The sequence below is a fragment of the Occallatibacter sp. genome (assembly GCF_049582745.1).
Lineage (GTDB): Bacteria > Acidobacteriota > Terriglobia > Terriglobales > Acidobacteriaceae > Telmatobacter.
Genome location: NZ_JBAUUO010000058.1, coordinates 1 through 45512 on the forward strand (window position 1 = coordinate 1; position 45512 = coordinate 45512).

The 45512-nt window shown below is 58.6% G+C and carries 30 protein-coding genes; 24 read left to right on the forward strand and 6 right to left on the reverse strand.

Annotated features, from left to right (window positions below):
* On the reverse strand, positions 1 to 758 hold a 758-nt coding region (locus WCA10_RS07450; protein WP_472821877.1), incomplete at its 3' end, for a hypothetical protein.
* Between the two features lie 263 nt (positions 759 to 1021).
* A complete protein-coding gene (locus WCA10_RS07455) occupies positions 1022 to 4672 on the reverse strand; it encodes a carboxypeptidase-like regulatory domain-containing protein (RefSeq protein ID WP_472821878.1) in 3651 nt (1216 codons plus the stop codon).
* Between WCA10_RS07455 and WCA10_RS07460 the strand changes: the two genes are divergently transcribed.
* Entirely contained in the window at positions 4665 to 4931 is a 267-nt protein-coding gene (locus WCA10_RS07460; protein ID WP_472821879.1) for a hypothetical protein, read from the forward strand. The two genes, WCA10_RS07455 and WCA10_RS07460, sit on opposite strands and share 8 nt — an antisense overlap.
* A 96-nt stretch (positions 4932 to 5027) precedes the next feature.
* Here WCA10_RS07460 and WCA10_RS07465 read toward each other — a convergent pair whose 3' ends face one another.
* Both WCA10_RS07465 and WCA10_RS07470 read right to left on the reverse strand, forming a co-directional pair.
* Positions 5028 to 6596: a CRTAC1 family protein gene (locus tag WCA10_RS07465; RefSeq protein ID WP_472821880.1), complete on the reverse strand. Its 1569-nt coding sequence runs from the start codon at positions 6594 to 6596 to the stop codon at positions 5028 to 5030.
* A 106-nt stretch (positions 6597 to 6702) separates the two neighbouring features.
* Positions 6703 to 7980 (reverse strand): tetratricopeptide repeat protein, encoded by a 1278-nt coding sequence (locus WCA10_RS07470; RefSeq protein ID WP_472821881.1) that lies wholly within the window; start codon positions 7978 to 7980, stop codon positions 6703 to 6705.
* Positions 7981 to 8122: 142 nt separating this feature from the next.
* On the opposite strand from WCA10_RS07470, the gene WCA10_RS07475 reads away from it, so the two are divergent.
* Complete coding sequence (locus tag WCA10_RS07475; RefSeq protein WP_472821882.1) at positions 8123 to 10507, forward strand: MGH1-like glycoside hydrolase domain-containing protein; 2385 nt, start codon at positions 8123 to 8125, stop codon at positions 10505 to 10507.
* Here the strand turns inward: WCA10_RS07475 and WCA10_RS07480 are convergent.
* The gene (locus WCA10_RS07480; RefSeq protein WP_472821883.1) at positions 10445 to 11881 is read right to left on the reverse strand and encodes an arabinose isomerase; all 1437 of its coding nucleotides are present in this window, start codon (positions 11879 to 11881) and stop codon (positions 10445 to 10447) included. The two genes, WCA10_RS07475 and WCA10_RS07480, sit on opposite strands and share 63 nt — an antisense overlap.
* A 349-nt stretch (positions 11882 to 12230) precedes the next feature.
* Between WCA10_RS07480 and WCA10_RS07485 the strand changes: the two genes are divergently transcribed.
* The 21 genes from WCA10_RS07485 (at position 12231) to WCA10_RS07585 (ending at position 44305) form a co-directional block, all read left to right on the forward strand.
* Positions 12231 to 13964 (forward strand): beta-L-arabinofuranosidase domain-containing protein, encoded by a 1734-nt coding sequence (locus tag WCA10_RS07485; protein WP_472821884.1) that lies wholly within the window; start codon positions 12231 to 12233, stop codon positions 13962 to 13964.
* A 2133-nt stretch (positions 13965 to 16097) separates the two neighbouring features.
* The gene (locus tag WCA10_RS07490; protein ID WP_472821885.1) at positions 16098 to 16916 is read left to right on the forward strand and encodes a hypothetical protein; all 819 of its coding nucleotides are present in this window, start codon (positions 16098 to 16100) and stop codon (positions 16914 to 16916) included.
* Between the two features lie 119 nt (positions 16917 to 17035).
* The gene (locus WCA10_RS07495) at positions 17036 to 18694 is read left to right on the forward strand and encodes a phage tail sheath family protein (RefSeq protein ID WP_472821886.1); all 1659 of its coding nucleotides are present in this window, start codon (positions 17036 to 17038) and stop codon (positions 18692 to 18694) included.
* 66 nt (positions 18695 to 18760) lie between these two features.
* Positions 18761 to 19270, forward strand: coding sequence for a phage tail protein (locus WCA10_RS07500; protein ID WP_472821887.1), 510 nt, complete (start codon positions 18761 to 18763; stop codon positions 19268 to 19270).
* 3 nt (positions 19271 to 19273) lie between these two features.
* Positions 19274 to 20131, forward strand: a complete 858-nt coding sequence (locus WCA10_RS07505) for a hypothetical protein (protein WP_472821888.1) — start codon at positions 19274 to 19276, stop codon at positions 20129 to 20131.
* Positions 20128 to 20826: a hypothetical protein gene (locus tag WCA10_RS07510; RefSeq protein ID WP_472821889.1), complete on the forward strand. Its 699-nt coding sequence runs from the start codon at positions 20128 to 20130 to the stop codon at positions 20824 to 20826. The genes WCA10_RS07505 and WCA10_RS07510 overlap by 4 nt, the downstream gene beginning before the upstream one ends.
* Positions 20827 to 20830: 4 nt before the next feature.
* The gene (locus WCA10_RS07515) at positions 20831 to 22180 is read left to right on the forward strand and encodes a Pvc16 family protein (RefSeq protein WP_472821890.1); all 1350 of its coding nucleotides are present in this window, start codon (positions 20831 to 20833) and stop codon (positions 22178 to 22180) included.
* Positions 22177 to 24276: an ATP-binding protein gene (locus WCA10_RS07520; RefSeq protein WP_472821891.1), complete on the forward strand. Its 2100-nt coding sequence runs from the start codon at positions 22177 to 22179 to the stop codon at positions 24274 to 24276. The genes WCA10_RS07515 and WCA10_RS07520 overlap by 4 nt, the downstream gene beginning before the upstream one ends.
* An 87-nt stretch (positions 24277 to 24363) precedes the next feature.
* Positions 24364 to 24612 carry a hypothetical protein gene (locus WCA10_RS07525; RefSeq protein ID WP_472821892.1) on the forward strand — a complete coding sequence of 83 codons (249 nt, stop codon included), beginning with the start codon at positions 24364 to 24366 and terminating at the stop codon, positions 24610 to 24612.
* Positions 24613 to 24614: 2 nt separating this feature from the next.
* Positions 24615 to 25331 carry a hypothetical protein gene (locus tag WCA10_RS07530; RefSeq protein WP_472821893.1) on the forward strand — a complete coding sequence of 239 codons (717 nt, stop codon included), beginning with the start codon at positions 24615 to 24617 and terminating at the stop codon, positions 25329 to 25331.
* A 5-nt stretch (positions 25332 to 25336) separates the two neighbouring features.
* Positions 25337 to 25645 carry a hypothetical protein gene (locus WCA10_RS07535; protein ID WP_472821894.1) on the forward strand — a complete coding sequence of 103 codons (309 nt, stop codon included), beginning with the start codon at positions 25337 to 25339 and terminating at the stop codon, positions 25643 to 25645.
* Positions 25642 to 26769 carry a hypothetical protein gene (locus WCA10_RS07540; protein ID WP_472821895.1) on the forward strand — a complete coding sequence of 376 codons (1128 nt, stop codon included), beginning with the start codon at positions 25642 to 25644 and terminating at the stop codon, positions 26767 to 26769. Before WCA10_RS07535 ends, WCA10_RS07540 begins: the two co-directional genes overlap by 4 nt.
* Complete coding sequence (locus WCA10_RS07545; RefSeq protein ID WP_472821896.1) at positions 26766 to 27275, forward strand: phage baseplate assembly protein V; 510 nt, start codon at positions 26766 to 26768, stop codon at positions 27273 to 27275. The genes WCA10_RS07540 and WCA10_RS07545 overlap by 4 nt, the downstream gene beginning before the upstream one ends.
* Entirely contained in the window at positions 27276 to 27602 is a 327-nt protein-coding gene (locus WCA10_RS07550) for a hypothetical protein (RefSeq protein WP_472821897.1), read from the forward strand.
* A gap of 49 nt (positions 27603 to 27651) precedes the next feature.
* Positions 27652 to 28062 carry a GPW/gp25 family protein gene (locus WCA10_RS07555; protein ID WP_472821898.1) on the forward strand — a complete coding sequence of 137 codons (411 nt, stop codon included), beginning with the start codon at positions 27652 to 27654 and terminating at the stop codon, positions 28060 to 28062.
* A 1-nt stretch (position 28063) separates the two neighbouring features.
* Positions 28064 to 30505 (forward strand): baseplate J/gp47 family protein, encoded by a 2442-nt coding sequence (locus tag WCA10_RS07560; RefSeq protein ID WP_472821899.1) that lies wholly within the window; start codon positions 28064 to 28066, stop codon positions 30503 to 30505.
* Positions 30502 to 32964: a baseplate J/gp47 family protein gene (locus tag WCA10_RS07565; protein ID WP_472821900.1), complete on the forward strand. Its 2463-nt coding sequence runs from the start codon at positions 30502 to 30504 to the stop codon at positions 32962 to 32964. The genes WCA10_RS07560 and WCA10_RS07565 overlap by 4 nt, the downstream gene beginning before the upstream one ends.
* Before the next feature lie 52 nt (positions 32965 to 33016).
* Entirely contained in the window at positions 33017 to 35524 is a 2508-nt protein-coding gene (locus WCA10_RS07570; protein ID WP_472821901.1) for a hypothetical protein, read from the forward strand.
* A 96-nt stretch (positions 35525 to 35620) separates the two neighbouring features.
* A complete protein-coding gene (locus tag WCA10_RS07575) occupies positions 35621 to 38722 on the forward strand; it encodes a DUF6519 domain-containing protein (RefSeq protein ID WP_472821902.1) in 3102 nt (1033 codons plus the stop codon).
* Positions 38723 to 38765: 43 nt separating this feature from the next.
* The gene (locus WCA10_RS07580) at positions 38766 to 39824 is read left to right on the forward strand and encodes a lysozyme family protein (RefSeq protein WP_472821903.1); all 1059 of its coding nucleotides are present in this window, start codon (positions 38766 to 38768) and stop codon (positions 39822 to 39824) included.
* 38 nt (positions 39825 to 39862) lie between these two features.
* A complete protein-coding gene (locus tag WCA10_RS07585) occupies positions 39863 to 44305 on the forward strand; it encodes a polymorphic toxin type 33 domain-containing protein (RefSeq protein WP_472821904.1) in 4443 nt (1480 codons plus the stop codon).
* Positions 44306 to 44640: 335 nt separating this feature from the next.
* Here WCA10_RS07585 and WCA10_RS07590 read toward each other — a convergent pair whose 3' ends face one another.
* Entirely contained in the window at positions 44641 to 45255 is a 615-nt protein-coding gene (locus WCA10_RS07590; RefSeq protein ID WP_472821905.1) for a TetR/AcrR family transcriptional regulator, read from the reverse strand.
* Positions 45256 to 45381: 126 nt separating this feature from the next.
* Between WCA10_RS07590 and WCA10_RS07595 the strand changes: the two genes are divergently transcribed.
* Positions 45382 to 45512 (forward strand): SDR family NAD(P)-dependent oxidoreductase (locus WCA10_RS07595; protein ID WP_472821906.1); only part of this gene is annotated, 131 nt, incomplete at its 3' end.

Genomic DNA, 45512 nt, shown 5'->3' on the forward strand with positions numbered 1-45512 from the left:
GTCTGCGACCCTACGGAATCTGCGACCCATCCGTAAGGTGTCGTATAGTTCTTTTTCACCCATGCAAACAGAAACCTGGAACGTTTCAGCACTTCGCTTCGATTTAGATTACCGCCTGCTCGCGAGCAGCGAAGAATTCCGGAATAGGTGTCCATCCATGCATGCAGGTGTCCTTCCCAGCCGGTCTTGGTGATCACTCCTTGCTCGGTGACGGTAGAGTCGTGATAGAAAGCCCAGCGACTGAGCCGTTCGGCGTATCGCAACGCGGAGGCATCGCCTGTCAATTCGTAGAAACGAATGATGGGCAGCACCTGGTATGCAGCCATATGAGAACATGGAGCGATCGGTGTAGCAACCTCAGGAAACCAAAGATAGTCTTCTTGATGCCGCGCTCGCTTATCCAGTCCATTGATCAGAGCACTAATTCTGGCTCTGACAACTGGATCGTGACTGTCGTTAAAGTCGGTGACCATGCCATAGAGCGCGCTGCCCTGCGCGAACATATGGTCGACTTTACCTTGATCGGGATTCATGATCAGGCCATCCTGGTCCTGAAGACCGAAGAGAAACCCTCGAATTCGAGCTTCGTCCTGCAACATGCTGCTGGTTGGTTCAAACATATTGCGGCCCATGATGAGCGCTTCAAGGAACCTGCCACTCATATCGCCAAAGTCCCAAATGTCATGTCGGAGCCGTGTAGGTTTCCAGTCCTTCACTTCAACAAGGAACCAAGGCCGGTAGCTTGCGTTGGTATCCATCCGACTGGAGATGCAAGACATCGCCGCGCGGACTGGCGAGCGAAGGTCAAGAGTATCCGGCTGAAAGGATCTTTCTGAGCGCGAAAAGGAATTGACAAAGGTGCTTGCGCATAGCGTCGACAGGAATTCGCGTCTCAGCATAGTTTGTGCACCCCTTGCCGAATATCTTTGATCATGATCATCGCCGCTCGCTGTGCTCGAGGTGCGGATGAGCTTGTTCCGCACCTCATGAAGCATCAATCAGCAGGTTGTGATCCTCAACGCTAGAAGAAAAAGCGCAGGCCAATCTGCATAATACGGCTTCCCGTCTTACCGTTGACGCCTCCAAATGTCTGATCATCGGGATTAGGGTCCAGCGCGGATTGGCCAGGTTGGCCATAGGTTGGGTGGTTGAAGACATTGGTTGCTTCGATGCGCGTCTCTAGGTAGCGCGTACTCTCCGCCCCAAAGTAGAACTTCTTGAGGAGCGTCGCGTCGGTATTTACATCGCCGGGGTTTCGCACGTTTGGGAACACGAATGGCGAATTGCCCAATGTGTAGTCCGAGGTCCTGGAAAATACACCTGGGTTGAAAATACGTTTCGCTGTGTGCAGGAAAGCTCCGTTTACATAGACATTGTCGTTGTAGTTCTTGCTCTGTTCCACAGTACCCTGCTGCAACGACCAGCGGATTGCGGCGCCTGGCGCGGTTACACCGCCGGAAACATCGGGGACCAGGACGGGGGCGCCTTTCGGATCCCAGACCGAAATTGCTGCTACACCCCAGCCTCCAACCACTTTATCGAGAATCCTCTCGCCGAGATCCTGAGGGCTGCCCAGGAATTGCTTGCCGCGGCCAACGGGCAAATCATAAGAGATATTCAGCTTCATGGTTGACGGTTTTTCGTAGAGCGCCAACCCGTAACCTTCCATCAGATTGTGCGGGTTCTGAAGTATTCCTCGGTTAGCCGTACTTGCATGCTGAGCATCCTTACCGCCCGAATTTGTCAGAGTCTTTCGGAGCGCATAAGAAGCCAGCATTGTCAGGCCGTGCATCGAACGTGTCTGAATTTGAACATTTCCGAAGTTCGAAAATGATTTGCCCCAGGCAGCCTGGCCAGGCGATACCGACGTGTACTGCGGGGACTGCGATAGCAGCTGATAGAGTGGAACGGTTGGCTCAGCGTTGAAGGCCTGTGACTGTCCGAAGAATGGATTCGGCACCTGGGATTGGAGGGCCGAGCCTAGTTGATAGTACTGAACAGGAATATTGGTCAGACTCCACCCGGTGGCGACCATCAACAGATGCACACCTTTAATGCCTTGATATTCCCCGGAAAGTACAAAGTTCTTGCCTAGCTGGCGCTCGACACTGACACCCCACATATAGTCTGTGGGGCTATCGTAATGAGGTAAAATCCCCGCGCCTCCCGTGCTCGGATTCGCACTTGAGCCAAATGTAATATTGTTCCACCCTGCATTGGTTGTTACCGGCGGGAAGAAGCCTAGGTGAGAGCCATCCGGTTGCAGCGGGAAGGTTCCCAGTCCATGATCGTTGCCGAGTTCGCTAACCCAATGTTGTCCATCGAGAGATGGGATCTGGGTGAACTCATTGGAGTTGTAGTACATGCCGTAATAATCGAGTGACAGGCCACCGAGACCCTGATCGACGATTCCACCGCTGACATGCAGTACGGTCTTGGAATCAAATGAGTAAGAGACGCCTAGCCTCGGCTGAAAGTTCCGCCACGTCGTCGTGTAAAGATTTGTTTGAGGATGTTCCGGCGTATCGAGTAATACTGCGTGACCCGTTGGACCGGGACCTACCCATGCCGGAGTGGGAAGTGCGGCAAGGCCCGGCACAGAGTTGGCGACTGTGCCCCAGGAAAAGCCGCTGTTCGGCTGGATGACATTCTTTGCATTGATGTCGTATTGCACGCTGCCCTGCGGATGGCGCATGGATCTGGCTCCATCATGATCCCACCGGACGCCAAGCTGAACTGTGAGCTTGCTGTTAACTTTCCAGTCGTCCATCGCAAATGCTGCTTCGTTGAAGCCGAAGGGCGTGATGTTCCAATTCCCCCACTGGAAGAAGCTCGAGGAACCCATCATCAACTCCGCCAGCGGGCTACCCGTCAACCCGTCATTGTTATTCCAGTATTGATTGGAACCGCCTCCGGCACCTACTGATTGAACGCCGGTATTGTCGCCGCCCTTTTCCTGAAAGCGGTAGAAATACTGCTCGTATCCAAATTTCAATGTGTGGCGTCCGACTAACTTCGTGAAGGATGCGGTGCCGTTAGTGTTCTGGTTTACGAAAGAGTCGTACTCAAAGCCGCCAACCTGGCTATATCCTGCAACGTTTGTTCCAGGGGGAATCTGCGAAGTGACGCGCTCCGGATTGCTCACCAGTAAAGGGTCAAAACCCCAAGTGGTTGTATCAATACTCGAATCGCTGGCGGAGCCATATCCAGACAGGCCCAGGGTTAAGAGCCGGGATGTACTGACGCCTAGGCGCGCCTCGAAGACTGAGGTGGGAGAGACTTCCGCGGTGTACAGTGCATTGCCGCTCCAATCAGTGTCAGTCGTAGTGGCTGCACCTCCATGTACGTAAGGCGCTGGAACACTAAACAGAATATTGGATCGGCTCACGTTGGCATTCACACGCTGATGGCCGGTGATGTTTTCATCGAACCGTGCCAGGAAGCGATCAGTCGGGAATTTATCGTGAACGGTCGAATAGTAGTTGTTCACGTGATCAGAATTGGCGGACGGAGCATGATTGGGAGCAGGCCAAAGGGCCATGTACTTCGACCAAAGTTGGCTCTGGCCAGATAGATTTCCCGTCGGTCCAGAAGAAGGCGAAGTCGGAATCTTGCTATTAGGAAATTGCGGCCTTACCCAGTTATTGCTCGCATCGTAGTATCCATTGAATGGATCAAATATCTTCGCATAGACAGGTTGGCCATTCTGCTGATTGATAACGGTCTGGGAGAAGTCGCCTTGCCTGTTTAATTCTGTCGGCACCGTACTTTCAATGTTCTGCGACTCAGAGAACCTTTCCCCTTCCCAGCCGAAGAAGAAGAATGTCCGGCTACGACTTGAATACAGGTGCGGGATGTTCAGCGGACCACCCACTGACGCGCCGTAATTGTTTTGATGAAAAGCCTGACGAGGAATTCCCTGCGCGTTGTTCATCCAGTCATTACTGTTCAGAATCTGATTGCGAAAGTATTCGAATAGGCGGCCGTGATATTTATCGGTTCCGGTTTTGGTTTCCAGGGAGATGATGCCACCGGAGTATCGTCCTTTGTCGGCAGTCAGCGCCCCTGTTTCGACGCGGAACTCACCAACACTATCAGGTGTTGGGATGGAACGATTGCTTGCATTCCATTCCGAATCTTGGACCGGGTTGCCATCCACAAGAATGCTGGTTCCGTTTACCTGTCCACCGGAGAGCGAGTAGCTGTTACCGCTGTTGGCAATCGCGTACGCAGAGGCACCCAAAGCAGGAATATTGTCACTCTGAGGGCCTGCTCCCTGCACCGACGGAACCGTCTCAGTCAAATCGAGCACGTCGCGATTCAGCTGTGGCAACTCAGTAATCATCTTGTTATCAAGAACGTCGGAGGTGCTCGCTTCGTCAGACGAAATGAGTGTCTGGCTGCTTGTGACTGTCACCGACTCCTCAACGGTGCCAAGCTTCAATTGAAAGTTTTCCGCCAACCGGTCACCGGTGCTTAGCGTAAGCCCGGCTCGCTTGGAAGCACCGAACCCGGGAGCCGACACCGTGATTGTGTACGGCCCGGGAAGAAGTTCGGGCAGCACATAAATTCCTGCGCCATTCGAAACGGAGGTGTAGGGCACGTTGGTGGAGACGTTGACTGCCTTGATCTCAGCTCCGGCAATCACCGCGCCCGAGGAGTCTGTGACCAATCCGCTCAGTTGGGCGTTTGACGACTGGGCGCGCATGATCGGACAAAGCATCCCAAAAGCCGAAATTACGATCACGCCCGTGATTAAGCTCAAATGCCGTGCAGCTTGTCTCCAAAGTGAATTCATTGGCTTTCTTGCCTCCTGGACCGCCGGGGCGCGGGACCACCACTATTTACATGACCGGCTGATCTTAGAAACCATTCATATTCCCTCTTCAAAACGGGAGTCTATGCGGGATCAAGATATTTCTTTTGTTTAATGGCTTTCTTGCCAGCGAGAGATTCAGGGAAAGAGACGCCAGTGGACGTAAATTACACATTTCTCCCGATGCATTGCTTGCGGTGGCGTCCAGCATTCAGCCGACTTGCTCTGCAATGTTCAAGCGCTGATCTGCGGCTACATGGCCAAGTTTCTGGAGGATGCCAGTGGGCCAACGAATCTCCAGTTCGGCGTCCGCCGCTTCGCCCAGGCCGAAGTGAATGGTCAAATCGCTCGTCGAGCCATAGCCGACACTTCCCGAGACGGTTCTCACCTGCATCCTTCCGCCCGCATTGCAGCGAACTTCGGCGCCGATTGCCGACCGATTGCTGCGACGCCCGGTAAGACGTAGTTGGAGCCAGTGTGCGGCAGGTTGTTCCAATGTACTGCGATTCCACCAGAGCTCAATGGGTGCATTCAAGGCGGTCACTGCTGCGTCCAGGCGGCCATCACGATCAAAATCAGCGAATACAACGCCTCGATGTTGCGCTGCGTTACCGAAGTCGCTGCCCACACTCTCAGTCACATCTTCGAAGTGCCCGCCCAGGTTTCTAAAAATGCGATTAGACTGAGCGTCCTGGACGTCAAGGCCACCGCCAGCTACAAACAGGTCAAGCCATCCGTCGTTGTCCAGATCCACCAGACCGCAGCCCCAGCCGTTCCACCTGCGGCTCAGGTTGAGCATCCCCGTGCGCACACTGCCATCGTCGAAAATGCCCTTCCCTTGATTCAGGAAGACTTCGTAGGTCTCGTTCTTGAGTCCTGTCATGACGATGTCGGGTCGACCATCCCCATTAATATCCCCAAAATCCGCACCCATGCCCGAGATGTTGCGACCATCGCCGTTGTATGCCACACCGGCATCGATGCCGATTTCTTCGAAGCCTTTCCCTCGATTACGCAGCAGCAGATTGCGAGCGTTGTCGTTGGCTACAAATAGTCCCGGTTGGCCATCGCCCGCGAAATCCGCCACCGTCAGCCCCATACCTTTACCCAGGAGATCTGGCAACCCCTGCTTACGCGTGATCTCAGTGAATGTGCCGTCCCCATTGTTGTGATAAAGCTGCATAGACTCTGCACGGTAACGGTCCGGATGGCAGTAAGCGCGAGCCTGGTCTTGCACCCCGCCACAAATGGGATCCTGACCTGGTTCCCAGTCGCAGTAATTCGAAATGAACAGATCGAGAAATCCGTCGGCGTCGTAGTCGATCCAACAAGCTCCGACAGACCAAAGGGGCGGCTTCGAAGAAGTCGGTGGATTCAAACCCGACGTCTTTGTTACATCTGTGAAGGTGCCGTCCCCGTTGTTGCGATAGAGGTAGTTTGCATGGACACCGGCGACGAACAGATCTTCGTCCCCGTCGTTGTTGTAATCACCCACGGCGACACCCATGCTGTAGCCTTCGCCTTGCAATCCTGCCTTGGCGGTAACATCACTGAACGTGCCATCGCGGTTGTTTCGATAAAGGCGGTTCCAGAATTGGGGGCCGGTCTTCTTTAGCGATGGCAACGATGCACCGTTAGTACAGAAGAGATCGGGCCAGCCGTCAGAATCAAAGTCGATGACGCTCAATCCACCAGGAAGTGTTTCCACCTGGTATTTGCGCCCGGTGGCATCGTTTCGCAAAACAAAGTCGAGGCCGGCCTGTTTCGCTCTGTTTGACATGCGAATCCTACTGGTCGTTGGTACTACCGCCGCCAAGACGTTGCCTGTCCAGCCAACACCCGGAGCAGTTGCAGTGAGCGCTGCCAACGCGCGCAACATGCTGCGCCTACTGGTTAGCATTGGAATCCTTTTTCTCGCTTAGATGGTCGCGGGCTTGGAATGCATCGGAAAGACGCCGTGCCTCCGCTGCCGCCTTGGCTGCCTCGGCCTCTCGTCCCTGTTCGCGCAGCACTCGCGATTCGAGTGAATGCAGCGCACCTTTCTCGTCAGGGTAACCGGCCGCAAGGGCTGGAGCTAGAGCCTTCAACGCCTCGTCAGGATGGCCAGTCTGCGCGAGGGCCCTGCCCAATTCCACCTGGACCGAAAGATCGCCCGGCGATTCGGTGGCGAGCTTCCTCAGCCATGGGAGCGCCTGCTCATAATCGCGGCCGTTCATCGACACCAAGGCCATGGTGTGCAACGCCTCGCGCCTATGAGGATCAATGGCGAGAGCCGCCAGTGCTGACTTTTGTGCACCATCATTGTTGCCAGAGGTATACTGTGCGGCGGCAAGCCGTTCCAGAAGTGCCGGATCGTCTGGTCGAAGCGCGAGAGCTTGGCGATAGTCCGTTTCCGCCGACGTTGCATCACCCTTCAATCGAAGCAATATATCGCCTCGAAGACGGTACAACGCCGCCGCATCCTCCGTGCTTTCCTGCAACTGCTTTGCTGCGTTGCCCGCTTCCAGCGCATAACAGATAGACAGCGCGTATGCCGTCTCCATTTGCTGATTTGTCCCGAAGTCGACTGGCTCTAGTGCCAACCTGCGTTCCAAGGATGGAATAGAGCCATTGCAGGCCAGAGACGATTCCGGCTTGGCGGCGGCCGCCACAAGGCGTCGAACTGTCGCAACACCCGTATCGGTAGCACGAAGTTTCTCGCCGATCTGCCGAAAGCGCTCCAATGCAAAGGCAGCCCACGACTCCAACGCCTGCTCGGAGCCATGTCCACGTTCGATGGCCCGGTGATAGGCTTCTGCGGCCTGCGCATACCGACCGAGGCTTGCTTCTGCTTCTCCTAAATAGTCCTCGGGGAATTCCTCACCGGGCTTAATGCGCGCGGCCATTTCCAGGCGGGGTAATGCTTCTGCTGTCTTGCCGGATCGTAGAAGGTCTATCCCCAGCAGGAGATTGGCAAAGTAGTCGTCGGGCTGGAGCCGTCGTGCGCGCTCCAACACCGGTATTGCGTCTGCAAAGCGAGCCTGCTGATGCAACGCGAAACCCTGCTTAAGCAGAGTTTGGAATGGATCGCCGTTCACGCTTTGGGAGGCTGCCGGAATGAACATCGAGATCGCCAGCACTGTGATTGCCATCAGCGTGGAGCCATTCTGGAGTGGGCGGGACATCCTTCGGCCACCATAGCGCCTTGGCGCGCTGGTTGCAAATTGGATCCCAACTGCCTTCGGCTGCTAGCATGGACGCGCAATCGTTACAGCATGCGCCGGCCCTTCACTCGGGATCGAGAAGCGTGCAGTCAAGGAAGCCTTCATGTCCCTCCATCCACGTCATCTGGTCGTCACCCTGATCGTTCTCCTGGTTGGAGCAGGCGCATTATCCGGTCAGAACAATTCTGTCGAAAAGAAAGATAAAGTTTCCGCACCAGACAAGCACGGAGCGCTTCCACTCAATACAGAGAGCAATGTCCAGCACCGCTTTGTTGCAGTACACGGCAGACGCTCGCTCGTTGAAGGCTATGCTTCTAACGGCCTCGAGATCTGGGCGTATCCTTTCCAAATTCTTTTTGGCTATCATGTTGCATTTCGCGTAGAGGGAACCACCACGTCCATTCCCGGCGAGGATGTCCTGCGGCGAATAACCTATGCGCCAGACTCAATCACGCGTATCTACGTAGGATCGAATTTTGTGGTCCGCGAGAAAATCTTTGTGCCGCTCGATGAACCCGCTGCAATCTTCACGTATCAGGTGCAAAGTACACGTTCAATCAATATCGAGGTGCATGCAACGCCAGTCTTGGACCTGATGTGGCCTGCTGCGATTGGCGGACAGAGCGTTGCGTGGGATGGAGCACTCCCGGCGTATGTTCTCTCGGAACCGGCAACGAAATACACGGCGGTGGTCGGCTCGCCAGACATGGTTGCCCATAATGACAACGGCAGTCGAACCGTTAGCATCGCTGACGATTCCAGCATTTCGTTCACTCTTCAACCAGATGCCTCTCAGTGCGCATACCTATTCGTCGCGCTAAATATGCCGCAAATATCTGAACCTGGCACACTGCTGCGACGCCTGATTCGCGACCGTACGATACTCGAAGCAGATGCCACGGCTCATTATGCTGACTTCAGTGCTCATGCGATGCAGATCGAAACCCCTGATCCAAAAGTGAATGAGGCGCTTGCCTGGGCGGAGACGGCTCTGGACCAGGCATGGGTTTGCAATCCTCAACTCGGCTGTGGGATTGTCGCCGGCTACGGACCATCCCGCATAAAACGCAGACCGCAGTATTCATGGTTTTTCGCCGGCGACGGCCTGGTTGCGACCGATGCGCTCGTGAGTGAGGGAGAATATGCACGCGCACGGGACGAATTAACATTCATCTTGCGATGGCAGGATCCCAAAACTGGAATGATCTGGCACGAACTCTCGCAAAGCGCGGCGTTTTTGGATTGGGCTGGAAAGTATCCCTACATGTACGCCCATGTGGATATTACTTTTCAATTTCTTGACTCTCTGCAGCGATATGTGACCTCAAGTGGAGATGTGGCGTTCGCCGTCGATCATTGGAGCGCTATTGAAGCCGCTTATGCATATTGCCGTTCCTTGATTGACCCGGATAACGGGTTGCCGCGCATTCCTCCAGATCGTATGGGGGGGGATGAGCAGGATCGCGAGTCGGATGATCTCGGTCTCTCTGCAAGCTGGGTTTCGGCCGCAGAAGCCTTCGCCCGTCTCGCCGCTCTGACAAACCACCCTTCCGAAGGAGTAGAAGCACGCAAAGCAGGTTCGAAGGCCCTCGGCGCGATTGCAGGTCTCTATTGGAATAGCGAACAATCCTTTTGGATACCGGGGCACACCAGCGTGGGGAAAGCGCTGCCAGAGCGGCGAAGTTCTCCGGCGGGAGCTCTCGAGCTGCACATCTTTTCTCCTCGACAGAGCGAGACCATACTCGATCAGCTTGCCACATCGTCTTTCCAGACCGACTGGGGAACGCGTACGGTTGGCGCTGGATCGGCCGGCTTTGATCCTGAGTCCTATGCAAAAGGAAGTGTCTTTACAATCGGCACCGCAGAGGTTGCAATGGCATTTTGGTCGGCTCACCGCCCGGCAACGGCGCTACAGATTTGGAGTTCCATGCTGCCCTTGTTCTCGTTGGATTCTCTGGGACATGTGCATGAAGTTCTCACCGGTAATTCCTATCGTCCACAGATCGAATCAGTACCCGAACAAACCTGGTCCTCCGCTGGGTTCTTTGACTCGACGGTTCACGGACTGCTCGGATTGGAAGTGGACTCCGTCAACCGAAGGATCAGGTTTGCACCACATTTGCCTCCTCAGTGGAACGACGTGTCGGTCACGAATATTTGGCTATCCGATGTATCAATCGGGCTTTCATTGCATCGCGCCAAGGACGGCTTCGTTCTTAGGATTAATAATGCAGGCAGGCCATTTAACCTCGAGTTCTCACCGCAAATACCTCTCGGCTCACCGCAGGTCAGAGCGGAGGTTAACCACAAGCCAATTGCTGTGGATTTGCACATGAACCCACAGGATGAACACGCTTGTGTAGAAATGGATGTGGCGCACGGAAATAGCGAGCTTTATCTCAGCTTCGCTGGCGGCCAGCACGTTCTAACATATTTGCAAAAACGGAATGCCCAGGAGTTGCGCCAGCTTGCTCAAACACCCAGATAGGTGCCCTATGCCGATCGCACAATGGTGCGCCGGGCCTTGCGCATTCCAGGCCTCTACGAATCCGCGCGCGCCAATCGGAAATCGATAACGGCTGTTTGTGTTGCCTATGTGCAGCACCTCGCCTGAAACGCACTCAGCATGTGCGGCTAGCAGCTTGAATCCGTGTGCAGCGTCTTCGACGATAGACAGCAGAGTTACGGGGCCGTGCTTCACGCTCATCTCAACAGACAATCCACGACCCACTTTGCCGTGAAAGACGGCGAGCGGACGTACTTTTGTTTTGCTCTCGGCAATGGCTATGTGTCCAGGCCCATCGTGGCCCATCAGAACGTGGTTAGCGTTCAAGTCCAACCCATAAAATTCGGAGAAAGATCCTCCTGCGCCAAGGCAGTCCATGATTTTCATTGCGAGAACGTTCTTGACTTCGTATTCGCCAGCAACGGGAACTCCGCGTGCAGTAAGCAGTGAGGTCCCGAGGATGATCGAGCTCATCGTATCCTCGTTCGCGGGCACTCCACTGCCCATGTGGTAGTAGGCCAGAGACTGCAGGTCGTGCGCTGTGGTGAACTGATCCAGGGCGACGGAGGTACGCGCCGCGCGCGCCAATTCTTCTTGCGCGCAATCGGACTGAACGTCAAAGTGACTGCGAAATAGCTCGATGCGTTTTGCGATCTCGGCTTCACTTACAGTGCCACGGATTGCGCTCAGTTCGTCGACCTCAAGTTGTTCGATGTGACAGCCGAAGGAGATCGACACTTGCGTGACATCCGTCATGATGTCGAGCATCCCACTGTAATAATGTCCGAGCAATCCAAGACGGTTATCGGCGAGCGCCTTCTTGACACGGGCGGCTTGTATCCACGCATTGATTTCACTCCAGACCGCCTCGTCCCCCAATACTCCTGTCACCTGGTTGAAGGCAATACCGGCTCGCGAAAACACATTGGCGATCTCAGGCACTGAACAAGATGAGCAGAAGGCCAGCCATTCCCCGGTCATCGCCGTTCTATCCGGCAAGCGGTTGAATGCGTCGTAGTCTATGGCTGCTTGCGGCTGCAGATTCAGAACCAATACTGGAACTTTTGCGCGCTGCACCATCGGCAGCACGGTGCTTGAGAGCGCATAAGTAGTTACGTAAATTATCAGCAGATCCACGTCTGCGCGTAGACAGGCATGCCCCGCATCACGCCCGCTCTGGGGACTGTCAACCATGCCCAGGAACTCTACAGATGCCCCAGTCTTTTCAAGGTGCTTGCCAATCTGGCGCACATAGCCGTCAAGGCGGACGCGCAGACCATCGAATTGAGGCCAATAGGCCTCGAGCCCGATGCCGCACAAGCCGACACGCAGTGGGTTTTGGTTTTCCTCCATCATCGGATTTACTCCTCGAAGCCTGACATGCTCCGCTGTTAACAGGGGCATTGAATGGCACCCATCGTGCTATCTATTGGGCCATTTTTCAGCTCGCCGCAGCCGGTTCTGCTCCTTAACTCCAGTCGCCTCTTCCGGGTGCGGCTTGTCGCCGGGCCGCAGGTCTCTTTCTGAATCTTTGACGATAGTAGATTAACGGAATAGGGTGAGATCACAGTTTTCCAAGCCCCTGAACTCTTACCCGGTTCCTGTTGTTACCAGGATCGAGTGGGCAGGGATGCGGATCGCCGAATAACGAACGGTAACATTCGGCATAGTCGAGAAAGGTTTTACCTTGAACCGTCGAAATTTCGTGAAGACCGCTGCACTGGTTCCGTTGGCTCCGTTCTCCCTCGCATCACTAGCTCCCGAAAAATCCACGGACATTTCAGAGCCGCCATTAATTAACAGCCCGCTGCACGAGCGGTATGAACTCACGCTGCGCAGGGTGCTCTCGGGAGCCTTACCGGCGTACACGGAGGAGTTCTTGCTGGCCGATGTCCGTCCTGTACCGGAGCGCCGATTTACCGAGTACAGCGGTGATCTGTCCGGCCGTTATATTGGAGCACTCGCCACCGCAGCCCAGGTCTTTGGCACAAAGTTTTCGGGTTTGGATGCGCTGGTGAACAAGGCCATCGCCCTCGAAAAGCCCGAAGGGTATTTCGGTATAACCTTCCATTTCGACCGGCCGACCGATCAGGACCTTGACCTGCTATGGGGCAACGGCCGGCTGCTGGTTGGCCTGATTGAGTATTACCGATTAAAGCCATCCCCAGCAGTCCTGGAGGCATGCAGGCGTCTGGGAGACTTTCTGGTGCGGGTCGGCCCGCTAATGCTTTCCAAGGAGACTCGCGACGCGTTTGGCGCGCAGCACTTCGCATCAAGCTATATCTGCTGGATGCAGCAGACCGAAGGTTTGGCCAACCTGTACATGGTTACCCACGATGAGCGGTACCGAAAGCTCGCCGAGCAAATTGCCGCGGTTATTGAGCGCCGTCCCAGCGATCATGTACATGGCTACCTGGCCAGTCTCCGTGGAGTAGTGGATCTATACCAAGCGACCAAGGACGCCCGCTTACTGCGCCAGTGCGAGGCAGCCTGGCAAGACGTGGCCCAGTCAGAGGATCTACTCGTCACCGGCGGCGTTCCCGAGGGCTGGAGCCCGAACGGACACCGCACCGAAGGCTGTGCGGAGGCGGATTGGGTGCGCCTAAGTCTCTCGCTCTGGAAGGCGACCGTTAGGACCAGGTACCTGGCAATGGCAGAGCGCACGGTCTTCAACGACTTCGCGTTCAACCAGTTTGCGACCGGAGACTTTGGGCATCGCCTGTACTCTGAGACCGGGCTGCCTGCCAATGGTTCGGCACGGGCCTGGTGGTGCTGTACGCTGCACGGCCTTCGCTGTTTTCCTGACATCTATAGAAGTGCGTTTCGAAGTCAGGATGGCGCGGTAAACTTCGATCTTCCGGTCGATGGCAGGATGGAAAACGCGATCCTTTCGGTATCGGCAACTTCTTCCCTTGCCCACGATGGAACGGTCAAAATCACGATTGGTTCAGCTGGAGAAGCACCCACGTCGTTGCGTATCCGTAAGCCGGAGTGGGCCGAGAATTTAAATCTACAACTCAACGGCATCGCGATCCAGGCCACTGTTGATAGCGGCTACTTAGAAGTTCACCGGCGATGGCAGAGTGGTGACGTTCTGACAGTGCAGTACGGGATGCAACTCCGATCCGAGCCGAGCGGCAACGCTAGGATTGCGTATTCATATGGGCCGTGGCTACTGGGTGCGCCGGAATCGGATAATCCTTTCTATTTCAATGAACTGACCAGCGACAATCGGATGTTGGAGGTCACGGAGAAATCGTCATCCCCCGCAGATCAGCCAGTGAGACCGTTTGCTGTTCCTATCGCGGCGAAAACCTTTCGATATGCCCCGGCCGAGTTTCCTGATCAGACCTCAACAGTAAGATTGCGCGCGATCGCCGAGCAGTCGGGCCAATCCACGACGGCGTGGGAATTGCGATTCCGCACGGCAAACTCGTAGCAGCCGAATCTCCACGAGTCTGATTTGCGTACTGGGAAGAGAGCGTGAGGTCGGAAATAGCGCGATCCCATTGACCCATTCGTTGGTATACGCCCGCTCTCGTTTGATAGAGCTCATAGAGATGTCCAGCAAGATGGTAAGCAGAGACCATCCGCAACTCTTCCGCGGCTAGAGCGAGCGCCTCGTTGTTTCGTCCGAGACCGCTGAGAGCCTCAATCTTCGCGGTGATGGCAATTGTAGGGTATGCAGCCCCGCGAGTTTTGCCGGCAACTTTGATCGCCTCATCCAGCGGACCGAGAGCCTCTTGATATTTGTGCATCTCGACCAGGCCGACCCCGTACATGCTCGCGTATCGGATATGGGCGCCGGGGTCGAGCGCTTTCGCCACGGTCCAGGCTTTGACCACATCCTTTTTGGCCGTTGTGATGTCGCCGAGCAGGTATGCCGCAATTCCCTGCTCACCGATTGCACGCGCCGCCAACAAGTAGTGGTGTTGCCGGTCTGCCAATGATCCGACTTCCGCCCAAGTCTGGCGCGCCATCCCGGAGTCGTAGTTCACTTCGAGCATCCCGAGAATAGTCAAGATGCGAAGACGTGTTTCCGGATCCTTCGCCTCCGGCAGGTCAAGATCCGCCCTGAGAAGCGCAATTTGGCTTGGGATGGATGTTGAAGACTCGCTATGCGCGGGTATCTGGCTCACTCTCGCGTAGAGAGCCTTTGAGAGTTGAAGCCGCTGGGTGAATCTCTGTTCGGCTTGCCGATAGAGGGGTTCTGCCTGGATCCAACTGTTGAGCCACGATAGATCGTCGGCTCGCTGCAGCAGCGCCTCTGGACCGTGAGAGAACCACTGCCGGAAGACTCGATACCCGACAATGCTCAGCAGGGCGGCCAATAGCAAACCGGTGGCGATGCGAAGGGTGGGGGAAGACGCGATTCGCATAGCGGTCCGATCACTTTGGAGTTCATAGTGCCAGAACATCGCTGACAGATCAACTCCTGAGAGGCTGGATTGTTGGAATCGTAATGTTTAGCAACGGGAGCCAGAATCCTGTTTGGTTGTTCGTCGTTTGCTTCCCGATAGCGGCACGCGTGTTCGACGAATTGGCTATGAAAGAGCGACTCAAGCTCTTTGCGGTTAACTAACCTGATTCCGGCAAGGCGTCCTCTACGTGTTTAATAAAGATTTCTATTTCAATCGTTTAGGTACATTTTTCTAATGTTTCTCTTTCGCTGGCGCGGAAACGAGTTCCATCCTTATATATGTGTTGCCGTGCAGGGTTCAAATGGCCTGGCTGAATCGAGCCCTATTACCCCATTCAAGATCTTCGAGCTTCGCGAAGGCGGTTCACTGATTTGCGTTGATCAATGCAAATCTTGGAAAAACTCAGGAAATTCGCACTTTCAATGCCGTTTTGTGTGCCGGATGTGTGCCAGAAGCAAACAGTTCGCTATTGGGCTTCCCTCGGAAGATTGCGGTACGCTCGCGGCGAAATTTCCGGCTCGATTTCCGCTCGCGTTCGCTCCATTTGCCGGCAGACCTATCGCACCGGCGAAATGACGAAACTACACAATCTACACTGACGCAGTCCCGGCTGGCTGATGTCGGATCAGCCTTTTTGACGCGACAACCAGTCATACTGATCTCTGAGAACGGGCGATTATCCGGGGTCAGCATCTTGAACTTTTGAGCCGAAATGCCACTTCTTTACGAGGCACGCTTTGCAGCAAATTCGCTCACTGTCCGACATGGCGACAATACAGCCAACTGGATTGCTGCACCTTGGTCGTCTCCCTTATTGAACCACTGCGCCGAGCGAGATCGCGGTCTGGATGAGTGCATTGGCCTGATATCGGCGACAGATCGCGAATTTGGCCACTTTTTCCTAGTTAAAATTTCCCGTAGCTTTCGGCACGGCAAAGTCGTACACTTCCGATCTCACGACGGGTTATAGCCCGGCGATCTCTGAAGTTTTGAAGCCGACTCCCCTCACGGGCTTTGAAATTCGGCCCGATCCATCTGTTTGGCAACGCTCGGACCTTCCCTCCGGGTCAAACGTTCACGCAGCGCACACCGACCCATCGACTCATTCACCGCATTCCCCGTGTTTCACCCCCAATTCTTGGAGAACCGCCATGGCATACAAGGCACTCGCGACCGGTCCCGTCTCATTTCTCGACGGTAACTCAAACCAGCAGGAGATTCCCCTCTCTGCCATCAGTTTTGGATTGAACGGGCCCGACGCCTCCTCGTGGTCTAACTACGCGGCGAACAGCGGGCTAATTCAGCAGTTACTTCAGCGCCTTGTGACGCAGGGTCTGCTCACTCCCGACACAGCGGCCTCTCCCAGCGCCGCGCTTTCAATCACCGCAAACACGGCGGGTACAACGGGCAATGAAATCGAGGTGTCGATCTCGAACGTCTCCGCCAGCGCGGGGACAATGACCGTTGCAGTTTCCGCGACCGAGGTCTACCCCGGTTTGACCACGGCGACGCTTGGCAACGCACTTGGCGCAACGGCAGCAGCAGCCAACGGCCTGGTATACCTGCAATCGAACAACCCCCAGGCGCCGGCGAAATACAGTCAAAACACGTCTGTCGGTCCTGACTTTACATACGCGGTCCCCGAGGCAGCCGATGCCACTCAGACCGCATTCACATTGGCTGCCGCTGACTCCGCTGACGCAGCCGACGCTGCGAATATCAGCGTCAGCGTCGTGCCCGACCCCGATCCCGCGGCGACGTTCACTATCACCACGAGCTGGACCAAGAGCCAGGACAACGTGACCCTGGCGATGCTGACGGGCGCAGGCAACCCGTTTGCGTTCCTTGTCACCTTCACTGCGCCTGCGGGCGGCGCACTCCCCGCACCCGGAACCGTAACACTGCAGGGAGGGGCGACTGCGAGCTCGTCCGCCGCGGCTTCGGCGAGCGCCACTCTGATTTCTTCTTAGGGTGGTCCTGACCCCAGAGAAGCAACAAGCGTGTGGTTATCTCGCAGCGCGGTTCTTCGAGCAATAACTGATTCACGTTTCAACTAACTCTTCCCGACTTTTCAACGCGAGGCTTTCCCATGTCACTCTCGTACAGCTATCCCGGCATCTACATTCAGGAGCTGCCGCTCAACACGCACACAATCACCCCCGCGCCCACTTCAATCGCGGCCTTTGTCGGCTACACCCACCCGTGGAAGACAACGACATTCAATACCGCGATTCTGCTTGGCAGCTTTACCGATTACGAGACGTATTTCGGAGGGCTTTACGCCAGCGGCCTTGTCGACTCCGACGTGGCGCAAGCCGTCTACGCGTTCTTCCTCAACGGAGGAAGCAACGCATATGTTGTCGGGCTGGAGCCCGAAGCCCTCGTGGGAATCGTGTCCGCCGGGTCTTTCGGAAATGAAACCGACGACTTCCAGTTCCAGGCCCGGATCATTCCTAATCCGGCCACCCCCGGAATCGGCATGCAGTTCTACGCGCTCGAGCCTTGCGATATCGTCCCAATGACCGCGACGATAACAAATCTGCGTAACTCAACCGGTGTAACCCCGGCGGTGTACGACACGTTCGACCTGATCATCACCTATGGGACGCGTGTCGAGGTCTATCGCAGTGTGAACATCACAATCGCTCAGGGCGCCGCCGGGAGCCTCGATAAGCTCATCAACAAAATCTCAACACTTGTGACAGTTGAACCGATCAGCGGGACGTCTTATGGCTCGGCGTTTCCTTACGTTAGCCCAGCGCTCCCGGTACCCCCGGGACCAGCCAACTTTACGCTTGGCACCGTGGTCAACTATCCCACTGTGCCGGGCGTTCTCCCCGCGGGCTTCACCGGATCCTTCAGCCCCGCGGACTTCATCAGCGCATTCCAAACAAACTCTTCGCTGGACAACGTGCCGATCTTCAATCTGCTCCTCGTCCCAGCCGTGACGGATAACACCGTTCTGTCTGCCGCGCTGTCTTTCGCCGAACGCAAGCGGGCGTTTGCCATTGTCGATCCGCCCCCACAGGCCTCGGCATTTCTGAACCCGAGCACCCCATTGCTGCTTCCCATCTCGACGCTGATCGCCGACATCCCGACCAGCCAGAACGGCGCCCTTTACTTCCCGTACCTCAAAGCCACCGACCCCATCAGCGGCCTCAATACCAGCGTGGCGCCCAGCGGCTACGTGGCCGGGGTTTTCGCCACTACAGACAGCACACGCGGAGTATGGAAGGCTCCCGCGGGAATCGGCACACCGCTGCTTGGAACTACTGGCCCGGTAGCCAACGGCGTGATGAACGACCAACAACAAGGCGTGCTGAATCTTGACTCGATCAACTGCATGCGCACCTTCTCAAACAGCACCGTGGTTTACGGTGCTCGCACGCTCGTCGCCGGCAACCAGGCGTTCGCGCAGTCCAAGTACGTTCCCGTTCGCCGCATGACCCTGTTCATTGAGCAGACACTTGTTTCGAATCTCACCTGGGTGGTATTTGAGCCCAATGCCGAGCCGCTATGGATCGCAATCACCTTGACCATCGAGGCCTTTCTGCTTTCGCTCTTCAACCAGGGCGGACTGCAGGGAGCAACGCCTAGCGATGCATTTCAAGTGAAGTGCGACGCCACAACCACTTCAGCCGCCGACCAGCAGAACGGTGTGGTCAACATCGTCATCGGGGTTGCGCTGCTGAAACCCGCGGAGTTCGTTGTTATCAAGCTCTCTCAGCTCGCGGGCCAAACTTCCTGAAGCAGGAGACGCCGGGCCCCGCCGAGCTAGACCGAATCAGATCCAAACCGCTTTAGGAGGATGCGAATGGGAAAGCCTTTCACCGTGAACATCAATCGCTACGACCCGTATAAGGCGTACCGATTTCTTGTGTATTTTGGCACCTCGACGTCGCCCGTCTGCGCCGTAAGCAAGGTAGGCGCAATCAAGCGTGCGTCGGAGCCCATTGAGTACAAGTCAGGGGGCGATCCCATTATCCGCATCGGTCTGGGTCGAACCAAGTACGACCCCATCATGCTGGAGCGCGGCCTTACCGAGGACCAGGATTTCGCCACCTGGGCCAACTACGCGCAGGTGCTCGACAAAGGCTCACCAAGCACATCGCTGGCCAATTTGCGCAAAGAGATTCGCATCGACCTGCTCAACGAGGAGGGCCAGCCGGTGTGGCGATTCTTTGTCCACCGCTGCTGGGTTTCCGAGTACCAGGCATTGCCTGATTTGGACGCCGGCGCCAACGCCATTGCAATCGAGCACATCAAGCTCGAGAACGAAGGCTGGGAGCAGGACCTCACGCTCACCGAACCGAAAGAGCTCTAGCCCATGCGGCTTCCCATCAGCGGCCTCGAAGTCAGCTTCCGCTTACCCAACGGGCACGACGACCTTGCCCTGCTCGAGGGCGGCGCCCGTGAATCGCGCAACAATCGCGCCGATTTGCGCAGCAGTGAAGCGCAGGCAGCAACGCTTGAATGTGCCATCGACGCCTTGTCGCGACTCGCGGAACTTAGACATGCTTCAGGGGAGTCGTCCGGCGCTGCAATCAAAATGTCAGCCTGGCTCACTCTGACCATCACCGACTTTGAATCGGCCCTGCTCGGCCTGCGTGCTTTTCTTTTCGGCGATACAGTCCGCTGCGTCCTCCGCTGCGCCTGCACCGAGCGTATGGAGATTGACTTTTCGATTACGCACCTGCTTAGCGAAGCGCGCCCCGGCATGCCTGGCCGCGTCCAGCCCTGTGCTACGCGTCCAGGTTGGTTTGAGCTCAATCAAAAGGATCATCAGGCCGGCGACTGGACAATATTCCGCCTCCCCACCGTCGCAGACCAGCTCTTCGCGCTGCGCTCGCCGAAACCCTACGAGCTTCTTGCGGAACGTTGCATCGACAGTGGCCGTCCTACACGGCGCGCAACTGCCTCTGCCGAGCGTGCAATGGAGTCGATGTCCCCCACTGTTTCCTGCCCCATCCATGGCGTCTGCGCAGCCTGCGGAGCCGCCCTCAACCGGCAGCTCCACGTCCCCTCGCTGGTGCTTGATGAGCTCCGTGCCTCAGCCGCGAGCATGCACGACGAGGTCCATGCCATTGCAGCTACCTACCACTGGGAAGAGTCCGCCATTCTTGCGATGCCGCAGGTTCGCCGACTCGCCTATTCCGATGCTATTCGTCAGGCAGGTTCGCGATGAAGGGCAAACCCACACCTGCGCGCAGCTACCTCCGGCAGCTCGCCGAGCCGATTCCGCGCACCGTCGCGCCTCTGATCCCACGCCGCCCCGCGGCCGAACGTGGAGCCGCAACGCGCTCCAGCCTCGACGCCATCCCTCAGATTATCGACGCGACTGGGGTTGAGGAAGGCGGTGCTTCGCAACCAGAGCACGCACAGCCAGCGAGTATAACCGCGAAACGCGTGCCCCCGGGTCGCACTCAGACGAGCGCACGATTCGAGGACTCCAAAGTCGACGCCACCACAAGCGCACCGGAGGTGCAGGCTTTCCCCGCGAAGCGATCTTCCGCGTATGCGGCCGAAACGATTTTGCGGAGTAATCTGGGCGAGCACATCGTTACGGGGGCCAAAACGCAGCCCCTATCTCCACATGAAAACACTCCACTGAAATCCGTGGTTGCGCACTCCGATTCATCAGAAGCTACTTCACCTCTTTCTGCGATCCACACGCAGACCGGTGCCAAGGCGGAGAGGCGCCCGGACATCAGCGTTCGCATCGGCAGTATCGAAGTCCGTGTGCCAGCGCCGCCCACGCGCAGCTCGCAGCCTACGCCTGCCGGCATCAGCCCCAAAAACGCTCCACGCTCCGGCTCGAGCCGTGCCTCAGAGCCACTCTCACGTGGACTGGCCTGGAGCCACGGCCTGGTACAGGGATAACGTCATGGCATGGAGCGTCGACGATCTGTCTTCCATCACGCAGCTGCTCATAGACAAGCTGAACGCAGCCGTGCTGGCTTCGCCTCAGTACATCAATCAACACTTCCTCTACGATGTCTCCGGTCTCATGCCCGCTGTCTCGCGCGGCGACGGTAAGACCGTTTTGAATCTGTACCTGCTGCATGTAAGCCGCGATCCTTATTGGCGCAACACGCCGGTGCAGGGCAGTATCGCGCAGCCGAACCAATCGCAGCCTCTCAGCCTCAGCCTCTCGTACCTGCTGACCAGCTTCTCAGAGAACAACTGGGCGCTCGAGCAAATTCTGATGTCGATCGCCTTCGAGTACTTTCACGCCAACCCCATCTACAAAAGCAACACCGTTGAGTTCACCATCACCATTGAGGCCGACACGATCGAGGAGATGAGCCGCCTGTGGCAGGCCATCGCCGTGCCTATCCGCCTGTCCTCCCTCTTTCGCGTGGCTGTTGTTTTTCTCGCGCCCCCGCAGGCGCCGCCCGCGGATGCGCGTCTACCTGTCGAGGTCAACATCAGCGTCGCGCCGGACCTCAACATGCTTGCGCCGGTTCCGCTGCCGGAGCCGCAGTTGTTCGAGCTTGCCGCGCAGGTGGAGTACCGCGTTCCGCCCTCTGCGGCACTCGGCCCCGAGGCAGCGCCCACCTTCTTACCGAGCCAGGCCTTACCCACGGCCATCAACTCTGCGCCTGTGGTGATGGGAGGCCAAACCCTGCGCGTGCGTGGTTCTGGCCTCAACCAGCCCGACGCCGCCGTGGTCTATCTCTCTTCGACCGTGATACCGACCCTGGCAACCGAGTGGCCCGTAAACTTTACTCGTACCTACGGCACGTCAGCGTCAGGCACCGCGGGCGATGCAGACGAGCTTGTCCTCGAGATGCCAATCGCTTACGCAGGTCTACCGGCAGCGGGTACGACAGTCGCGTCAACGCCGCTTCCAGTCGTGATGTATCTGTGCGTCGGCAATGCAGCCACCCCCGGCTTCCGCAGCAACACGCTGCCAATCATCTTTGCTCCCGCAGTGACCGGAATCGGCCCCGGCGAACCTGTTCTTGCGGCCGATGGTGCAAAGGTCTACACCCTGAGCGCAAACGGCCTTGTCGACGGTGCGACTGCCGTTTTGCTTGAAACGACCAACCTCACCATTGCAGGCGCTGTCGCTCCCGGAGAAGCAACGGTCGACGCCGCAACGGGCACCATAACCTTCATGCTTCCCGCAGTCGTTCCGTGGCCGCCGGGCGCCTACGTTCGCGTCCGCGTCACCAGCGGCCCCCACAACATTGAGGCGCCGCCCGGATGGTGGGTAAAGATCCCCGTATGAATCAGCCCTCCATTCTCGAAGCCGCAGCAGTGCCGATCCACGCCGCCGAGCGTGGCACCGCAGGCGCTATCCTGGCGCGCGTTCGGGCTCACGCGTTGCTCCAGGCAGCATGGATGGAGCGGCTTTGGAGTGAGGGCCAGACCAGCCCCGATCAAGGTCTCGCCATCACCCCGGTTGAAGTGAAGCGGATCCTCAGCCGCCCCGACCTCCGCGCGGAACGATTCGGCCACTTTCTCGCGGAGCCGGCTTCTTGTGCCCTCTTGAGTTCGAGCTTCGCTGCTGACGAGACTCTGGACGCCGAACCATTTTGGAAGCACCTCGTCGAACTATTTGACCTCTCGAGTCCTGAGCGCGACCTGCTTTGCCTGCTCATCGCCATCGAGATCAATCCCGACCTCGGCCGGGTCTTTGCTTATCTCGCCGACGACACCCGTGCCACTAACCCAACCCTTCAGTTGACGACGAGTCTTTTCCACGAAACACACAAAGCATCGGCCGCCGAACTGGCGCTGCCCAATATTGTGCGCTGGCGTCTTGCACATACCCTCAGCGACGGAGTGGCGTGGCGCGTCTCCACCGCATGGCAGGCGGACGAAGCTCTTGTCCGCTCGGTTCGTGAAGAGCGCTGGCTCGACCCCGCACTTGAACGTTGGTGCACCATTATCGAGCCCGAGGCAACTGCGAAACTCCCAATCCTTTACTCCAATTTGCTGGCCCAGTTGCAGGCACAGATGGCGATCCATGCGGACGCTGAGGCACACGATGACACCCACGCACCCACGGAACTCGCGCTCGCGAGCCCGGAAGGCTCCGGTCGCCAGACTCTTGCGGCCCAGCTGAGTGCCAGCCTGGGAAGGCCCTTGCTCGTGGTGAATACTCCCGCGCTGCTGGCCGGCTCGCGCACCACATCTGTCTCGAATCCCATCGACGAGCTGAGCCAAACAGTGCGACTGGCCCACGCTCATCAAGCTCTTCTCTACTGGCGTAGTCCAGAGGCCATTTCCTCGACTGACTGGGCAGAGTTGCAGAGGCTCGCACGCATTTCAATCTCCGGTGTGCGTTCCATTCCATCGACTGCGACATGGGGCGCCACGTTGCCGCCTCTTCCGACTGCACAACGATTCGAGCTCTGGCGCCACTTGACGGACGCGCCGATTCCTTCGGTGGTGAGAACACAGCGCCTGAGCCCGGCTGAAATTCGTGTTTCCGCCACAGCTCCCGGCACAGTCTCGATGCATGCCGCACTCGCGCGATCCGTCCCGCGCTCGAGCGATCTGCTCAACATCCTGCCATGCCCATACACCTGGGATGACCTCGTCGTGGCCCCGGAACTAGCCCATGCGCTGCATGACTTCGAGTCCCAGGCTCGCTTGCGTTGGGAGGTGTATGAGGAGTGGGGCTTCAGCCGGCTTACTCACCTGGGCCAGGGCATCTCCGCACTCTTCGGTGGTCCGAGCGGCACGGGCAAAACAATGGCTGCCCAGGTTCTTGCACGATCGCTCGATCTCACTCTCTATCGCGTCGATCTGGCAGGGGTGGTCAATAAATACATTGGTGAAACGGAGAAGCGTCTCCGCGAAGTCTTCGATGCCTGCGAACGCTCGGGCGGCCTGCTCTTCTTCGACGAGGCCGATGCGCTGTTTGGCTCGCGCTTTCAGGCCAAAGAAGCGCACGACCGCTTCGCCAACATTGAAATCAACTACCTGCTCCAGCGCATCGAGCAGTTTGACGGCATCGCCATCCTGGCCACCAATCGAAAGAATGACCTTGACACTGCATTCCTGCGCCGTCTTCGCTTTGTCTGCGACTTCCTTCCTCCCGGACAGCCTGAGCGACTTAACCTCTGGCAAAAGGCTCTGCCCCCAAGCTCTCCCGCGGGCGAGGAGATCCTCGGCGAGATTGACTTTCACGGGCTCGCCGCACACGTCGAACTCAACGGCGCGCAAATCAAGGCCATCGCGCTGGGCGCAGCATTCCTCGCTCGCAGCGAAGCGACAAAGATCACGATGAAGCACATTGAGCTCGCCGCCGCACGCGAGTTCGGCAAACAGGGCCTGCGCCTGCGTCAACCGTTCGCCAAACCGCCGCGCATATGAAAAGGAATCTAGGTACAAAATGAATTCGAGAAATTCACCAACACGCGCCGGCAAAAGCTTCTTTCCTCGAAAGGAAATCTCACGGTAATGGACGAGATCTCAATCGATCGACTGGTGCTCGACATACCCGGCTTGAATGCCGCGCAGGCCCGTGATCTGGCGCAGCGTGTGGGCACAGGCCTCGCAGCCGCCTCGACGCGCGACGACACGGCATTCAAGAGTGCGGACTTCGATGCACTCGCTGTCGATCTCAATGACATTGCCGGACGCCAGGGAGTTGCGCGGCTCGCCGACGACATCGTGAGCGCGCTCCTCATCCACTTGGGAGGTAGATAGCCATGGCTGGAAACTATCTCCGCGGCGCTTTCATTCAGTACAACAACAGCTTCCCTCTGCCTGTTCCCAATCTCATTCTTTTCCAGTACAACCCCGAGACCATGACTCACACCTGGACGCCGGCACAGGCGGGTGGCTCAAACACTGCGGGTCAAAGTCCAAGTAATCCGCTTGCCGTGATTGGGCCTCCCGAAGAAGCGTTTTCCTTCAACCTTGTCATGGATTCGAATGACACCATTGCCGACAAAACTCCAGGAGCCGCGCAGATTGCTGAGGTAAGCGGCGTTTATCCGCGCCTTGCCGCGCTCGAGATGCTCCTCTTTCCTGTCCCAGCCGCGGGTGGCGGCTTGGTCGGCGCGGTTTCCGCCGCGATCAGCTCACTTGGAAGCGCACTGGGCGTCACCACAGCATCCGTCGTGCCGGCCGGGGATCTTCCGATCGTCTTTTTCATCTGGGGTCCGGGCCGCATAGCACCCGTTCGGGTCGATACCTTGACCATCACCGAGACTCTGTACGATTCCCTGACACTCAACCCTGTCCACGCTTCGGCGCAGATCGGCCTCAAGGTTCTGACGGCACCCGAACTGCAATTCATCCATGGCGCCTCCGGTACGCTCGCTCGCGCAGCTTCAACCTATTCGATGACCCTGCGTGAAGCGCTGGCGGTTACCAACCTCGTAAACAGTGCGGAATCGATAGCAGGCATGCTGCCATTCTGACAGTCATGTCCACGACGAAAGGAGTCAAGATGTTCGCCAGCGACAGCCGTTACTACCAACTCGGCACTTATTCGGTCACGCTGCAAAACGGCCAAACCGTGACAGCAACGCGCCTGCCTCTTCCGCCCACCAGGCCGGTTGCGCTCGTCGGTTACTACACCGTGCAGCAAAACGATCGTCTCGACACCATCGCCGCGCGTTACCTCAACGACGCGACACTTTTCTGGCAGCTCTGTGACGCCAACAACTCGCCATCCGCCACCGCTCTGATCGCCCGTCCAATCGTCGGCATCCCGAGGGGAGGGAATAGTTGAACTATAGCTTCTCCATTGTGATTGGAGGAAATGCCGCCGACGACCTCGCGGGCATCTTCAACCAGCTTGAGGTAGAAGAGAACTTGGACGCGCCCGGCGCCTTCTCGTTGACCTTGCCGGTGAACGTGACCGGCACGGGAGACTATGACGTCGTCAACGATTCGCGCCTTGCGCCGCTCTCGAATGTGGCCATTGTCGCCACCGCTTCCGATGGAAATCAGCAGTGCCTTTTCGACGGCTACGTGCTGTCTCAAACAGCGCACCTCGACACCGGCACCGTGGCCAGCACGCTGCGCGTGTGGGGGCAAGATGCAACCTGGCTGATGAACACAAACGAGCAGGTTCGTGAGTGGGTCGACCTCACCGACGGCGACGTTGCAAACAGCATCTTTGGCGATTACGGCTTCACTCCCGACCCCACCAATCTCGACGACGATTCCCCGGCGCACACCTCCGATGGCGCGACCTTGATGCAGCGGGCCACCGATGCCCAATTCCTGCGCCTTCTCGCCCGTCGCAACGGTAAGCTCTTCCGCGTTTTCTGCACGGATACGCCCGGCGTGCGCACGGGGTACTTCGCGCTGCCCTCGCTCGATGGAGATCCGGTTGTCACGCTTACGTTGAACGATGCCGCGGCTGCGACCGTCGACTCCGTCGACATCACCTGGGACATCCTGCGCCCCTCAGCCAACATTGCCAAGCAAACACTCTTCACCGACAGCGACGCGGACGGCACAGGAGGAACCACCAGCGATTCCGGCCTCGCGCTGCTTGATGCACAGGGCCTCTCCGACTTTGCCGGCACCACTGTGACCTCGCTGCTGACAGCAACGGTGAACGATGGAGAAGAGCTCACCCTGCGCTCGAAGTCGGTCTTGATCGAATCAGGCTGGTTCGTGCGATGCGCCGGCTCAACCGACGTGAACCGCCTTGGTTCCATCCTGCGCGCCGGCACTGTGGCGCAACTCAATGCTGCGGGGTCGCTCCACTCCGGCAAGTATTTCGTCTGGAGCGTTCGCCACCACATCACCATGGAGAAACACATCATGGACTTCGTGCTGTTTCGTAACGCTGTCGGTGCACCCGCATCGCCGGGCATGTCGTCCGGGGTAGGAGGACTATGAGCGATCCGCTTCTGCTGGAACTCATGGATCGGGTGCGCAATCGCTTCTATGGCAAGTATCGTGGCATCGTCACCGATGTTGACGACTCCACGTGGCGCATCAAGGCATCCGTCCCTAACGTTCTTCCCGGCGGTTCCGCAACGGGATGGTGCATGCCGTGCGTTCCCTATGCTGGTCCGCAAGTCGGGTTTCTCATGCTGCCTGAAGTCGGCAGCGCCGTGTGGATCGAGTTTGAGGGGGGCGATACGTCTTACCCCATTTGGGTGGGTATGTACTGGACCTCCGGTGATCTTCCGTCAAGCGCGAGCGCCTCAGTCAAAAGCATCATCGCCTCAGCAGGGTCAATCGCATTCGACAACAACCAGTCCAGCATTACTCTTACCGACGCACAAAACAACACCGTAGTGCTCGACTCGAATGGCGTCACCAGCACTTCAGGATCAAACTCCGTCGCTATCGGCACAAGCAGCGTGAGCGTGAACGATGGCGCAATGGAGGTAATGTAGATGCCCGCGCTGCTTACGGTTTCGAGCACCATGATGTGCCCGCACGGCGGCACCATTACGGCGATCCCCGGCCAATCGCGCGCACTCGCTCAGTCTCCTATCCTGCGCGGATCCGACACCTTCGTTGTTGGCGGATGTCCCTTCGCCATCGGTCCGGACTACAGTCCCTGCATTACTGTGCAGTGGGTCTCGACCGCAACCCGCGTGCAAGCCGGCGGCGACTTCGTTTTGAACGAGTCCAGCGTAGGGCTCTGTCTCGCCGCCACGCAAGCGCCGCAAGGCGTTGCCCTGATTCTCCAGACGCAACCCAGAGTGGAGGGCCTGTGACTTTGCTTCTTTTCGCCAATCACGTCATGTGCGGCACGCGGAGGAATCAATGATCCGTCGCGACATTCTGTACCCATTCGCAATCGACGCGGCCTCAGGACAAGCCGCGCAGACTGACTACGCCAGTCACGTCGACCAGATGATTCGCCAGGTCCTTCTCACCGACCCCGGCGAGCGCGTGTGTCTTCCCACATTCGGCGCCGGCCTGCGCCGACTGCTCTTTGCGCCCATGAATTCCTCGCTCACAGCATCAACCAAACTCATCGTCACACAAGCCCTCAATCAGTGGCTTGGCGATCAGATCACCGTAAAGGACGTCACCGTCGCCACCGCATCCTCCACTACCGGCGGCACGCCCGTCCCAGGTCCACCGCTGCCCGATTCCGCGATCTCGATTCAGATCACGTACGTTCTGATCGAAACCCAGACCGTAATGAAGACGCAGGTACCAGTAGGTTGATATGACTACGAACCTCACAGAACCGCGCAACCGTCTTCAACTCGTCATTGAGTCGACGACCGTGAATGGCATCGACTTCATCGAGTTGAAGGCCGTTGATGCAACCACGCTCTATATCCATTTCCTGAATGCCGTGAACGTCAACGTTGCGGGCATCGCTGCAACCATCGCAGGAGGCGACCGCATCACCGGCATCACGGTTAGCCCCATTCAGAACGCTGTCGGCTGGACGGTCGACGCAAACGGCAATCCGATTCTTGCCGTGAACGTGAGCACTGCAGGCGACTTCTCCACCTACACTCTGACAATTACCGGCGCTCCGCTTGACCCGATGTACATGAGCGCGCCGTTTTCATTCAAGGTGCTATGCCCCTCAGATTTTGACTGCGACACCACGCCTGCATGCTGTGCTGCGCCCGAGCCACCGCTGCCTGCCATTGACTATCTTGCGAAGGATTTTCAAAGCTTCAACCAGGCCCTCAAAGAATTCTCGACGCAACGTTACCCTGCGTGGCAGGAGCGATCAGAAGCCGACTTCGGCATGATGTTCATGGAGGCGCTCTCCGCCGTAGCAGACGAGTTGAGCTATCTGCAGGATCGCGTCGCCGCGGAGTCTGCGCTTCTTACTGCAACGCAACGTCGCTCCCTGGTGAGCATGGCGCGACTGGTGGATTACGAGCCCGCTCCGACTCTATCAGCATCCACAATTCTTCAATGTCAGGTGGTTGGCGCCTCGGTCCCCGCAGGATCACTGGTGAGTGCCGTCTCACCCAGCGGAGTCAAGGTGCCATTCGAGATCGGCACCGGCCTTGCGGACACCACGAAGTACACCGTATCGCCGCTATGGAACAGCATCCAGCCTTATTGGTTCGACGACAACGGTCGCTGCCTCCCGTGTGGCGCGAACGGCATGTACATCCTCGGGCAGGGCTTCGATTTCCCCGACGGCTTGCCTCTGCTGATTCAGACCGATCTGCCGGGCGAGAGCATTCGCGAGATCGTCTACTTGATCGCCGCTAAAACCGCGCCACTCAGCGATGAGATCTATCCCGTCGGTGGTCCGTTGCCCACGCTCGTCACATGGATCCAGTGGACCAACCCAACTCAACGCGATCACGATCTCACCAACACGATTGTCTATGGCAACCTGCTACAAGCCACTCAGGGCCAGCGCTTCAGCGAGTCTTTCGTCGTGGGCACTGCGCCGAAGGCGCAGTCGGCGCTTCCTGCGGCTATCGCTAGGTTTGGTCCCGACGGAACGGCCGACACTCCCAATTGGGTTTTCCGATATCCGCTTTCGAAAACACAGGGAAACAGAACCACCCTTTTCGTCGAATCGCAGCCTCGCCTCACGTGGCTTCCGCCGGGCTCTGCGCAAAACACCGTTGTTGACCCCGACGTCGCCAAGCCGCTGCCGGAGATCATTCTTTCGCGCCGGCTTCCAGAGCCGCAGACGTTTGAGTTCACTACCACTCTGCTCGACTCCACCCCCATCGACTTTGCCTACACGGTGGATCCCGGAGCATGGCGGCTCGTCAACACCACGCAGGCGGGCCTTCCCAGCCAATCCATTCAATGGGAGTACGACGGCGACCAGGGCGGCACGCTCCGCTTCGGCTTCGAAGGGTTCGGACAGCCACCGAATGACGGCGACGTTTACGACGTGACTTACAGGATCGGCCTCGGAGCCACTGGAAATGTTGCGGCCGAGGCCATTCACACTGTGGACTCGTCTGCCTCGGTCTATTTGGCTGCGGTGCGCAACCCATTCATCGTCACCAATGGTGCAGATCAGGAAACCGCCTTGCACATACAGCGGATGGCGCCGCAAGCTTTTCGCTTTGTGCAGTACCGTGCCGTGCGGCCCGAGGATTACGTTGAGGCTGCCGAAACTCTGCCGTGGGTTTTGAGCGCAGGAACGGCCTTTCGCTGGACTGGTAGCTGGCTCACCGTCTTCACCACTGCCGATCCGCGTGGCAACGCGCCCGTAACCGAAGTCAACCAGATTTCGCTCGTTGAGTTGCTCAATCGCCGCAAGCTTGCCGGCTACGAGTCCTACGCGCCCCCGTCAACGCTTGTCGCGCTCGACCTGGTCGTCACGGTTTGCGCCGCAACAGGCTGGCTTGAGAGTGACGTGGAGGCCGGAGTGCTCGCTCGTCTTGCCAACGCCAAACTCCCCAACGGCAGCGCCGGATTTTTCTACTCGGATGCCTTCACCTTCGGCACTCCGCTCTATCGAAGCGCCCTCGACGCCGCCATACAATCAGTCCCCGGCGTTAATGGCGTGCTCGACATTGAATATCGACGCCGCGGCGCGAGCGATGTATTTCGAACCTTGCCCGACATACTTCCTCTCGGAACCTCTGAGATTCTTCGCATCGAGAACGATCCCAGCTACCCCGAGCGCGGCACGCTTCGGGTGATTGCGGAGGGGGGCCGATGACACAAGCAAGCAAGAGCCGTGCCAGCAACCGCGCCAGCAGCCGCGCCGCAAAAGGTTCTCCCACGCAGGCCGCAACCACCACCCTGATCTGCCCCTGCGATTCGAACGCTGCACCGGCAATCAGCAACCTCCCCGGTCTAGAGCAGATCGTCTTCCGCGCGGGCGACTTCAACAGCTTCCGCACAGCCCTTTTGACCCCGCTTCCGGAAGAGGTTTCTCTTCCTCCGTGGAACTCCGGCCGCGGCATCGACTCCGACCCCTCCGTCATTGACCTCGCCGTCATGATGGTCGAGTGGTTCGCCTTCCTTGCCGACATCCTCACCTTCTACAACCAGCGCATCGCGAACGAAGACTATCTCCGCACCTGCATTTTGCCGCCGACACCAGCGGCTCTTGTGAACCTGCTTGGCTATACGCCGCGACCCACCATAGGAGCCACCGGCTTCGTCGCGGCTTTGCTCGCTCCCACCGTCGTGGGCTCTCAGACGATAACGTTGCCTGACGGTCTCGAATTTCAAAGCAAGCCTGGCCCAGGCCAAACCCCGCAAAGCTTCGAGCTGCACCCCGCAACCACCGTCGGTCTTCCCGCCAGGGTCGCGGCTACACCGCCTCCCTCTTTGCTCAACGGCGGTTCGACCCTGCTGCTCAACGGAGCGGTCAAATCGATCACCAGCGGCATGCAGCTTCTTCTCAGCCCACGCGACACCAACGCTGCTCCCAACCTCATCACTGTTTCCGCGCTACCCGCCGTGCAGTCGACAGCCAAAGGCAAGCAGACTGCCGTAACGTTCAACGTCACGCAGCCTGGAGCAGCATTAACAACAGCGGCGACCTCGCGAGTGTTGAAGGCGAATCAGAACGCCGCGCTCTGGACTGTAAACGGAGCGAGCATCGACCCCTACGCCACGACAATTCAGATGGCCGGACTTCTGCGCCAGATCCACTCCGGAGACTGGGTTGTTTTTGTTGCGGGCGCAACTGCGCAGGCCATCCAGATCGCTTCCGCGCAGGACGTGCTTGGCGACGCCAGCACCGCCGGGGGCCCGACGAACGTGAGTGCCGGCCCTTCCCCCACGCCCATTCCCGTTCTGCACACACAGCTCAAACTCCAAAGCGCTGTCTCATCCGCAATCATCTACGCCGGCACATCGATCAGCGTTCTCTTCGGATGGGTCGAAGCCGGTGTTCTTGTCGATCAACCGATCTCCGCATGGGACGGCACATCCGCGAACCTTCAGCCAGTCCAGCCCGCGAGCTTCCCCAAAACCTCGCCTCTTGGCACGCCAGGGGCTTCTCCCATTCTGCTCGCCGACTCCGCAGGCAACGGCGCGCAGGCTTCTGCCACTGTTGGCTCCAACGGAAGCCTCTCCATCAACTGGCCCTCCACCACGCCAACGCCTCTCAACCCAACGTTCACGTCGCCCATCACGGTGTACTTCGATCTGCTCCCGGTCTCTGCGGGTAAAACCGTCAAGAACGAGATCATTGGCAGCGGCGACTCCACGCAGACTGGACAAAGCTTCAAGCTTGCCAAGTCACCAGTCACTTACCTTGCGTCTGGATCCACTTACGCCAGCACCATCGCACTTACCGTCAACGGTCTGCCCTGGGATGAAGTTCCCAGCTTCTACGGCCAGTCGGCCAGCGCACGCGTCTTCGTCGCCCGGCAGGATGCGAATCAGAATACCTACATCGACTTCGGGGACGGCGTGAATGGTGCGCTCCTGCCCACTGGCACCCACAACATAGTCGCCACTTACCGTTACGGCGGCGGCGCGTCTTCACCCGCTGCGAACAAGCTCACTGTGCCGGCAAAGAGTTTCCCCGGTCTGCAGTCAGTCGTGAACCCCGTGGCGGTCGCGGGCGGCAGCGATCCTGACCCCGCATCGTTGATCCGCCAATTTGCTCCGCGCTCAGTGCTCACCTTTGGCCGCGCCGTCTCCGTCTTCGATTACCAGGCCATCGCGGCAGGTGCGCCCGGTGTGTCGATGGCTTCTGCGCAGTGGAGCTGGGACGCAGCCAATCAGCGCGCTGGCGTTGTGGTGTACTTTGCGGGCCAGCCCGGCATCGCCGCCTCAGTGCAAGCGTTGCTGAATGCATCAGGCGATCCCAATCGCCCGGTCACAGTTAAGTCTGCAACCGAGATCGCAGTCACGCTCACCCTGCAACTCGTGGTTCTCGCAGGCGTCGACATCCCCACGCTTGAATCCGCGGTTGTAACATCGCTCTGCGATCCTTCAACCGGCGTCTTCTCGCCGCCACAGATCGCGATCGGACAGTCGCTCTTCGACAGCAACATCGAGGCCGCCTTGCAAATCATCCCTGGAGTCATCGCGGTCGCCGCCAGCACCTTTACTATCGGCAGCAGCATCGACCTCGGACCTTTGCACATTCCAGGCGAAGGCTGCTTCTTCTCCCTGGCTCCCGTAGACCTGATGCTCAGCACGGAGACACGATGACCCTGGCCACTCTCAAACTCGGACGCGCGGCTGCACCGGCAAAGGAAGAGTCATGATCACTGACGGATATGCCCAGTGGTACGCTGAGCGCCTGTGGGCGCTGATCCCGGGGATCTATCGCACGCTCGACGCCGGCCCCACGCCCGGCGCGAACGGGCCTCTTCGCGAGATGGTCAATCGTATCGGCGCGCAGGCTGCTGTCGTTCGCCAGAACATTGACCGGCTCTCTGAAAATCAGTCCATTGAACTCTGCGACGACTGGGTTATCCCCTACATCGGCGACCTTGTGGCCACGCGCATCGTAAGTTGCCTCGACGCGGACGCCCAGCGCATTGATGTGGCCAAGACCATCTACTATCGTCGCCGCGCAGGAACCCTCGGCATCCTCGAGGAACTGGCTGCAGACATCGCCACTATCGATGCGCGATGCGTGGAATTCTTCCGCCGCCTCGGCCGCACCCGCCACCAGTTCGATCCGCCGCTCAGCTATCAGATTGAGAATCCCATCTCCGGTCCCATCGGTTTTACCGACAACTCGCTGGAGGTGACTGAAGGCCTCATCGGTGCTTACAGCGGAACGCCCGCCGGAGGCTTTGCCGATCTGCGCAATCGCTACGCGGCCAGCAACACAGGCACCGCGTTCGGCGAGTTTTCATACACAGCCGATCTGCGCAAGCCCGTCGAATCGCTCGGCTGGTATGACATCCGCAACCTTGGCGTCTTTCTATGGTGGCTCACAGCTTTTCCCATTGCAGCTGCAACTCCTGTGGCGAGCACGGGCGCGGCCGCAGGTATTGCGCCTTGCTTCACATTTGACCCGTCAGGAAGAGACATCCCGCTCTTCGCTCCGTCGCAACGCGCAGCAACCTCCGCAACCGCAAATCAATTCTGGGGCGAGAACTGGATCTCTCCTTCCGAGTGGATGCTTCCCGTCGCCATCCGCGAGACTCTCTGGAATCAGCTCCTGCTCTCCGGCACTCCGCAGTATCTCTATGGCATCGGCGCAGCCTTTTGGGTCGGCCTCATGGCAGGCGGCGTCAGTGCGCCCGTCCCCGTGAACACACTGGCGATCCATCCTCAGCGCGGACGCTTTAGCTTTCCTGCCGGCGAGCCTGTTGGCGCCATCACCGTGAATTACAGTTTTGGTCTCCTGATGGCAATCGGAGCGGGCGGCTACAACGACGATGTGCTTACCAATCTCGTGCTACCCCCGCCCAACCCCACGGTCAACGGAGGCACGGGCGGCCCCGGCCTCAACCCGTCGATCACAGCTATCTCAGCGGGCGCGGCGGATGCTAATCTTGACCTCACCGATTCGCTCACTTACACCGGTCCAACGGAGGCCCTCACCGTCCCAGCCGGAACAACCGTAGCTCTCACCGCAGCCAGCGGTCAGCGGCCCGTTCTTCGCTGGCCCGGAGCAGGCCCCGGCGCAACGACATGGACCATTACAGGCAATGGCGGCGCCACCGGAACTCCAACCGTCCTCATCCTCGAGGGCCTCTGGTTCACGGGCGCGGACATCATTCTCTCAGGCACGTTCGATGCCGTATACCTCCGCATGGTGACGCTTGATCCCGGCACTTCAGGCGCGGCGAACACACCGCCCACGTTGTTCGACTCTGCGATCGACAACCAGCTTCTTTACCCATCCACACTCTGGATTGAAGGCACGGTTACTAAGCTAACGATCGAGCGCTCGATCACCGGGCCCATCCGCACGCGCAACGGCGGAGTTGTGAGTCAGCTGACCGCAACAGACAGCGTCATTCAATCGATTCCCACTCATGCCGTATCGACGACCGCGCCCATGGCCTCACCGCCGACACTCTTCAACCCCGCCAGCCTGGCTGCTTCGCTCAAGTTCGATACGAGCCCGCTGGCTACAACCGCCCTCGCGGGAGATGCGGCGCTCAGCGACGCACTCAGTGCCTACGTCGCGAACACCGCGCCAGACGCCGCCCTCGACGGGCTGATGCTTGCAGCAATCGAACAGTTCAGCGAGGCGCAGGCCGAGTCCGCGTGGCCGCTTGCTCTTGCCGATCTCGCACTTGGGTTTTCAGAGGGCGCCGTCTCACTCTCGCGGTGCACCGTCCTCGGTCCCACTTACACGCACCTGCTCAGTGCCTCCGAGTGCATCCTTGACGACGTAGCAACAGTCGAGGATGCGCAGGCCGGGTGCGTCCGCTTTACCGCCTTTGCGGCTGGCAGCACTCTTCACCAGCCTTTTCGCTGCGTGCAGATCGCCCCCGGCTCGCCGCTGTTTGTGACTCACGACTTTGGTCAGCCGGAATACGTGCGTCTGCGCCAGGACGCCGATACGTTCATCCTCACCCCGGGCAGCGAGATCACCGGGGTCCGCGGTCAACGCTTCAAGGCAATCGATTGCTGCTCCAGCGGAGGCCCATACGATCGAACCATTCTCGAAGGCGCGCAGAACGGTTCCGAGATGGGCGTCTATCGCCTTGTTCAGATGCCGCTTAAACGACGCGGCCTTGCGCTCAAGTTTGAAGAGTACGCACCGATCGGCCAACTCCCGGTTTGGATTGACGCCGATTGAGACGCACCATGCAGCCCAATACGAAACATTGGCCAGTATTTAGAACGCATCATCAATTGGCCTGCTACACAGCAACGAGCTGAGAAGGAGTCACACGTGGGAAGCGATCGAGCACGCATCAGCTACGACAAGACAAGGGAGTACCGCTCCGTTGTCGCGCAACAAGGCCGTGTCACCCTTGAAGCCGACGTAAACGAAGAGGCAGTCATCGCCAGCGAGGCCCTCCGGTACGAAACGATCGACATTATCGGCCCCACCGGCACACCGGACAACGGCTACCTCGTTTCGGTCGACGCCGCCGGAAATCTGACCGTCGGTCCCGGCATCATGTATGTCGGCGGATGGCGCATGCGGTTCCCGCAGCCGGTCTCTGTCGCCGACCAGCCGGAGTGGATCGACCAGCCACCAATGGTCTGGGCGCAAAACCAGAAGGGGAGCAACTACGTGATCGCTCTCCTCGTTTCAGAGCAGGAGGTGCAGGCCGTCGAGGACCAGGCGCTGCGCGAGGTTGCGCTCGGCGGCCCCGATACCACTGCTCGAACAAGGCTCATGCAGCACATTGTCGCTGTGCCCACACGCGACGACACCTGCGCCGCCGTGCTCAAAGACTGGGACAGCGTGCTGAAACCTCTCGGCCTCGCACTCCATCCCGATACGTTCGCGCTGGACTTCGACGCAGCCCTGCAAATGAGTTTCTATCCGCCCGCCGGCCCCGTCGATCCTTGCTGCCCGCCCGCGCAAGGCGGCTACCTTGGAGCGGACAATCAACTCGTTCGCGTCACCGTCACCAGCTACGACACCGCTGCTCACACCGGCACGCTTCTCTGGGGATGGAACAACGCCTCTTTCCTCTATCGCGCCAAACTGGTCGATCCCACAGCGAACCCGCAGATCCTTACACTCTCGCCCGCGCCCGTCGACTCCGAGCACACCCCGCAAATCAACCAGGTGATCGAAGTCCTGCGTTCAACTATGGAGCTGGGCAACCCTGCGGACCTGAACTTTATCGCTGCGCCTGAAGGCGATGTGATTACGCTCGCCAGCGCGGGCACGGTCTTCGACCCAACCACAAACCAGCTGACACTGCCCACGGGAACCCTGCTCCCCGCCGACTACGCAACTGACACAAATCCACTCTTCGTACGCCTGTGGCAGGCCGAGGTCCCATTCACTGACGGCACACCAGCGCTGCTCGACCAGGTCTCCGGGCTGGCGGTCACCATCAACATGGCTGCATTGCCCAGTGGTCCGCTCGAAGCCCGCCCCTTCTGGGATTTTGCAGTCCGGCCCAACACCCCTCAACAGGTCTACCCACAGCGCTACCTCGAAGCGCCACAGGGCCCCACTGGTCCGCGGCGCTGGCTCACCGATCTGGCCATCATCGAGGCCTCCGGCTTCCTTGCAACTACCGGCAAGCCTGGAGGCTTCACCATCCTGGCCGACTGCCGCGTGCATTTCAATCCCCTCACTGGACTGGGAGACGACTGCGGTTGCTGCGGCATTACCCTCAACGCTGCTGAGGTCACCGAACGCGGAGGCCTGCAGGCTGTCGTCGACGCGCAGGCAAAGGTCGGCCAATCCCTCAGCCTGCGCCCTGGGCGCTACGTTCTTGAAAAACCTCTTGCCCTCACAAAGGCCCACGCGGGCTTTGTACTTTCCGGCTGCAGCCCTGGTGGCCTTGCGCGACTCAGCGTTGACGCCGCCGCCGTGGCAAACTTTCCGAGCGGCATGATCACCATCACGGGCGCGTCCAACATCACGATTCAAGGCCTCAGCTTCACGACGCCTCTGTTTCCCTCAGGTAATTCCGCGAGTCCGATTGGAACAACCGCTGCGTTCACGACCGACCGGACGATCGGCATTGGAATCGATAACTCGTCGTCCATTGTCATCGAAGACTGCACATTTGTTCTCCCATCGCCCGCGCCCGCTGCGAATCAGCTTCTCGTCTACTTCGGCGCAGGCATCTACGCTGCCCAAAACTGTTCCGGCATGCGCGTATTGCGCAACCGCTTCCAGTCCCTCGGAGGAGGAAACATCGAAGGCGATATGCTGCGCTTCCTCATGGGAATCTGCATGTCTCCAAGCGCCATCAACACCGGCACAGGCCAGGGCACAAACACTGGCAACAGCCCCGTCCAGCCCAAGACAAAATCCAAAACCAAAGCCGACGCGGCCCAACTTGCCGCCAACTTCGTAAACCTGCCGCTTGTCAACGACAAGCTTGACGACGTGGAGATCACTGACAACCGCTTCACCGGCCTTAGCTTTGCCGTGTTCGCAGTGGCTGAAATGGGCATGATCCGCTGCGATGACAATCGCGTTGCAAACTGCTGTGGCGGCTTCTGGTTCGTCGATTCCGACATCGGCGGCAATGCTGCCTTCGGGCAGGCCGCACTTGCCGACGAGCAGCAGGGCAACAACATTGCCTCCGCCGAAACTTCCCGCTACGTCATGCAGCCCGTCGTGCTCGCAAACGCCGTCAACTTCAGCGCCGCGCTTCGCCAGGTTCCCGCGGCGGCCAACCAAACTGCTGCTCCCTCTGTCTCCGACGAGACAAGCGGCATTCTTGTCAAGGATGCAACGGCCCGCGGCCAGGCAGCCTACACTGCCTCACTGCCAGCCGCCGCCAGCCAGAAGGACGAAGCGAACCCGCCTGTTGCGGCGAAGGGAAAACGCGCGCAACCAGCAGCGGCAGCCCCGCCGGGTATCAGCGCCGCGGACTACGCGAACGCTTCCGCCGCTTACTCTTCCCTCCAGGGCGTGGGCGTTGCGCGCGAACTGAATGGAACAACCCTGATCCCGTCTCTCTACATACGAGGCAACGAGGTCGCCCTCGTTCCCTACGACACAAACCTCAAGACGGCCAATTCGCTTCAGGGCATTCGTTGCGCGCTGGCCCTCAAGACGAACACCGGTACCCTTTTGGTTTCAGGCAACCACGTCGAAGTGCCCAATGGCTCTTCCATCGCATTCAGCGCCGAGTGGGCCGCAAATATTGTGGTCAACGGCAACTTCTTCAATCAACCTCTAGTGCGCGAGAAAGCCCTGCAGCCTTGTGCCGTGATCGTCACCAACGACAGCGATCTTGTCGCCATCAGCGGCAATATCGTCAACGCAACCTGGAGAGTTACACCGCCGCGCTCCCAAGTTCCGGCGAATACAGCGGACTGGAAATTCCTCAATACTGTGTACTGACAATCACTGGGGCAGGAGAGCTTCGCACAAGAGAGAGCACAACGTGACGACACAGGTGAAAGCACCGCTTCAACGCCAGCGCGCCGTCGCACCGTCGCCGCGCAAGCCCAAGCGTATTACGTCTCCCACCAAAACCGTCGCTCAACCAGTCGGCTGGACCGGAAATCAATCACGCCTCAATCAACTTGCGGGACCCGCACCCAACGCCCTGCAGGAATCGCGCATCGCTCCCAGGAATGAACCGAATCTCTTTCTCCCGAAGCAGCCGGGCGAATCGGGAATCGTGACGCCCGCCTCCCATTTGCCTGGACTCCGTGACTCCATTGGAACGCTTAGCAGAGTCAAGCCCAACGAGGTCCTCCCGCCTGAAGTGAGTCACCATCCCGACACGGCAAAGAACAAAGACACGATCCTGACTTTCGGGAGCAGAGCAAACATACTGCTCGCTGTGGCGATGGAGGAGAACAACACCATCTCTTCTAACTACACCTTCGGAGACATCTACCCGGAGAGCGATCTAAGAGTGCCCGAGCCAAATCCTCACCAAGCGGTGCGAGATATCACCTCTGACCACCTCTCTCTCTCCAAACCCAAAATTGAAACGCGCAGTTTCCAACGTGATGAGCTCCCCGGAGGACCGAAGACCGGCGATGCTGCCAACTTCGGCCTCTATAAAATGAACTGGCTGATGATCAGGCAAACCCCCACGGGAGAGTCGCTGATCGAACGGGAGCAGAGAATTCTGGCCAAGGAGATTCGCAGAAACGGAGAAGAGTTTGCTCCAACCGACTGGAGTGTCGAGGCCGCAGTGGGTCGCCTGATCAACTCAAGCACCGCCCTCGCAACTCGAATCATGGTCGAAGCGATGGATAAGTGGCACGCTGAGAATCCACCCGATCCAAAGCATCCCACCCCTGGCAACTTCTGGGCGGGCCATCGCGCCGGATCGACGGGCCTCAACGATCCCGGCTCTGCGGACTGGAACGATATTCTCGATTACTATCTCGCGGTGATGGCGATCAGAGCCCGGCTCGACAACGACAAGGAAGGAACGCTCACCAATGGTCCCTTGAGAATCGGCGTGAACGTAATCAATCGATAACCTGGTGCCAACGACGTAGCAGGAGGACGAGGGTGTCCTTGTGGACGACACTACCGGCTGAACCTATCCGCTCCCGCGAGCCAGCGCCGGTCGCGCGCAAGCCTGAACGAGCAGGCTCGCGTTCCACGATGAACGCCCCATGGAGCGGAAACCAAACGCGTCTGCGCTCCCTCGAGGTCGGAGCCGATAGCACTATCGCAATGCCGAATAGTCCCGTCTCAGCGCCACCCGCCATCGCCGAATCCGCGGACAAGCAGAGCAACGCAGCCAATCAGGACTCGAAGACGGAACCCGCCGGCGAGCAACGGGAGCCGGACGCCCTCGATGCGCTTTCTGCGTTTCTGCGCCCGTTTTGTGGTCCTCCCAAGATCGCCAACGAAATGTCGGAACAGGAAAAGCGAGCCCACGGAGTTGCGCTTGTCTCCGCCGACCAGATCGAACTCTCGCTTGCCGACGCGCTCGAAACACTGCATGACGCGCGCGTGGCTTCCAGCCGCTCCACGGCCAACACCGCTGCCGCAGCCAAGCGTTCTATCAGCTTGAACGTGCAAAAGGAGAAAGACAATTTCGAGAGGGCCTGGGAGTTGCAGGATATCGACACCAAGTCCGCCATCCTCGCGGAATATGAAAGCCTCAGGGATGACTATGCAACGCGCCAAAGCCAGGTGCAGCAGCGCGTCGAGGTCTCGACAACCGGCGTCACTGCGCTCTTCAGTGAGTATCAGCCCAATTTCGACCGCGCGGCTCAGGAAGGTGGGGAAGCCTGCGAAAAGGCACGCCTGCAAAATCGACATGAAATCACGAAAGACTTCTACGAAGCGGAAGACAAAGTCACCAAGGTTGGATCCGCCATAAATAGCACCTTTGGCCACACCGATCGCGACGACGCAATGCGCGCGGGAGTCGACATGGTCGATGAAAAAGTCTCCCACGAGATGGACGAGCGGCTCGTAGACGCCCAGAATGCTATCGACGACTTCTTCCTCAAACAGCCCTCCACTGATCCCGGCTTCTCCGGTCTCCCCGAGGAAATGCGCCCCAGGGTCACCATGCAGAGCATCATCGCGAATAGCAGCAAGAAAGTTCAGGATAGCTTCGGCAGTCATGAACAGGGGATTATCGATCAGATCAAGGAGACTGGACCCGAGGCACTCGACTCTCTCAATTCCATCTATGCCGGGGAAAGCTCTTACCTCGATCAGATTCAGCTATCGGCTGATGACCAGTTGACGCAATTGAAGGGCGCAGCTTTTGATCGCATTGATCTGCTTGGAAAAAACGCCAGCGATCAGATTGATCAGGATCTTCCCATCACCAAACAGGCTCTCATCCGCGTCGAAGCCGGCGTACGCCGTCGCCTCAATCCGCTGGGGAAAAAGGCAATTGCGCTCCTCCGCTCAGGGGTTGCCCCTGAGGAGCAGGAGTCTCGCGCCGTCGCCGCCGATCTCTCCCGGTACTTCCAGTCCAGCGCTGACTTTGCAGCCAGCGGGATGGCTGATGGCGCATCCCACGTCTCCGTGTCGCTCCTCCGCTTCGTCCGGCGAACTGAGCCCGCTCTTGCGGCCGAGTCCAGCCAGGATGTGCAGTATGCGAACCAATTTGGCCTCGAAGTCAGCGATCAGATCGACAAGCTTCAACAGAGCCGCATTGGCCAGATGCAATCGAGCTTGGACCAATTAAACGAGGCACTCGATGACTGCGACACACAGTTCATCGACCACTTCGCTTCCATGGTTCAGGACTTCCGCAATCAGATTCAGAAAACCATCGACAGCATGAATTCCACCATCGCCGAGGGCATGCAGGAGGCGAAAAACAGAAATCAAGCGGCCGTCAACTCGGTGGGAGCTGCGATGCGCGCTGAAGCCGACGACCGCGGATACAAGTACGATCACCGTGGTCTCCACGCTCTAAAGGCCGGTCTGAAATTTGGATGGAAGGTGATCCAAGTCCCATTGGCGGTGATCAAGGCCACCCTCGGATTCATCGTATCCATCGTCAAGATCCTGGCCGTGACCTTCATCATTGCGCTGGGCCTGGTGCTGTTCGGCGTGGAAGCGGCCATCGCGGAAGCCATCGCCGAAATTGTTGTGCTGGGCAAAATGGCCTATGACGCGTTCGAGGCCTATAGGGCTCGCCGTGCTGCGGGCCAATCCGTGTCCGGGGCCCTTTTAGGCACCGTGGGAGATGTCACCGGCTTTAGTGCGGTATATCACGGATTTACCGACAAAGACCTCACGCTACCGGAGCGGGTCGAGATGATCACCAGCGGCGTTGAGAATTTTGCGATGCTCACGAAGGGCAAAGAAATCAACAAGCGCATCGGCGAACTCGCCCGCGACAATGCCCCCTGGCTCGATGAACCACCCACACCGCCCTCCCCATCCGCTCCCGCAATCGCGCCTCCATCAGCCCCTGGCGGCACACTTCCAGAGGGCGCGTCGAGCGATGCAAATGCCGGCTGGCAGCCGCCTCCGCTCAAACGTTTGTTGGCCGATTGGTCCGAAGCGCAGAACCCGCGAAGCGCCGGTGGCGAAGCGATCCGCCCACCAGCCCCTGCTGCATCGCCTGCCGAATCACTCGCTCCAGTCGAATCACCTCCCCAAGCAGAAACACCTGCCAATGGCGCTGCGGGCGCTCCAGCTCCAACTGCCAAGCCACCTAAGCCCGTGCAGGTACCCGTCATCGATTCACACCGGCCTGCAAACGACAACGCCATAGCGATCCCCGAGCCGCAACCTGCCGCACCTGCCGCGGGTGACACTCCCGATCCTGCAACAGCCCAAAACAAGCAGCAAACCACGCCTGAAACAGCTGAGAAGCCAGCCAGCCCCGTAACCACCGAAGACATCTCCCCGGACGACCCTCGCCTTAAAGAACAAGACGTCCATGACATCCGCCCCCGCATCGCCCAGCGCGAAGCGGCCAAGCACGCACAGCAGGCTGTCGAAGAAGTTGTAGTACAAAATGACAACGTCGAGATTGAACAGGCGAACGAAGACACCGGTCAGGAAATCCAGGCGACCGCGGCCGGCGGCGGAGGAGGCGGCAGAAGAGTCGGTCCCGGCGGCGGCAGCTACCGCAAGAGCGGCGGATCCGGTGGCGGACGGACGACCACTTCAGGCGGCGGATCAGAAACCATCTCAACCGGCGACTCTGGCGGCAAGCAGAGCAACTTCGAGCCAGATACTCCGCAGCCCAGCCCCGCCACGCAAGGTCCGGCTGAGCCCGCTGCTCATCCGCTTTTTGAGTCGGGTAATCACAGCGATCCAGAAGCCGTTGCAAACAGGCTCCGTCTCGCTGGACTCGAACCAGGTGAAATCGTCAGCTTTGGAGCCGAGAAAGCATCAGAGCTCACCGAAGCCGCTGCTAGGCGTGCCGCTCGTCTCGGCGAACACTTCAGCGCCGGCGACATGAAATCTCTGGGGGCGTTCCTCGAGGATACCGGACTCGTGATGGACGACGCTCTTGCCAATACGTTGATCGAAGGCGTCCCTCCCGGCGAATTGGCTGACACCCTTCAACGACTTGATATTCTCCGGACCCACTCCGCGGAATCGGGCATAGCTTTTGACACCGATCCTGAAAACGGCGTAAACATCGACGAGAGCGGGATCAAGCCCGGGAAACCTGAGAAACCCCAAAAAACAGAAGGACCCGAAAAGCCCTCCAAAGAAGTTCCTCCCGCGCAAATACCCATCTGGCGCAAAGCAGAGCTCGCGTTGAGGCCTGTCCTCGAAAGGATATTCGGGCCCGGCTGGAAAGCTTCGACGCGCTTCCGTCCGAAACGCGTACGCAAGGGAGAGCTGCTGGGCAGCACCGTCCCCGAGTACTACCGCGAAGCAACGGGAGATCTGCCTGCCATGGCCTTCGAGGTGAAGCGCTTCGACCTCGAAGAAATGGGAATTGGACGCGATGGCAGGGTCACGGCTACTCCGTCCAAACGCACAGTAGAAGCACTTTTGCGCGCGCGGTTGCAGTTAAAGAGCCGCAAGTGGAACCTTCCAGAAGGAACCGAGCAGAACCTCGTATTCAACATCACGGGACAAGGAGTTACCGATGTTGGCGCCGTGGGTGAGACACTCACACGTCTGATCGAGAACAACCGCATCGAATACGACCATGTTTACGTGCAGAACGGCAGCGCCTTGATTGAAATTGGAATCACCGATCCGGCGAGCCCTGTATCCGTGCGCGTAAGCGACTCACCGCCAGCCGCGGCGCCCCCAGCCCGCCCTCTTGCCGATCCCGCAGCATTGAGAAATGTCGCTCCCCCGGAGCCTGGTGCAAATATAAAACTGCTGTCCAAGCAGGAGATCAAGCGACTGCAAAAGTCGGGCTTCAACGTTCATGAAGAAAAGGGAGAAGGCAACGTGGCGCAATATGACTTGTACAAAGACTCCGACGGAAATGTCTGGGTAAAGATGAAAGGCGGTCGTGGAGAAGCCGAATTCACCGGTTGGAAACTTCGTGACCGGTAGCGCTGAACCGTTTTCGCGCTTCGATTCACGTTAGATCTCTAGTGCCGTATCCACAATGCTCCGCACCAGCGGCATCGGCAAACGGAAATTCCTGCACGCGGAGCACTGTGGATACGGCACTAGAGATTTTCCATTCGTTGACGCGAACTCACTACGGCCGACGGCGAGTGGTGCGCTCTTACTGGCAGGTGGCAACAGCCTGTGTTCCGATGTTGCGACGGTCGCAGGAGGCCACCCCGCGAGGCCTGCAGCGATTGCACTGTGCAGGTCTTTGCGCTTTGCTCCCGATTGAGCTTTGACTGCCACGGTACAAGTGAATTGTTTCCGATGACCCGTCAGACGCGCCGCGGCAGGAGCACCAAGTTGGCCGCTTCCTCAGCATCTTTGAGGAGCGTCTTGCGCGGCGTGCCTATCAGCGCACGCATGGTCAGCCCACGCGCTAAATCCGTGACTTGGGTTGCGCGCGCGGCTACGGGAAAGTCAGCTGGGATTTCTCCCGCGCTGATCCCGTCCCGGAAACGGCGCTCCAGCAGCGCCGCGCCGCCAGTGGCCGCGTTCTGCAGGAACCGCTGAACCTCAGCGTCGTTCACAAGCGGCGCGACGCATATCAGAAGGCAGCCCCGGGCGGACCCTTTCTCGGTCGCACTTTCGACGGCGTACCTCAGAAAGCCCGCGATCGAGTCGCGGAGACCCTGTGGCGAAAGAAGTGCTTTGGCTGCACGAGCGCCCTTCCGTTCTGCGTACGCCCTAAGGACGCGCAAGAATATCGCGCGCTTGTCCCCGAAGACGGCATACAGGCTCGGTCGTCCCACACCCATCCCGGCGACGAGATCGTCAATCGTCACTCCGTCGTAGCCCTTCGACCAGAACACCTGAGTCGCCTTTTCCAGCGCCCCCGTCTCGTCGAAGCTGCGCGGTCGACCCCGCGGCCTAGCGGTATTTTGAATCATTTAGTTCAAAACTCCTTGACACCTTCGATTCTACCAATATAAAACCAAATAGTTCGATATTGGCAAGCTGGCTCTGGCCTCGCGCCCTTCCGGTTCTACTTTCCACTTTCACTAAGGAGCCCACTCATGAAACATTCGATCGCACTCGTCACCGGCGCCACCTCCGGGCTCGGTTATGCGGCGGCCCGCTTGCTCGCCGCCAAGGGCTACCGCGAGGTCATCGTCACCGGGCGCAGCCTGGCCCGGATCCAGGAAAC

Coding starts and splice junctions, on each gene's coding strand:
- WCA10_RS07465 (WP_472821880.1), bottom strand. CDS start 6,596: ATGTCAAACAGAGCGAAACAGGCCGGCCTCGACTTTGTTTTGCGAAAC.
- WCA10_RS07470 (WP_472821881.1), bottom strand. CDS start 7,980: ATGTCCCGCCCACTCCAGAATGGCTCCACGCTGATGGCAATCACAGTG.
- WCA10_RS07475 (WP_472821882.1), top strand. CDS start 8,123: ATGTCCCTCCATCCACGTCATCTGGTCGTCACCCTGATCGTTCTCCTG.
- WCA10_RS07480 (WP_472821883.1), bottom strand. CDS start 11,881: ATGATGGAGGAAAACCAAAACCCACTGCGTGTCGGCTTGTGCGGCATC.
- WCA10_RS07490 (WP_472821885.1), top strand. CDS start 16,098: ATGGCATACAAGGCACTCGCGACCGGTCCCGTCTCATTTCTCGACGGT.
- WCA10_RS07495 (WP_472821886.1), top strand. CDS start 17,036: ATGTCACTCTCGTACAGCTATCCCGGCATCTACATTCAGGAGCTGCCG.
- WCA10_RS07500 (WP_472821887.1), top strand. CDS start 18,761: ATGGGAAAGCCTTTCACCGTGAACATCAATCGCTACGACCCGTATAAG.
- WCA10_RS07505 (WP_472821888.1), top strand. CDS start 19,274: ATGCGGCTTCCCATCAGCGGCCTCGAAGTCAGCTTCCGCTTACCCAAC.
- WCA10_RS07510 (WP_472821889.1), top strand. CDS start 20,128: ATGAAGGGCAAACCCACACCTGCGCGCAGCTACCTCCGGCAGCTCGCC.
- WCA10_RS07515 (WP_472821890.1), top strand. CDS start 20,831: ATGGCATGGAGCGTCGACGATCTGTCTTCCATCACGCAGCTGCTCATA.
- WCA10_RS07520 (WP_472821891.1), top strand. CDS start 22,177: ATGAATCAGCCCTCCATTCTCGAAGCCGCAGCAGTGCCGATCCACGCC.
- WCA10_RS07525 (WP_472821892.1), top strand. CDS start 24,364: ATGGACGAGATCTCAATCGATCGACTGGTGCTCGACATACCCGGCTTG.
- WCA10_RS07530 (WP_472821893.1), top strand. CDS start 24,615: ATGGCTGGAAACTATCTCCGCGGCGCTTTCATTCAGTACAACAACAGC.
- WCA10_RS07535 (WP_472821894.1), top strand. CDS start 25,337: ATGTCCACGACGAAAGGAGTCAAGATGTTCGCCAGCGACAGCCGTTAC.
- WCA10_RS07545 (WP_472821896.1), top strand. CDS start 26,766: ATGAGCGATCCGCTTCTGCTGGAACTCATGGATCGGGTGCGCAATCGC.
- WCA10_RS07550 (WP_472821897.1), top strand. CDS start 27,276: ATGCCCGCGCTGCTTACGGTTTCGAGCACCATGATGTGCCCGCACGGC.
- WCA10_RS07555 (WP_472821898.1), top strand. CDS start 27,652: ATGATCCGTCGCGACATTCTGTACCCATTCGCAATCGACGCGGCCTCA.
- WCA10_RS07560 (WP_472821899.1), top strand. CDS start 28,064: ATGACTACGAACCTCACAGAACCGCGCAACCGTCTTCAACTCGTCATT.
- WCA10_RS07565 (WP_472821900.1), top strand. CDS start 30,502: ATGACACAAGCAAGCAAGAGCCGTGCCAGCAACCGCGCCAGCAGCCGC.
- WCA10_RS07570 (WP_472821901.1), top strand. CDS start 33,017: ATGATCACTGACGGATATGCCCAGTGGTACGCTGAGCGCCTGTGGGCG.
- WCA10_RS07590 (WP_472821905.1), bottom strand. CDS start 45,255: ATGATTCAAAATACCGCTAGGCCGCGGGGTCGACCGCGCAGCTTCGAC.